Annotated in this window: 37 protein-coding genes, 1 rRNA gene and 1 other RNA gene (1 of these 39 cut by a window edge); 32 read left to right on the forward strand and 7 right to left on the reverse strand. The window is 52.8% G+C overall.

Features of this window, described 5'->3' with window-relative positions; translation table 11 throughout:
• Both cyoA and D3P08_RS17505 read right to left on the reverse strand, forming a co-directional pair.
• Positions 1 to 735 carry the 5' portion of a ubiquinol oxidase subunit II gene (gene cyoA / locus D3P08_RS17500; protein WP_119601000.1) on the reverse strand. The gene continues 258 nt to the left of window position 1, outside the view, so the window shows 735 of its 993 coding nt (coding positions 1-735); it begins with the start codon at positions 733 to 735; the stop codon falls past the left edge of the window.
• A 442-nt stretch (positions 736 to 1,177) separates the two neighbouring features.
• Entirely contained in the window at positions 1,178 to 1,453 is a 276-nt protein-coding gene (locus D3P08_RS17505) for a hypothetical protein (protein ID WP_119601001.1), read from the reverse strand.
• A 227-nt stretch (positions 1,454 to 1,680) separates the two neighbouring features.
• Between D3P08_RS17505 and D3P08_RS17510 the strand changes: the two genes are divergently transcribed.
• Positions 1,681 to 2,082: a hypothetical protein gene (locus D3P08_RS17510; protein WP_119601002.1), complete on the forward strand. Its 402-nt coding sequence runs from the start codon at positions 1,681 to 1,683 to the stop codon at positions 2,080 to 2,082.
• A 131-nt stretch (positions 2,083 to 2,213) separates the two neighbouring features.
• Here D3P08_RS17510 and D3P08_RS17515 read toward each other — a convergent pair whose 3' ends face one another.
• Positions 2,214 to 4,352, reverse strand: a complete 2,139-nt coding sequence (locus D3P08_RS17515) for a transglycosylase domain-containing protein (protein ID WP_119601003.1) — start codon at positions 4,350 to 4,352, stop codon at positions 2,214 to 2,216.
• Positions 4,353 to 4,545: 193 nt separating this feature from the next.
• Between D3P08_RS17515 and D3P08_RS17520 the strand changes: the two genes are divergently transcribed.
• The 8 genes from D3P08_RS17520 (at position 4,546) to lacZ (ending at position 16,688) form a co-directional block, all read left to right on the forward strand.
• Entirely contained in the window at positions 4,546 to 5,790 is a 1,245-nt protein-coding gene (locus D3P08_RS17520; RefSeq protein WP_119601004.1) for a sugar efflux transporter, read from the forward strand.
• A 92-nt stretch (positions 5,791 to 5,882) separates the two neighbouring features.
• The gene (gene speE, locus D3P08_RS17525) at positions 5,883 to 6,710 is read left to right on the forward strand and encodes a polyamine aminopropyltransferase (protein ID WP_119601005.1); all 828 of its coding nucleotides are present in this window, start codon (positions 5,883 to 5,885) and stop codon (positions 6,708 to 6,710) included.
• A 133-nt stretch (positions 6,711 to 6,843) separates the two neighbouring features.
• Positions 6,844 to 8,424 carry a response regulator transcription factor gene (locus D3P08_RS17530; RefSeq protein ID WP_119601006.1) on the forward strand — a complete coding sequence of 527 codons (1,581 nt, stop codon included), beginning with the start codon at positions 6,844 to 6,846 and terminating at the stop codon, positions 8,422 to 8,424.
• On the forward strand, positions 8,421 to 10,196 hold the full coding sequence (locus tag D3P08_RS17535; RefSeq protein WP_119601007.1) for a sensor histidine kinase: 1,776 nt from the start codon (positions 8,421 to 8,423) through the stop codon (positions 10,194 to 10,196). Before D3P08_RS17530 ends, D3P08_RS17535 begins: the two co-directional genes overlap by 4 nt.
• A 182-nt stretch (positions 10,197 to 10,378) precedes the next feature.
• Complete coding sequence (locus tag D3P08_RS17540; protein ID WP_119601008.1) at positions 10,379 to 11,683, forward strand: ABC transporter substrate-binding protein; 1,305 nt, start codon at positions 10,379 to 10,381, stop codon at positions 11,681 to 11,683.
• 193 nt (positions 11,684 to 11,876) lie between these two features.
• On the forward strand, positions 11,877 to 12,752 hold the full coding sequence (locus tag D3P08_RS17545; protein WP_119601009.1) for a carbohydrate ABC transporter permease: 876 nt from the start codon (positions 11,877 to 11,879) through the stop codon (positions 12,750 to 12,752).
• Positions 12,745 to 13,569: a carbohydrate ABC transporter permease gene (locus D3P08_RS17550; RefSeq protein WP_119601010.1), complete on the forward strand. Its 825-nt coding sequence runs from the start codon at positions 12,745 to 12,747 to the stop codon at positions 13,567 to 13,569. The genes D3P08_RS17545 and D3P08_RS17550 overlap by 8 nt, the downstream gene beginning before the upstream one ends.
• Positions 13,570 to 13,625: 56 nt before the next feature.
• Positions 13,626 to 16,688, forward strand: a complete 3,063-nt coding sequence (lacZ, locus tag D3P08_RS17555; RefSeq protein WP_119601011.1) for a beta-galactosidase, LacZ type — start codon at positions 13,626 to 13,628, stop codon at positions 16,686 to 16,688.
• A gap of 88 nt (positions 16,689 to 16,776) precedes the next feature.
• Here the strand turns inward: lacZ and D3P08_RS17560 are convergent, their stop codons facing one another.
• Both D3P08_RS17560 and D3P08_RS17565 read right to left on the reverse strand, forming a co-directional pair.
• The gene (locus D3P08_RS17560; RefSeq protein ID WP_119601012.1) at positions 16,777 to 17,691 is read right to left on the reverse strand and encodes a copper amine oxidase N-terminal domain-containing protein; all 915 of its coding nucleotides are present in this window, start codon (positions 17,689 to 17,691) and stop codon (positions 16,777 to 16,779) included.
• Positions 17,692 to 17,929: 238 nt separating this feature from the next.
• Positions 17,930 to 18,574 (reverse strand): GntR family transcriptional regulator, encoded by a 645-nt coding sequence (locus D3P08_RS17565; protein WP_119601013.1) that lies wholly within the window; start codon positions 18,572 to 18,574, stop codon positions 17,930 to 17,932.
• 203 nt (positions 18,575 to 18,777) lie between these two features.
• On the opposite strand from D3P08_RS17565, the gene D3P08_RS17570 reads away from it, so the two are divergent.
• The 8 genes from D3P08_RS17570 (at position 18,778) to argS (ending at position 26,143) form a co-directional block, all read left to right on the forward strand.
• Positions 18,778 to 19,710, forward strand: coding sequence for a phosphate/phosphite/phosphonate ABC transporter substrate-binding protein (locus tag D3P08_RS17570; protein ID WP_240647627.1), 933 nt, complete (start codon positions 18,778 to 18,780; stop codon positions 19,708 to 19,710).
• 29 nt (positions 19,711 to 19,739) lie between these two features.
• Positions 19,740 to 20,543 carry a phosphonate ABC transporter ATP-binding protein gene (gene phnC, locus D3P08_RS17575; RefSeq protein WP_119601014.1) on the forward strand — a complete coding sequence of 268 codons (804 nt, stop codon included), beginning with the start codon at positions 19,740 to 19,742 and terminating at the stop codon, positions 20,541 to 20,543.
• Between the two features lie 2 nt (positions 20,544 to 20,545).
• Complete coding sequence (phnE, locus tag D3P08_RS17580; RefSeq protein WP_119601015.1) at positions 20,546 to 21,337, forward strand: phosphonate ABC transporter, permease protein PhnE; 792 nt, start codon at positions 20,546 to 20,548, stop codon at positions 21,335 to 21,337.
• A complete protein-coding gene (gene phnE / locus D3P08_RS17585) occupies positions 21,337 to 22,173 on the forward strand; it encodes a phosphonate ABC transporter, permease protein PhnE (protein WP_119601016.1) in 837 nt (278 codons plus the stop codon). Before phnE (D3P08_RS17580) ends, phnE (D3P08_RS17585) begins: the two co-directional genes overlap by 1 nt.
• Positions 22,174 to 22,213: 40 nt before the next feature.
• Positions 22,214 to 23,239: a tyrosine-protein phosphatase gene (locus D3P08_RS17590; protein WP_119601017.1), complete on the forward strand. Its 1,026-nt coding sequence runs from the start codon at positions 22,214 to 22,216 to the stop codon at positions 23,237 to 23,239.
• Positions 23,240 to 23,388: 149 nt separating this feature from the next.
• Positions 23,389 to 23,928 (forward strand): DNA-deoxyinosine glycosylase, encoded by a 540-nt coding sequence (locus D3P08_RS17595; protein ID WP_240647623.1) that lies wholly within the window; start codon positions 23,389 to 23,391, stop codon positions 23,926 to 23,928.
• A 92-nt stretch (positions 23,929 to 24,020) separates the two neighbouring features.
• The gene (locus D3P08_RS17600; protein ID WP_119601018.1) at positions 24,021 to 24,464 is read left to right on the forward strand and encodes a YwiB family protein; all 444 of its coding nucleotides are present in this window, start codon (positions 24,021 to 24,023) and stop codon (positions 24,462 to 24,464) included.
• Positions 24,461 to 26,143 (forward strand): arginine--tRNA ligase, encoded by a 1,683-nt coding sequence (gene argS / locus D3P08_RS17605; RefSeq protein WP_119601019.1) that lies wholly within the window; start codon positions 24,461 to 24,463, stop codon positions 26,141 to 26,143. Before D3P08_RS17600 ends, argS begins: the two co-directional genes overlap by 4 nt.
• A gap of 1,123 nt (positions 26,144 to 27,266) precedes the next feature.
• Here argS and D3P08_RS17610 read toward each other — a convergent pair.
• Together D3P08_RS17610 and D3P08_RS17615 are read right to left on the reverse strand one after the other, a co-directional pair.
• Positions 27,267 to 28,325, reverse strand: coding sequence for a hypothetical protein (locus D3P08_RS17610; protein WP_147381823.1), 1,059 nt, complete (start codon positions 28,323 to 28,325; stop codon positions 27,267 to 27,269).
• 136 nt (positions 28,326 to 28,461) lie between these two features.
• Complete coding sequence (locus D3P08_RS17615; RefSeq protein ID WP_240647624.1) at positions 28,462 to 29,601, reverse strand: S8 family peptidase; 1,140 nt, start codon at positions 29,599 to 29,601, stop codon at positions 28,462 to 28,464.
• 399 nt (positions 29,602 to 30,000) lie between these two features.
• On the opposite strand from D3P08_RS17615, the gene rpoE reads away from it, so the two are divergent.
• From rpoE to D3P08_RS17690, 15 genes are all read left to right on the forward strand, one after another.
• On the forward strand, positions 30,001 to 30,561 hold the full coding sequence (gene rpoE / locus D3P08_RS17620) for a DNA-directed RNA polymerase subunit delta (RefSeq protein WP_119601021.1): 561 nt from the start codon (positions 30,001 to 30,003) through the stop codon (positions 30,559 to 30,561).
• A 289-nt stretch (positions 30,562 to 30,850) separates the two neighbouring features.
• Positions 30,851 to 32,455 (forward strand): CTP synthase, encoded by a 1,605-nt coding sequence (locus tag D3P08_RS17625; RefSeq protein ID WP_119601022.1) that lies wholly within the window; start codon positions 30,851 to 30,853, stop codon positions 32,453 to 32,455.
• 153 nt (positions 32,456 to 32,608) lie between these two features.
• Positions 32,609 to 33,007: a response regulator gene (locus D3P08_RS17630; protein WP_119601023.1), complete on the forward strand. Its 399-nt coding sequence runs from the start codon at positions 32,609 to 32,611 to the stop codon at positions 33,005 to 33,007.
• A gap of 322 nt (positions 33,008 to 33,329) precedes the next feature.
• Positions 33,330 to 34,586, forward strand: a complete 1,257-nt coding sequence (locus tag D3P08_RS17635; RefSeq protein WP_119601024.1) for a UDP-N-acetylglucosamine 1-carboxyvinyltransferase — start codon at positions 33,330 to 33,332, stop codon at positions 34,584 to 34,586.
• A 95-nt stretch (positions 34,587 to 34,681) separates the two neighbouring features.
• Positions 34,682 to 36,022 (forward strand): transcription termination factor Rho, encoded by a 1,341-nt coding sequence (rho, locus tag D3P08_RS17640; RefSeq protein ID WP_119601025.1) that lies wholly within the window; start codon positions 34,682 to 34,684, stop codon positions 36,020 to 36,022.
• Between the two features lie 25 nt (positions 36,023 to 36,047).
• A complete protein-coding gene (locus D3P08_RS17645; RefSeq protein WP_119601026.1) occupies positions 36,048 to 37,310 on the forward strand; it encodes a radical SAM family protein in 1,263 nt (420 codons plus the stop codon).
• 129 nt (positions 37,311 to 37,439) lie between these two features.
• Complete coding sequence (gene rpmE / locus D3P08_RS17650) at positions 37,440 to 37,637, forward strand: 50S ribosomal protein L31 (protein ID WP_119601027.1); 198 nt, start codon at positions 37,440 to 37,442, stop codon at positions 37,635 to 37,637.
• Positions 37,638 to 37,724: 87 nt separating this feature from the next.
• Positions 37,725 to 38,138 (forward strand): hypothetical protein, encoded by a 414-nt coding sequence (locus D3P08_RS17655; RefSeq protein ID WP_119601028.1) that lies wholly within the window; start codon positions 37,725 to 37,727, stop codon positions 38,136 to 38,138.
• Positions 38,139 to 38,343: 205 nt separating this feature from the next.
• Positions 38,344 to 38,611, forward strand: an RNA gene (gene ffs / locus D3P08_RS17660) — signal recognition particle sRNA large type.
• 211 nt (positions 38,612 to 38,822) lie between these two features.
• The gene (dnaX, locus tag D3P08_RS17665) at positions 38,823 to 40,604 is read left to right on the forward strand and encodes a DNA polymerase III subunit gamma/tau (RefSeq protein ID WP_119601029.1); all 1,782 of its coding nucleotides are present in this window, start codon (positions 38,823 to 38,825) and stop codon (positions 40,602 to 40,604) included.
• 27 nt (positions 40,605 to 40,631) lie between these two features.
• Entirely contained in the window at positions 40,632 to 40,943 is a 312-nt protein-coding gene (locus D3P08_RS17670; protein ID WP_119601030.1) for a YbaB/EbfC family nucleoid-associated protein, read from the forward strand.
• 38 nt (positions 40,944 to 40,981) lie between these two features.
• Entirely contained in the window at positions 40,982 to 41,581 is a 600-nt protein-coding gene (recR, locus tag D3P08_RS17675; protein WP_119601031.1) for a recombination mediator RecR, read from the forward strand.
• A 168-nt stretch (positions 41,582 to 41,749) separates the two neighbouring features.
• Complete coding sequence (locus D3P08_RS17680; protein ID WP_162848518.1) at positions 41,750 to 41,998, forward strand: DUF2508 family protein; 249 nt, start codon at positions 41,750 to 41,752, stop codon at positions 41,996 to 41,998.
• On the forward strand, positions 41,995 to 42,258 hold the full coding sequence (locus D3P08_RS17685; protein WP_119601033.1) for a pro-sigmaK processing inhibitor BofA family protein: 264 nt from the start codon (positions 41,995 to 41,997) through the stop codon (positions 42,256 to 42,258). Before D3P08_RS17680 ends, D3P08_RS17685 begins: the two co-directional genes overlap by 4 nt.
• 364 nt (positions 42,259 to 42,622) lie before the next feature.
• Positions 42,623 to 42,887, forward strand: a 16S ribosomal RNA gene (locus D3P08_RS17690); the annotation flags it as partial.

Raw genomic sequence — 42,887 nt, forward strand, 5'->3', positions numbered from 1 at the left:
GGCTGGCGCGTCTGCTTTCACCTCTTCTACCCAAGCGTCGTACTCCTCTTGGGAAACGGCATCCGCGGTAAATGTCATTTGGGCAAAGTCTTCGCCGTTAAAGTTCGCGCCCGAGCCATAATAGCTGCCTTGTTCATCCGCTTGCAGATACAAGGTCATGGCCATGCCGGACATCGAGTAGAGCTGGCCGCCGAGCTGCGGAATCCAGAAGGAATTCATCGCCGTATCGGAGGTGAGCTGGAAGCGAATCGGCGTGTCTTCCGGGAACTTCACGTAGTTAACGGTCGCGATATCTTCGCCCGGATATTTGAACAGCCATTTCCAATCCATCGAAGTGACTTGAATCGTAATCGGCTCTTTATCCGAAGCGATCGCTTTAGACGGCTCAAGCTTGTACGTATAGTAGACGGTAACAGCACCGAGGATGATGATGATGACGATCGGAATGCTCCACCAGGTCACCTCAAGCTTCGTGTTATGCTCCCATTCCGGCTTGTAAGCCGCTTTGCGTCCTGGACGATCCCGGTAGCGCCAGACGATGATCGCCGTCAGGATGAGGACGGGAACGATAATGACCGCGCAAAGAAGGGTGGAGATCAGGATCAAATCCTTCTGCGATTCCCCGATCGGTCCTTTGGGGTCAAGCACGATGTACTGCTCGCTGCTGCAGCCGGAGATCAGGAAGACCATCGCAAGAAACAGCCCTGTTGCAAGCATTCGAAATTTACTTCTCATCACGGTACACTCCTTACATGTTCGAATTGCATCATGGTTTTGAACCTCTTAAACCTCATTAAGTACTTTGTGAAAAAATTCGCTTAACGTAGCTTACGTCAACAATAGCAGAATTGAAACGCTATTTCTGCATGGTTAACAATTACGTAAACAATTTGACTTTTTTCCGCCATAATTTATTCACGACTTAGACATATGGCAGAATTGGAAACGATTTCTTAGGCATTGGAGGCAGGATGAAATGCGGAAAATAATTGGGAAATAGCAGTCGTTCGAATGAACTGCCGCGGCTGTAGCGGTGACAGATTTGTTTTATTAGCACTTAGCATTGTGACGTCTTCGGCGATTATGGTCAATGGCGAAATAATGGTTAAGGGCATGAAAAAAGGCGGAATCCCAATCGCGAAGGATTGGAAATCCGCCTTTCTTCTATAAAAAGCAATTAGGATTGTTGATTATTGGATTTGTTGCCGCTCATTCTGGCATGAACCAGGCCGATTGCTGTGCCGATCACATAAATATGGACGCTGCCGATCAAGAATCCGATGCCGACCATGAGGCCGATATTCTTATCGCTGAAGTGGCTTAGATTAATGAGGCAAAGCAAAACGCCGATCGCGAGTACGCCCCATGCGATGATCGTCATGACGTTCACTAAACGTCTCACATCGGATTTGGATGGGCCAAGCTGGCTGATTGTAGCCGTTTTTGTAGTCATATCGGACACTCCTCATGAGAGAAATAATATTGTAAGTGCTTTCTTATTTCTTACTATACCACATATTATGTCGATTGTTCAAAGAAAATTCACTTTTTGAACATAAAATGGACAAATTTTTATCGGCAAAGTTTAAAAAATGATGAAATTGCTCCTTATAGTTTGTCCAAACGTTACATGACGCGCTGAATATAGTGATGGTAGGTCAAAAAGAAGGAGGTGACGCTATGAGCAAACTGACTACAGGGCCATTTGTCATTCCGCCTCTCATCGACACCGGCCTAACGCCGGACAACATGCTGATTACGCTTGTAAATCCAACCGCCAAGCCCAAAACGGTGACGGTCTTTCTAACAAGATCGCCACAAGCGGTGTTTCCGGCTACCGCAGCTATCGTGACGACATTGACGCAGCAGGTAACGCTGCAGCCTAACCAATCCACGCTAGTTCGTGCGCAGCTTGGCGTTCATTACCAAATCCGGGATACCGTTCGCGTTACGATCGCTAACGATATCGATGAAGAGGGAGAAAAGATCGAGGCGACCGTAGTCGTCGGCGACGGCGGCAGAACGGTTGCGACAACCTTTTTCCGTCATGACGATTTTGTAGAAACGGACAACCTCGTTTAACGGCGGACTAGCAGTACCTTGGTCAACGAGCAAGGCTCGTTGGCCTTTTTGATTGCGAAATCATGTCTTACATAAATAAGGAAAGGCCCGCCATCAGGCAAGCCTTTCCGTCTGTCGTTCGGGACTTCGGGTTAATCCGTCCACCAGCGCTTCAAATCCTCCCACCACGAGCGGGATCTGCCGGACTTCCCGCCGGCGCCGTTGCCGCCCGCGTCAGTGCCTGCTTCGCCGCCGGTGCCGGAATCGAGCGAAGTTCCGCACACCTCGGTCGGCTCCGTGCCGGTGAGGAAGGTTTCGAGCCGCCGGCTCTCGCAGGTCGCGGCCGCAAGCTTGCCGGAATTCGGGTCGATAAAGACGTTCACGACGCCTTCCTCCGGCATCGGGAAAAATTTCGGCGGCACAGCCGACAACGCGCCTTCGATAAAGCCGGCGAAGATCGGCGCCGCGCGCCGCGCCTCCGCAACGGTCAGCATGCGGTCCTTGTCGTAGCCGACCCAGACCGCGGCGGCCAGCTCCGGCGTATAGCCGACGAGCCAAGCGTCGGTCGCCGTCGTGCCGGTTTTGCCCGCGACGGGACGCTTGATCGCCGCCGACACCCGATGCGCCGTGCCGCCCTCGTCGAAGACGCTCTCCAGCAGGCTCGTCATCACATAGGCTTCCGCCGGCGTTATGACCTGCTTCTCTTGCGGCTTAGCTTCATATAATACATTGCCTTTGCGGTCTTCGATCCGCAGTATGGCGACCGGCTCCACGCGCACGCCTGCGTTGGCGAACGCGCCGTAAGCGGATGCCATCTCGAACGGGCTGACCGGGAACGTGCCGAGAGCAAGCGACGGCACGGGACTCATCGGGCTGTTCACGCCCAGCTTGCGGGCGGTCTCGATCACCTTGTCCGCGCCGACCGTCATAATCGTGTTCACGGCGTAAATATTGTCCGAGCTGCTGATGGCCGTCCGCATGTCAATGTAATCGCCGATATATTTATCGCCGTAATTATGCGGCTCGTACGTCTTGCGTCCCTCGTCGTAGCTGAATACCGTCGGCTCGCTTTTGAACCGGGTAACCGGCGTCATAAAGCCGCTCTGAAGCGCCGTCAAGTACAGGAACGGTTTGAACGCCGAACCCGGCTGGCGAGTCGACGCGAAGACGCGGTTGTATTGGTTCGTCTTGTAATCCCGTCCGCCGACCATGGCTTTAATATAGCCGTTGCGCGGATCGATCGCGACCAGCGCCGCTTGCTGCTCGGAGCTTGCCGGCATAACCTTCTTGATTGACTCTTCGGCAGCCGCCTGCGCTTCCTGATCCAGCGTCGTATAGATTGTAATGCCGCCTTCGTTGAGCAGCGATTCGTCGATGCCGTATTTCTCTACGGCCAAGTAGCGGATATAATCGCGGAAGTAAGGCGCGAAGCCTTCCTGCTGCCCCGAGCCGAGCGGCTGAAACGTCAGCACCTCGGCATAGGCCGCATCGGCTTGCTCCTCCGTAATCAAGCCGCCTTCCTTCATCGCTTCCAGGATGACGTACTGGCGGTCCTTGGCGTTCTTCATATTCATATAGGGCGAATAGTATTTGGGCCCTTTCGGAATGCCGGCCAGCATCGCGCTTTCGGCGAGCGACAGCTCGGACGCGTGCTTATCGAAATACATCATGGCGGCCGCTTCGATCCCGTAGGAGCCATGCCCGTAATAAATTTGATTCAAATACATGCCGAGAATTTCATCTTTACTGTATTTCATCTCCAGCTGAGCGGTATAAATCGCTTCCTTCAGCTTACGCTGCCACGTCCGCTCATGGGACAAGTACAAATTACGCGCCAGCTGCTGCGTGAGCGTGCTGGCCCCTTGCCTGGCGGACATGCTCTGCACGTTGACGACGACTGCGCGCGCCATGCCTCTAAGGTCAAAGCCCGCATGGTCGTAGAACCTTCGGTCTTCAATCGCCAGAGTAGCCTCGATGACATAATGAGAGATATCCTCCAGCGCAACCGACCGGCGGTTCTCTCCCGCGTGGAATGTGTCGATGACGTTGCCATGGATATCCAGCATTTGCGAGGTCTGACTGATCGTCGATACCGGGAGCGTCTGTGCGCGCAAATAGAAGTAGAGGCCGATCATAACGGCGAAGACCGCAAGCCCTGCTAGTCCGGCGCGAAGCGCCCACTTCCGCATTTTGAGCAAATGGGGGAGAAACCGTTCAATGAGTATAGGAAAAGCCAAGCGGCGCCGCAGCTTGCTCTGCCGACCTGCGGACGGCTTCGAAGACTTGTTCATGCTGCTGACCCCCTTCCGTCAGTAGTTGCCTGCTTACTTTTTAGTATGGAAAAATACGGTACGAGCTATTCATGCACGAGTGGTACATGAGAACAAGAGCAGCGGTCATTCCGTGAAAAAATGGATAATTTTTCTTGCCAAGAAGTAGGGTTTGTGCGAGGATGGTTAGAAAAACAAAATTGGGGTGGAGAGAGTGGGTACCTTTATCGCTTCAACAAAACATAACGTGAAGACGGCGATGGGCATACAGGGCTTTCCGATTATATTGCTCGTCAATATTTTCTTTGGCGTGTCCATGTCGTTTGTTCTGCCATTCAACTCGATGTTCGGCATCGACGAGGTTGGAATGAGCAACACGACCTTCGGCATCTTTATGCTGGTCTCTTCCTTAAGCGGCATCGTAATCAGCACCATCATCGCCAAGCTGTCGGACCGGATTCCGGACCGCAAAATCATTTTGGTCCTGTGCGCCGCTGCGGGGGTTATCGGTTATCTCGGCTTTGCGTTCTCCCGCGATTATTTTGTGCTTCTTGCGTTTTCATCGGTTTTTCTCGGCATCTCTTCCTCAACCTTTGCGCAGGTGTTCGCCATTGGCAGGGAAATGCTGACCAAATCGGATATGCCGCCAAAGCAGCTGCCTTTCTATATGAACATTCTCCGCACTATTTTTGCTTTGGCGTGGACGGTAGGGCCGGCGATCGCCTCTTATGTGCTGCTTTATTTGGGTTTTGTCGGCCTGTACGTCGTCGCCGCGACAGCGAATGCGTGCGTTGCGGTCATCACGCTGCTGTTCCTGCACCGCAAGGTGGAAGCGAAGGGCGGCAAGGCATCTCAAGCGGACCTTCCGCTCAGGCAGATCATGCTCCAGCCTACGATTCTTATAAATCTGATCGCGTTTACGTGCATCGCGACGGCCAACACGCTCAATTCGATGAATATGGCGCAATTCGTGACGAAGGAGCTTGGCGGGAGCGGGGAGAATGTCGGGCTGATATTCAGCATTCCGCCCGTATTCGAAATTCCGTTTATGCTAGGCTTTGGCTACATGGCAACCCGGATGAAAAGCGATAAGCTGATCCGCCTGGGCGCTTTCATCGCATTCGTTTATTTCGGCGCCCTGTATTTCACGGAAGCGCCTTGGCATATTTATTCCATTCAAATATTGAGCGCGCTGTACATCTCCATCACGAACGGCATCGCCATTACCTACTTCCAGGACTTCTTGCCGGATATGCCGGGGACCGCGACGAATCTCTACTCCAATTCGAATAAAGCGGGGAATATGATTGGCTTTATGCTGTTCGGAGTGATAGCGGACAGCTTTGGTTACCGTAATGTATATCTTACTTGCGCCCTATTTACATTGGCCGCGGCCGTGCTTCTCGTTGCGCTGGGCCGTTCGAAACGGATGCAGGTTCAGGCTTCCGCCAGCGCTTAATGAGAAGCTGCGGCTCAAAAGGTTGCTTTTTTGCCATGAAATACTATAATACAGGTTGAACCATTGACGACCGAAAGAAGGGATTAAGCGACATGGAATTGTGGTATACCGAGAAACAAACCGAAAACTTCGGCATTACGGCGAAGATAACAAAGAGCTACGTACATGAACAAACGGAATTTCAACAGCTGGATATGATCGAGACGGAAGAGTTCGGCACGATGCTGGTGCTCGACGGTATGGTTATGACAACCGTAAAGGACGAATTCGTCTATCATGAAATGGTTGCGCATCCGGTGCTGTTCACGCATCCGAACCCGGAGCATGTGCTCGTAGTAGGCGGCGGCGACGGCGGCGTCATCCGCGAGGTGATGAAGCATCCGAAGGTGAAAAAGGCCGTTCTGGTCGATATCGACGGGAAGGTCATCGAATATTCGAAAAAATATTTGCCGACCATCGCAGGCGAGCTCGACAACCCTCGCGTAGAGGTGCTGGTGAACGACGGCTTCATGCATATCCACGATCATAAGAACGCGTACGACGTCATTATGGTAGACTCGACGGAGCCGGTCGGCCCTGCGGCGAACCTGTTCACTCGCGGCTTCTACCAAGGGATCTACGAATCGCTGAAGGAAGACGGCATCTTCGTCGCGCAGACGGATAACCCTTGGTTCAAGGCCGACCTGATCCAAAGCGTGAACCGCGACGTGAAGGAAGTATTCCCGATCGTGCGCGTATACGGCGCCAACATCCCAACGTACCCGTCCGGTCTTTGGACGTTCACGATGGGCAGCAAGAAGTACGATCCGCTTCAAGTGGACGAATCGTCCATTCCGGAGCTGGATACGAAATATTACACGCCGCGCCTGCACAAGGCTGCGTTCGTGCTTCCGAAATTCGTAGAAGATTTAGTGAAGTAGCAGCGTTTATCGCATCTTCGAAGAGCCCGTTCCCGGCCGTATGCCGAAACCGGGCTCTTTTTTATTAGCGGTTCTGCGGTATATACTAAGCCTAATTAAGATCGCGTCTGCGTAAGTAATGGGGGGAGCAGGAATGGCAGCGGCAGACTATTGCAAAGTGTTGATTGTAGACGATGAGATTCTAATCAGGCAGGGCATCAAGCATTTCATGAACTGGGAGAAGGAAGGCTTTCTTATTGTCGGAGAAGCCTCGAACGGATTAGAAGCGCTTGAAATGATCGAACAGCTGAAGCCGAATATTGTGCTTACCGATATCGTGATGCCCGTTATGGACGGAGAAGAGCTGACCAAGCGGATCAAGACGCAGTACCCGGATATCGAAGTGATCGTGCTGAGCAGCTTCGGGGAATACAATTACGTCCGGTCGACGTTTCAAAGCGGCGTAGCGGATTATATTTTGAAGCCGAAGCTGGATACGCAGCATTTATTGACCGTGCTGAAAATGGCGGCCGAGCGGATTCCTTCGCAGCGGGACGGAGACGCCGCAGCGGATGAGCTTCAGCCTTCCGGCGATAGGCTGCTCGAGAGACTGCTGTCCGGTTACGATATGCCCTTCGATGCGGATGAAGCCAAAACGATCTTCCCGTACCCGGCGTTTCGGATCGTCGGCGCAACAGCGGCCGGCGCCGGCTCGGACGAGCTTCGCGACAGGCTTGAGGCCATGCTCCGGCGCGAGGTCTCGGAAGGGGAAGCCGCGCTTCACGAGCTGCGGACAGAGTCCCGCGCTGCGGCCTTTTTGATCAACGCCGAAATAACGGTGTTGGAGCTGCTGAAGGTAAGGGCGCAGGGCGAGGCGCCGCGTTTGAGGGAAGACGGACATGCGTCTCAACTGCTGCTAAGCGCGATATTCGACGATTTGTCCGAACTAAACCCGGTCTTCCGCGGCAGCTTCCTAAAGCTGGTCGAATATAGCTTCTTTCTCCCGGATCATCCGGTGCTTGCGGCAGGGACGCTGCCGGCATCCGGCCCCGCGCCGGAGAGCTTTCAGCTGAGCCGCTTCACGGAGGAATTCAAGCGCGGGCGCTTTCGGGACGCGTTCGACGGATTGCGCGCTCATGTGGAAGAGATGGCCGCCTGTTACACGGCGGACGTATTCGAATTTAAGTCGTTTCTGGGTAATATCATTTTCAACGTCACGGTGCTTCTCGGCAATATGGGATACGGCGTAAAGGAGCTGGAGAAGAACAAATACGGCTATTTCAAAGCGATTGAAGACAGCCATTCGGCCCGCGAAGCGATTCGAAGGCTGGACGAGTTTATCGCGGAGGCGGAGGCCTGCATTGCCGAGAAGGAGAGCCAGACGGGCGGAAGCAGCGCCAACATGAAGCGGCTGCTGGACTATATCCATGAGCATTATGCGGAGCCGCTGACCTTGACGGAGATGGCCAAGCATTTTCATTTCAACCCGTCGTATTTGTCCAGCTATTTTTCCTCGCACAACGAAGAAGGGTTTATCGACTACTTGCATAAGGTGCGGACGGAGAAGGCGGAGGAGCTGCTAAGAGGCGGCGACGCGCCTATTTCGGAGATCAGCGGTATGGTTGGTTACGCGGACCACAGCTACTTCTGCAAAGTTTTCAAGCGGCATACCGGCCTCTCGCCGAGCCGCTACCGCAGACTACATCAGAATGAAAGAAGTGACGGCCCGCGATGAGACGGTTTTTCGATCGGTTCAAATATAACGGTCTGTTCGTCAAAATGTTCATTGTTATGGTCGTCAGTATCGCGTCAGTAGCGGTTATTACGACTTGGACGACGATCAACACCTCGGAGCGCGTGTTTCTGGAGACGTTCAGCATTACGAATTCCAAAGTCGTGGAACAGATCAAAAGCAACATGGACGCGTATAACTACGCGATTGTCATCGCGTCCAACAATGTGCTGCAAAGCGGCTCGATACGAGGCTTTCTAACGGAGGGGGACGGCAACTCGCTCTCCCAGATGAGGGCTTATTACAACATGAGCCAACAGATCAAACGGATCCACTCCGGACTAGACGCGTACGATGTGAGCATCATTGTGAATGGAGTGAACGGCAGAAGCTTTGCGACGGACCGGACGATCTGGCCGATCTCGGACAAGGCGCTGCGGAGTCATCCGATAACCGACCGTACGCTGAGCGAGCCCCGCAAGCTGCATTATCTTTATGATGACGCGAACGTCTCCGGCAATCCTGACGTCGCGCCGACCATTGTCGCTTCCAAGGCGCTTCTGGACCGGACGACCGGCAAGGTGTACGGTTCGATGTATTTTCCGATTCGGGAGCAGGAATTTAAACGATTCTATGAAAGCTTCACCAGTCTGGGCAATGATGTCGCGGTTATGAGCGGGACCGGCATGATTCTATCCTCCAACCGATCCGAGTGGATCGGGCAGCCATCGGAGCAGCTGCTGAACTATGCCAAGGAGATAGAAAAGAAGGGCCTCCCTTATATGGACGCGGAAATGATGGACAAAAGCCATGTCATTCTGTCGACTTACCTGCAGTCGCTGGATTTGTACGTCGTCAACGTCATTGACAAAGAGGCGGCGATCGGGCAGCTGACGGACACCGACGCGATCGTCCTGACGGTTATGATCATTGTGGCAGCAGCACTCATTATCGTTTTTCTTATTTCCCGCAGGCTGACCAAATCGTTGACGCGGCTGGTCAAACAAATCTCGACCATCTCCAAATATGAGTTCGATCATGAGGTAACCGTTGGCGGCAGCTACGAGACGAGGCAGCTGGCGCAGGCGTTCAATTCCATGCTGGCCGAGCTCCAGGTATATGTCAGGGAGCTGCTGGAGACGCAGAAGGGACAGCGGAATGCGGAGCTTGAAGCGCTGCAGCAGCAGATCAATCCGCACTTCCTGTATAATACGCTTGCTTCCGTGAAGTTTATGGTTCAGCAAGGCAGTAAAGAGAAGGCGGCGGAGACGATCAACGCGCTGATCTCCCTGCTGCAGAACGCGATCGGCAACGTAAGCGCCACGATTACGCTCAGCCAAGAGTTAATTAACCTCAAAAACTATGTGTTCATCAATCATGTGCGCTACGGGGAACGGATCAAGATGAACTATTTCGTATCGCCGGATTGTATGGGATATCATGTGCCGAAGCTTATCATTCAGCCTTTTATCGAGAACGCTTTTTTCCACGGCTTCAACCAGAAGAGCGAAGGCAACATCTATTTCATGGCGTCCAAGGACGGAGACTCGCTTGTATGCGAGGTTGCGGATAACGGAGACGGCTTCGACATGGGCGGGGTTGATGGACTTCCTCTGCCGCAGACGAGCAGGCGGCAGCTGTTTGCCGGGATCGGCGTGAAAAACGTGCATGACCGGATCAAGCTGCTGTACGGAGAGCAATACGGCGTTACGATAGCGAGCGAGCCGGGGGAAGGAACCCGAGTGAAAATCCGTCTGCCGCTGATCAAAGGGTAAAAATCGTTTTAGTTTCAAAAAATCGTCCAAATCCGATTAAGCTTAGCACTCGTCAACCTATAATAATCCGACAATTGGTTGCAAATATCGTCCTAACGCCCGCCGAGATCGCGATGCTAAAATTTAGATGTAAGCCGTGAAGCGCTTACAAGTCAAAAAATAGATAAACGGAGGTCTTGACGATGAAGAAAATGCTCGGATTGCTTCTTGCCTGCGCGTTAGTGCTTGGCGCCTGTAGCTCGAACGGCGGCACGAATTCGGCAGGCGAAGGCGGCAATGGCGGAGACGGCGGGGACGCAAGCAAAATCACGATTTGGGCTTGGGATCCCAACTTCAATATTAAGGCGATGAACCTGGCGAAGGAGACGTACGCGGCGGATCATCCGGATGTGGAAATCGAAATCATTGAGAACGCTCAAAACGATATTGTACAAAAGCTGAATACGGGCCTGAGCTCGGGCACAACGAAAGGTTTGCCGAACATCGTGCTGATTGAAGATTATCGCGCGCAAAGCTTCCTGCAGGCATATCCGGATATGTTCCATCCGCTGACAGACAGCTTCAAGGCGGAGGATTTCGCTGAATACAAGCTTGGACCGACAAGCGTAGGCGATACGCGCTACGGCCTGCCGTTCGACTCCGGCGTAACCGGCTTGTATGTGAGAACGGATTACCTGGAGCAAGCGGGCTATACGGTAGACGATATGCAAGATATTACATGGGACCAATACATCGAGATCGGCAAAGCGGTGAAGGAGAAGACAGGCAAGGACTGGTTATCCCTTGACCCGAACGACCTGGGCATTCTCCGCGTCATGATTCAATCGGCCGGCTCCTGGTATTTGAAGGAAGACGGCAAAACAGCGGACTTGGCGGACAACGCTGCGCTGAAGGAAGCTTTCGAAACGTACAAAAAGATGATGGACGCAAACATTGTCAAAATCCACTCCGATTGGAGCCAATACGTAGCCAACTACAATAGCGGCGATGCGGCTTCGGTGCCGACGGGCAACTGGTTTACGCCATCGATTACTGCCGCAGCCGATCAGGCGGGCAAATGGGCAATCGTTCCTCTGCCTAAGCTGACGAACAACGCGGATTCCGTTCATGCCTCCAGCCTTGGCGGCAGCTCGTGGTATGTGCTCAATGTGCCGGGCAAAGAAGCGGCGGCCGAATTCCTGGGCGCGACGCTTGGCTCCAATGTCGATCTGTACCAGAAGCTGGTCACCGACATTGGCGCGATCGGCACTTATAAGCCGGCATCGGAAGGCGAAGCGTACAAAGCGCCTAACGAGTTTTTCGGCGGCCAAGTCATCGTGCAGGACTTCGCGAAGTGGACGGCTGAAATTCCGAACGTGAACTACGGCATGCACACGTATGCAATCGAGGATATTCTCGTCGTCGAGATGCAGAATTATCTGAACGGCAAGGCAATCGACCAAGTGCTGGCGGACGCTCAGAAGCAAGCGGATTCGCAAATCAAATAATTCGTCATTTCGAAGAAGGAACCTTGGACAACCGCCTGCTGACCCTAAATAAGCGGCAGTGCGGCTGCTCCAAGGTTTTTTTCGGAATCGAGGCTTAGGCCCGAGCTTACGAAGCAGTTTTTGCTTCGCAAAAACTTAAGTACATGCTTACGAAGCAGTTTTTGCTTCGCAAAAACTTGAAGGAGGCGCGGCTATGAACATAAGGGCGAAAGCGAATATCGTCAGCTGGTCCTTTATATCCATCGCAGTCATTATGATTTGCGTATTTTATTTCTATCCGATGATCCAGGCGCTCATCATGTCGTTCCAATCCGGGATGGGAACGAACTTGTCGTTCGTCGGTTTGGATAACTATAAGAGACTGTTCACGGACACCACGTTTATCGCGGCTTTAAAAAACACATTCATCTACCTGATCGTCCAAGTGCCGATCATGATTATTTTGGCGTTGTTTATTTCAGTGCTGCTCAACGACAAAAATTTGAAGCTGAAGGGCTTTTTCCGCACGGCGATTTTCCTGCCGGCCGTCACGTCGCTCGTCGCTTACTCCGTTATTTTCAAATATTTGTTCGGGCCGGACGGCCTCATTAACACGATGCTGCTTAAGCTTCATCTGATCAACGCTCCCATCGAATGGATCACCGATCCGTTCTGGGCTAAAATCACGATCATTATCGCCATTACATGGCGTTGGACGGGGTACAACATGATTTTTTATTTGTCGGCCCTGCAAAATATAGACAGCTCGATTTACGAGGCCGCCCGCATCGACGGCGCATCGTCGTTCCGTCAATTCACGAGCATTACGGTGCCGCTGCTGAAGCCGATCATTCTATTCACATCTATTACGTCGACGATCGGCACGCTCCAGCTGTTCGACGAGGTGATGAACATTACGAAGGGCGGTCCCGGCAATTCGACGATGACGCTGTCGCAATATATTTATAACCTCTCGTTCAAATATACGCCGGACTTCGGTTACGCCGCGACGGTGTCGTACGCCATCGTTATTCTGATCGTCATCTTCTCGATTCTACAGTTCAAATTGGCAGGTGATAAGAATGGGTAAGCTGAAACGCGTCTTCATGTATTTGTTTTTAAGCATCGCGGCCATTGTGTCGGTCTTCCCGTTCTTATGGATGATCGTCAGCTCGACGAACCGTTCGGTCGATGTTACGCAGGGCAAGCTGCTGCCGGGCCCTTATCTGTTCGAAAATTTGAGCAAGGCGTTCGAAACGATCGACATTGTGCCGGCGCTGCTCAACTCCGCCCAAATATCGATTACGACGACGGTGTTGGCATTGCTGATCGCTTCGCTGGCCGGTTACGGCTTTGAAATTTTCCGCAGCAAAACGAAGGATACCGTATTCAGCATTTTGCTTATATCCATGATGATTCCGTTCGCCGCGCTGATGGTGCCGCTGTACCGGATGTTCGGCACCATCTCGCAGACGATGCCGATTATCGGGATCGACACGATATCTTCCGTTATTCTGCCGACGGTGACAACGGCGTTCCTGATCTTCTTCTTCCGCCAGAGCACGAAAATGTTTCCGAAGGATATGCTGGAGGCTGGCCGGATCGACGGGCTCAGCGAGCTGGGCGTGTTTTTCCGGATTTACGTGCCGACGATGAAGACGACGTACGCGGCTGCGGCCATCATTACGTTTATGTCCAGCTGGAACAACTACCTGTGGCCGCTTGTCGTGCTGCAGTCGCCGGTGAAGCGGACGATTCCGCTGCTCATCTCGAATCTTGGCTCCAGCTACTCGCCGGACTACGGCGTTATTATGACGGTTATTTTGATCGCGACCCTTCCGACGGCAATTGTCTTTTTCTTGATGCAGAAGCACTTTGTGGCAGGAATGACGGGTTCGGTGAAGTAAGGAGAAAAAATTAAAGTTCAAAACAACCTCTTAAGGGGATAGGAGAGACCGACAACATGACGATAACGACAAAGCCCAGCCTGGATTGGCTGAGCGATCCAACCATATTTGCCGTCAATCGGCTGCCTGCGCATTCGGACCACGCGTATTACGCGACGACGGAGGAGGCTGCGGCGCGCGCGCCGATGGCGATGCGTCACAGCTTGAACGGCACTTGGAAGTTCCAGTATGCGCCGAATCCGGCGTCGAGACCGGCAGCTTTTTTTGAAGCGGGCTTTAACTGCTCGGGCTGGGATGAGATCGAGGTGCCGGGGCATATTCAGACGCAAGGGTACGGCCAAATGCAATATGTTAATACGATGTACCCGTGGGACGGGCATGAGGAGCTGCGCCCGCCGCAAGTTTCCGAAACCGATAACGCGGTAGGCAGCTATATGAAGACATTCCATGTGCCCGGCCATATGCAGGGCAAACCGCTGTTTATTTCGTTTCAGGGCGTGGAGACGGCTTTCTACGTATGGCTGAACGGTGAATTCGTAGGCTATGGCGAAGACAGCTTTACGCCGTCGGAATTCGAGCTTACGCCTTACGTGCGCGAGGGCGAGAACAAGCTGGCGGTCGAGGTGTACCAGCGCAGCACGGGCGCATGGCTGGAGGATCAGGATTTTTGGCGGTTCTCGGGCATCTTCCGCGATGTGCATCTCTATACCGTGCCTTCCATTCACGTATACGATTTGCACGTGAAGCCGGAGCTGGACGAGACGTTTAAGAAGGGCACGCTGACGGCGGCTCTTACATTCCGGGAAGCGCCGCCGGCCGGCGCTAAGGCGGTCGTCACGCTAGTTGATACCCAAGGCGGTACCACTGCGGCAGCGGAGCTGAAGCTGGACGGCTCCAAGCGTGCGGAACTGGCGCTACAGATTCAGGAGCCCAAGCTATGGAGCGCCGAGGCCCCCAATTTGTATGAAGCGTTGATCGAAATCTATGACGCGGACGGCCGGTTGGTCGAAGCGATTCCGCAGCGGGTAGGCTTCCGGCGCTTCGAAATGAAGGATAAGCTCATGACGATTAACGGCGAGCGGATCGTGTTCAAAGGCGTGAACCGTCACGAATTCAATCCGCGCAGAGGGCGCGCCATCACGAAGGAAGATATGCTCTGGGACATCCGGACGCTGAAGCAGAACAACCTGAATGCGGTTCGCACCTCGCATTACCCGAACCAAAGCTATTGGTACGAGCTGTGCGATCTGTACGGCATATATTTGATCGACGAGATGAATCTCGAGACGCACGGCTCGTGGCAGAAGATGGGCGCCGTCGAGCCGTCCTGGAACATTCCGGGCAGCAAGCCGGAGTGGCAGGACATCGTAATGGACCGGGCGATTTCGCTGTACGAGCGGGATAAAAACCATCCGTCCGTCCTCATCTGGTCGCTCGGCAACGAATCGTATGTAGGCGACGTGCTGGTGAATGTCGCCAGGTATTTCCGCTCTGTGGACAATAGCCGCCTCGTCCATTACGAAGGGGTATTCTACGATCGCGCTTATACGGAAGCAAGCGACATGGAAAGCCGCATGTACGCGAAGCCGCAGGATATTAGAGCGTATCTCGATAACGATCCGCAGAAGCCGTACATCAGCTGCGAATATATGCACGCGATGGGAAATTCGCTCGGCGGCATGAAAAAATATACGGATCTCGAGCGGGAGTACCCGATGTATCAAGGCGGCTTCATCTGGGACTACATCGATCAGGCGGTAGTGAAGAAGGACCGGTACGGCAAAGAGTATTTGGCGTACGGCGGCGACTTCGGGGATAGGCCGACCGATTACGGCTTCTGCACGAACGGCATCGTCTACGCGGACCGCAGACTGTCGCCGAAGATGCAGGAGGTCAAGTTCCTGTATCAAAATGTGAAGCTGTATCCCGACCGGGAAGGGATTACAATACGCAACGAAAATCTGTTTGTGGACACATCGGCGTACGAGCTTATCTATACTTTAGCTTACGAGGGACGCGAGGTGGTTAGAGGGACAATCGAAGGCGCTGTCGTCGCGCCGAAGGCCGAGCAGCGGTTCCCGCTTGAGCTTCCGAGCGGTCTGGCTGCGGGCGAATACGCTCTGAGCGCTTCCCTCCGCTTGAAGGCGTCCACGCTGTGGGCGGAGGCCGGGCATGAGGCGGCCTTCGGCCAGCATATATTCCGGGTGTCCTCTGCGGAAGCGGGAATAGCGGGCGCATCCGCCGGCGATACGGGCGCCGGCGAACTGAAGGTCGTTCACGGCGACGTCAATATCGGAGTGAAGGGCCGCGATTTCAGCGCGATCTTTTCCAAGCAGGCGATGAGCCTGATATCGCTGCGCTACGGCGGCCGCGAGATGATCGCAGCGCCTCCGGCTCCGCAGTTCTGGCGCGCGACGACAGACAACGACCGCGGCTATGCCCAAGGCTTTACCGCAGGAGCTTGGTTCGCGGCAAGCCTCGCCCGCAAAGGCGTTTTGGCGGAAGTAAGGGAGGAAGCGGACAGCGTGACGATCGCGTACCGCTATCAATTCTCGATCAGCGAAGAGGCTGAGACGGTAATCTCCTACACGGTGCGAGCCGACGGCAGCATCCGCGTGGCTTCGGCGTATAAAGGAGCGGCAGGGCTGCCGAATATGCCGCTGTTCGGCGTTTCCTTCAAGGTGCCTGCCGATTATGACCGGCTCGACTGGTACGCGATGGGACCGGAGGAGAACTACGCGGACCGCGCGAACGGCGCGCGGCTCTGCTCGTTCAGCGGAACGGTCGCCGAGCAAGTATCGGGCTATGTGATGCCGCAGGAGTCAGGCAACCGGACCGGCGTTCGCAGAGTCAGCGTAACGGATGCGCTGAACCGGGGCATTCGCATCGTGGCCGACGGCGAGCCGGTCGAATGCAGCATCTCGCCGTATACCGCCTTCGAGCTGGAGAGCGCGCAGCATGTCTATGAACTGCCGCCGGTTCATTACACCGTCGTAACCGTAGCGGGACGCCAGATGGGCGTAGGCGGCGATGACAGCTGGGGGGCGCCGGTGCATGAGGAGTTTACCATTCCTGGAGACCGCGACCTGTCCTTCTCCTTTGTCATTGAGCGAGTGTAACGTCATATCTTTCTGCAGGGTAATAAGAAGAGGAGCTCTCGGGATGAGAGCTCCTCTTTAGGTTTGCCGCTTAGCGAAATCGAATGGATTACTTCAGCTTAAAGAAAATTTTCGTATCCTCGTAATCCAGCGTCGTGTCCTGGCGGGAGAGGACCAAATAGTTTTCTTGGCCTTTGATGACAGGCAGCAGCCACTCGCCGGATACTTCGAAGGAAGCGCCTTTAGTCGACGGCGTTACTTTCGGGAAGTCTGGCAGCACCGCATCGATTTTTTCGTCCATCGATCCTGCAAAGCCGCTGTCCCAGCCGCCGATCACGTAGTAATCGTTCAAGGCTTGGGCTCCCCAGATTTGAGGCGTGAAGTTAGCCAGGTAGGCATAGCCTGTGCCCTCGGAGCCGGCTTTCATCGTTACGTTTTTCACCTTCAAATCGACCAAAACCCTTACATATTCCACATCCGGATCCAGATCGGTCGTATCGATGCGATAGTCCTCATAATCGCTGACAGGGATCGGCGTCACTTTTTTGAGCGTAACCGTGTAGTCGGCCGAGCTTGTATCGTATTCGCCAGGCTTATAATTTACAAGGTCGGTGTACGTAAAGGCTGTTCCGAATTTAACCGGATCGGCAAAGGTGCCTTTGTTGCCCGATGTGCTTGCAGGCGGCGTGCTTGGCTTGCTGTTATCGATGACTGGAGGCGTCTGGCCTTCCGGGGTAATAACAACGACTTGACGGTTCGCGTCCCACTGCACATCCGCGCCAAGCGCGTCGGCTACGATCCGCGCAGGGACGTAAGTTCTTCCTTCGTACTTGATTGGATACAGCGTGCTTCCGTCAAGCTCCAGATCGACTTCCTTGCCGCCTACCTCAATGCTGATCGCGTAGTCCTGCAAAGCGGTTATTTTTTTCTGGGTCGTCGCGGAATACGCGATGGATCCCACGCTAAGGGCCAGGGATACAACGGTTGTTGCAATCAACGTTTTTTTGGTCAGTAACTTCTTCATGCTTTAATCTCCTTCGCACTGTTTTCCATCTATTAACTCTATTAGGACAAGCATAGTGGCAATTATAGCTGAGAGATTTATCCATTATCAATCCGATCGGGAAAGGAATGGCGAAAAAAGGAAGTAAGAACTACCGAAGTCTGGAAGTTTCTTATCCAATAAGGACAAAAGTAGGGGGTTAATGGTCGGATTTCGACAAAAAACTCCCGGCCGCTTGCCGAGAGCTTTGTCTGAAGCTTTAGAACTGACCGCTTTCCAGCATCCGTTCGCGGGCGTAGGCCAGCGCGTTTTTAACGATGCGCCGCGCCTCGTCCGCTTTTCCGTCCTTCAGCGCCTCGTAAATAGACCGGTTCAGCGCATTGGCGGAGTAATGCTTGATATACGGGGTATTTAAATAGTTGATGTAAGCCGCCATCGAAATTTTATCGACATACGTGTCCATAACCGCCAGCATCGCCTGATTGTGGATAGAGGAAACAACCGCTTTTATAAACAACATGGAATGCTTCATGTAGCTCAAATAATCGTCGGCTTGCTCCGCTTGCAGCTGCTTCTCGAGCAGCTCCGCCAGCCGCTCCAGGTTCAGCCTTACTCCGCGCTCGCCGATGACATCGAGCGTGTACACCAGCATCGCCATCGTCGCCTCATACATATCGAGCATTTCTTTTCCGTTGATTTCTTTAATCAGCACGCCGCGGTTTTTCAGCGAGACGACAAACCCCTCCGATTCTAAGTGCGTAATCGCGTTGCGCACAGGGGTACGGCTCATCTTCAATTCTTCCGCCAGCTCGTTCTCCGACAGCAGCGTTCCGGGCGTTAGCCGCCCGCCGATAATTCGTTCCTTTAATATGCTGTAGGCAATCTCAGACTGTGAGGCCATCATCCAATTCCTTTCATGCTAGAGGAAACCCTCTTACGTTTTCCGCAATTAACCTTATCTTAACAGTCGGACTTTTGGCCGCGCAAGGGTTTTCGCCCCTTCACAAACTCTCAATACGGAGCAAATACTCCATTGACATTAAGCTTGTATTCTAGTTGCGTACCAGTTGAAAATACGAACCTTTAGGAGGCTTTACGGTGCTGAAAATGCGGAATGCAAACGGTTGGAAAATGATGTTGATCATGATAGCGGCGGCGATGCTTGTGCTTGCAGGCTGCGGCCAGAGTGCAAACGAGACTGCTGCTGGCGGCGAGTCCTCAGGAGAATGGCCGAAGGTGCTGCGAATCGGCAGCCTGCCGATGGAGGACGGCGAATTGAGCCGGGGAGCGGATCAGTTCGCGAAGGACTTGGGCGAATATTTGGGCATAGAGGTCGAGACGTTCCAGGGCGAGGACTACAACATGATGATCGAGGCGATGCGTTCCAAAAAAATCGACCTGACGACATACGGCCCATTCGGCTATATCATTGCGGCCGAGCGCAGCAACGCGAAGCTGCTGGCCGCAATGAACAATGGTCCCGGCACGGAAGGAACGAGCGTCATCATCGTGCCGAAGGACTCCCCGGTCCAGAAGGTGGAGGAACTGAAGGGCAAAAACTTCCTGTTCGCCGATCCGGCGTCCACAACGGGCCATTTGTACCCGCGCGCGACATTAATGAAGCAGCTTAACCTTGCCAATGACGAAATTCCGGAGTTTTTTGGCAATGTGTCCTTCTCCGGCGGACATGACAAATCGCTTCTAGCGATTGCGAACGGTGACGCCGATGGCGCCGCCACTTGCAGCCAGTGCATTGAGATGATTGGCGGAGCGGGACTGATCAACCCGGAGGATGTTCGCGTGATCGCGGAGTCCGATCCCATTCCGGGTGGCGGAGCATTGGCATACCGAGGCGATCTGCCGCAGGATCTGGTGGACAAAATGCGGGAATTCGCGCTTAGCTACGCGGACAAAAACCCGGCTTATTTCGAAGGACTGGGCGCTAAGGGCTTCTTCCCGGCCGAGGACTCCGATTTCGACGGGGTGCGCGAGGTAGCGGAAATGCTGGAGATGTCGCCGGAAGAGATGCTGGCTAACTAATAGAGGGAAAGGCAGGAGGACGAGAGAACATGGCGCTGATGAAGGTTGAAGGATTGAGAAAGGTGTATGCGGACGGAACGGTAGGATTGGAAGGAATCGATTTTACAGTGGAGGCCGGAGAGTTTATCGCGGTGATCGGACCGAGCGGAGCGGGCAAGAGCACGCTTCTCCGGTGCTTGAACCGGATGGTGGAGCCGACGGAAGGCAGCATCGCCTTCCAGGGCGATGAGACAATCGGGGCCAAAGGCCGCAAGCTAAGACGCATCCGCCGGGAAATGAGCATGATCTTCCAAGGCTTCAACCTGGTTGAAAGGGTATCCGTGCTTACGAACGTTCTCCACGGAAGGCTAGGCTATATGAGCAGCTGGAAGGGCGCGCTTGGATTATTCGCCAAGTCGGATATCGCGGAAGCGAGGAGACTGCTTGCGCGCGTAGGCTTGCAGGAGCAGACGCATAAGCGGGCGGATGAGCTGAGCGGCGGGCAGCAGCAGCGCGTCGGCATCGCCCGGGCGCTGGCTCAGCAGCCGAAGCTGATTCTCGCCGACGAGCCGATCGCAAGTCTGGATCCCGCAGCGTCAGAGACGGTCATGAGCAGCCTGCACCGTTTCTGCTCTGAGGATGGCATCGCCTGCTTATGCAATCTCCATCAAGTCGATATGGCGAAAAAGTACGCTTCGCGAATTATCGGCATTCATAAGGGGCGGAAGGTGTTCGACGGGACGCCGGAAGAGTTAACGGATGAAATGATTCACCTCATTTATAATAAAGCGCCTCAGGAAAGCGTCCGCCCGAATGACGAGCCGGCCGACACGGCGCGGAAGGAGACGGCGTAACGATGAGCGAGCAGCAGCTTCAGCGCATTCGGAAATGGAAACGGAATCAGCTCTTGCTGTTTCTCATTCTGCTCGCGGGTCTCTCCATCTGGTCGGCCTTCGGCACCGGCTTTAGTCTGCCGGCTCTTTGGGGAGGCTTCGGCGACGGCGCGCAGTTTGTATTCGTCGATCTTATGCCGCCTGATTTCTCCGGCCTTGCGGATCTGATCGGACCGGCGCTTGATACGATCTACATGAGCTTTGCGGCGATGTTCGTCGGTTCATTGATTGCGGGGGCGCTGTCGATTTTCGCGGCGGCGACGACCTCCCCGCATCCCGCTTTGCAGATTGGTCTTCGCGCCTTCTCGGCGATGTTCCGGAACATTCCGGTTATCATTTGGACGATTCTGCTCGTAGCTTCCTTCGGCCTTGGCAATCTGGTCGGCACGTTGTCTCTGCTCATCGTATCTATCGGAATGCTGGTGCGGTGCTTTGCGGAATCGTTGGAGGAGATCGATATGGGTCAAGTCGAAGCGCTTCGCGCGGCCGGGGCGAGCTATTGGCAAGTGATCGGGCAAGCGGTGCTTCCGCAATTCCTGCCTAGCTTTATCGGCTGGTCTCTCTATAACCTAGAGATCAACGTCAGAGCGTCCACGATCGTCGGGATGGTCGGGGGAGGGGGACTCGGCTTCGCCATTCAATCCGGCATTAAACTTTTTCAATACAAAGACGTTAGTATGGCGGTTATTTTGGTGTTGGTCATCGTGCTGGCGACAGAATTTCTGACGAACCGCATCAGGGGGAGGATTATCTAATGGCAGAAAATAGGACGAACACGCTAATCAACCGGCAGCCGGAAGAGAGGCCTCCTGCTGTGAAGTCCGCCGGCAGCTATCGCAGCCTTCGGTGGTATGGGTTGTTCGCTGTCGCTTTCTTTATCTTCAGCTTGATTCAGCTGAATTTAGACTACTCCCGGCTGCTGTCCGGCGTATCCAAATTCGCGAAAACGGTCAGCTTGATGTTTCCGCCGGATGCCTCCCAGTGGCAGCACGTGTTAGGCGCGGCGGTCGAATCCATCCAAGTCGCCATCCTCGGAACCGTGCTGTCGATCATCGTCTCCTTCTTTTTCGCTTTTCTGGCGGCGGCTAACACGACGCCGCATCAATCGGTCGCCTGGCTGGTGCGCAGCGCGGCGTCCCTGCTGCGGGCCATTCCGACGCTGATCTGGGCGCTCATCTTCATCGTGGCTGTCGGCATGGGACCGCTTCCCGGCGTGCTCGCCATTACGGTCGGCGCGACAGGCAGCCTCGTTAAGGTGTTCGCCCAATCGCTTGAAGAAGTCGATGACGGCGTCATCGAAGCGCTTCGTTCGACGGGAGCAAGCTGGCTCCAAATTATTATACAGGGCGTTCTGCCTTGCGCCTTATCTGCGCTTCTCGCATGGTGCGTGATGCGGTTCGAGGGCGATTTGGCCGAATCGACGATTCTTGGCGCCGTAGGGGCGGGAGGCATCGGCTTTGAGCTGTCCCACGCCATGCGCAGCTATCGGTTCGACCAGGCGCTGTTTGTCGGCTTTGTTATTTTTATTATGGTGTTCAGCGTGGAGATTGTATCCAACCGTCTGAAGCGCCGCATGCGGAAGCGCGCTTAAAGCGGCTAACCGACATTATTCAACTGAAGGAGTGACGATTATGAGTATACAAGAGCAGATATCCACAACGCAGACACAGGGTATCCGCAAGGTCATGCTGGAAAGAGTGGACGGCGAGCAGCTTCGATTGTCGTGGCGTCCGCCGCTCACGGTGAGCAAGGTGACGATCTGCCGCAGCGATGCCGCCAACCTCGCGGAAGAGACTGCGCATTTGGTAGCGGTGGTGACGCAAGCGCAGGAGCTGACGTTTAAGGATCCAAAGCCGAACGGCCGCAGCTATTATTTCGTGAAATTCGAAGGAGGCGAGACCGTCGCCGTCGCCGAACGGATCATTCCGCTGAAGGGAGCGCTTAACTTCCGCGATCTAGGCGGCTACAGAACGGCAGACGGCCGGGCCGTGAAGTGGGGCAAGCTGTACCGGTCCGCAGGACTGTCCCTCTTAACGGAGGAGGACCTCGCTTACCTGCAGACGCTGGAGCTTGCATGGATTTGCGATCTTCGCTCCGACGCGGAGCTTGCGGTAAGCCCGAGTCCGGCGATCGGCGATGCGGCGAACGAGCAGTTAAGCTTTTTGGCGTCGGCCAATCCCGAGGAGATGATGGCCGGCCGTGCGATTACGATCGACATGCTTGCGCATATGAACCGGGGCATGGTGAGCAATACGGCGCTTACGGCCGAATATTTCCGCAAGCTGCTGCAGCGCGAGGGCAAGCCGACCTTGTTTCACTGCGCGGCGGGCAAAGACCGTACGGGCTTTATCGCCTCCGTCGTGTTGCAGGCGCTTGGCGTAGGCAGGGAAGATATTTTGGAGGATTATGCCATTACGAATCAATTTTCGGAACGGTTCAAGGAGCAGATGAGCGGCCAGAGGGATACTCATGCCGAAATGCTCGGTAAGCTGGATCCTGAAGTCATTCACGCGCTTATGATGGCGAAGCCGGACTATTTGGCCGCTTCCTTCGAAGAAATCGATGCGCGCTATGGAAATTTTAAAGGATATTGGGTAACGGGTCTGGGGCTTAGTATGGAGGAACTGGCAAGACTTCGTTCGCTCTATTTAGAGTAGGAAATCTATCGTCTTAGGAAGTGAAGGTGCGCCATACGAGCGTGCCTTTTTCTTTTTCCGGGAACCATTCATCGCATTCGCATTCGCATTCGCATTCGCATGAGCTTCTTTTGGAAGGATATAATGGGAAGATGAAAGGGGGCGCTCATTTGTCGCGCATATATTCGTTTCCGCCTATTATCGATGAACGGGCGCGCGTGCTGATTGCGGGTACGGCGCCTAGCGTGAAGTCGCTTGAGCACGGGCAGTTTTACGGGCATCCGCAAAATTTTTTTTGGCGGATTATGTACGGGCTGTTCGGAGAGAAGGAACCGGGGCAAATCGAGTACCCCGCGCCTGATCCAGTGTATGAGAACCGTATCGCGTTTATTCAGCAGCATGGCGTCGCATTATGGGATATTATCGGCTCTTGCGAACGAGAGGGCAGTTTGGACGCCAATATAAAAGAAGAGATTCCGAACGATTTTCCCGGCCTGCTCGCGCAATATCCCGGTATTCGGTGCATTGCTTTTAACGGCGGCAAGGCGTTTGATACGTTCCGAAAGGCATTCGGCAAGCATCCGGCATTTGCGCATATTGCCAAGCTGAAGCTTCCTTCCTCCAGCCCGATTCCGACGAAGCATATGCGGAACTTGGAGGACCGGATTGGGGCTTGGCGGGTTATCGTGCCGTATACGGAGGAGAGTTAAACCTGCCTCCCGGCGGCACTCCGCCGTTGAAATTAGAGAACTTCCTGTATATAGTAGTAAATACGAGATGAAAGACAAGCGGGAGCGGGGCAATGAACGACAGCGGCAAAGCCATCATTATAGTAGAAAGCAAACTGGACGGAGAAAAAAGCACGCATCGTTACAAGGGCGACTGGTTCCGCAAAGAACGGTCGCTGTTCATCCGTTACGAGGAGAGCGGCGAGACGCGCGCCTTGGTCCGTTATACGCCGGGCGAGTTGTTTGTGAAGCGAAGCGGCGGGGTGCAGTCGGAGCAGCATTTTGTAGCCGGGCAGAACCGCAGGGGAACATATCGGTCCGCTCTCACCGTATTCGAGCTTGAGACGCGGACGCGGTCCCTTCAGCTGCAAGCCAAAGCTGCTGCGGATGGGCCAAGGGCATTGCTGCCGACTTCGCCGCCTTTTACGCTGGAATGGCGGTATGAGCTGTACGTAAGCGAGCAATTATCGGGGCGGTTTCATATCCGTCTCCATATACAGGAGGATCATCAATCATGAGCAATGGCAATGTATTGGACGAATTATACGATAAGGTCAAGGGAGCGATTGCTGACGCTGCGGTTGCAGCGGGGCTGGCCGCTAGAGATGAGCTGCCCGTATTTGTGCTGGAGGTGCCGAAGGATAAATCGCACGGCGACCTCGCAACGAACGCCGCGATGCAGCTGACGAAGCTGGCTAGGAAGAATCCGCGCCAAATCGCGGAGGCGATTATCGCGAACCTGGATGTGAAGAGCGCGTCTATCGAGTCGGCGGAGATTGCCGGGCCCGGCTTTATTAACTTCCGCATGGACAAAAGCTATCTGTATCCGGTTATTTCGCAAGCGCTTGAAGCGGGCGAAAACTTCGGCCGCGTGAACGTCGGCCAAGGCTCCCGCGTGCAGGTCGAGTTCGTCAGCGCCAATCCAACCGGCAGCCTTCACTTAGGCCATGCGCGTGGAGCGGCTGTAGGCGACTCGCTGTGCAACTTGCTGGATTTCGCGGGCTATGATGTAACGCGCGAATACTATATTAACGACGCCGGCAAACAAGTCGAGAATCTGGCGCTGTCTCTGGAAGCGCGTTACCGTCAGGCGCTTGGCCAGGAAGCGGACATGCCGGAGGACGGGTATTACGGCGAAGATATTATCGCGTTTGCCAAGGGGCTTGCCGAGGAGAAGGGCGACGAGTTGCTGAAGCTCTCGGATGCCGAACGGTTTGCTTTTTTCCGCAGCTTTGGTCTGGAGAAAGAGCTTGAGAAAATTAAGCGCGACTTGAACCGGTTCCGCGTCGGCTTCGACGTTTGGTTCAGCGAGACGTCTCTATATGAGAACGGATTGGTAGAAGAGGGACTGAACGCGCTCAAGGCTTCCGGTCATGTGTATGAGGAAGAGGGGGCAACCTGGCTCGCGACGGTGCCTTTCGGCGATGACAAGAACCGCGTCCTCGTCAAAAATGACGGCTCTTACACTTATTTGACGCCTGACATTGCCTACCACCGCGACAAATACGGGCGCGGCTTCGACCGCATGATTAATATTTGGGGCGCCGACCACCATGGCTATATTCCGCGCGTGAAAGCGGCGATGGCGGCTCTCGGCAACGATCCGGAGAAGCTGACGGTATTGATCGCGCAGATGGTCAGCCTGTATCAGAACGGCGAGAAGATGAAGATGTCCAAGCGCACGGGCAAAGCGGTAACGATGGAAGATCTGATGGACGAGGTTGGCGTCGACGCGATCCGCTACTTCTTCTCGATGAGAAGCATGGACTCGCATCTTGATTTCGACATGGATCTCGCGATCTCGACTTCCAACGAGAACCCTGTGTTCTACGTGCAATACGCGCATGCGCGCATCTGCAGCATCTACAGACAAGCGGAGGAGCAGGGCGTCGCAATCCCGGACGTTAGCAGTGTAAACTTCCAAAAGCTGAGCTCGGAGGCGGAATTCGACCTCATCCGCAAAATCGGCGAGCTGCCGCAAGAGATCGCGGAGGCTGCCGCGCAGTACGCGCCGCATCGCCTGATTCGCTATGTATACGAGCTGGCGGCGCAGCTCCACAGCTACTACCGCGCGGAGCGCGTCATTACGGAAGACGCGGAGCAGACAGCCGCCCGCCTCGCGCTGCTCGGCGCCGTGCGCGTCGCGATCGCGAACGTGCTTCGCCTCATTGGCGTATCCGCGCCTGAGCGCATGTAATAGAGCTTTGAGGGCCGTCCTAATCGGAAGATTGGGACGGCCTTTTTTTGTTTTTACTGGAGATGCAGATGGGGCAGTTTGTACGAAATTTCGTGAAAAAGTGGGCTAGTGAGAGGTGAGAAGCAGCAGTTTGTACGAAAAATCGTACAAAAGGGAGCAAATGTGTGGTGCCACGTGGCGGTTTGTGCGAAAAATCGTACAAAGTGGAGCGCATGAGGGTAAGATGGGGCAGTTTGTACGAAATTTCGTACAAAAGGGAGCGAATGTGTGTTGCGGCGGGGCAGTTTGTACGAAAAAACGTGCAAAGTGGAGCGCATGAGGGGTAAGATGGGGCAGCTTGTACGAAATATCGTATAAAAGTGGGCTAGTGAGAGGTGCGAAGCAGCAGTTTGTACGAAAAAACGTGCAAAGTGGAGCGCATGAGGGGTAAGATGGGGCAGTTTGTACGAAATTTCGTACAAAAGTGGGCTAGTGAGAGGTGCGAAGCTGCAGTTTGTACGAAAAACCGTACAAAAGGGAGCAAATGTGTGGTGCCACGTGGCGGTTTGTACGAAAAATCGTACAAAAGTTAGCGGAAATATGTTGCGGGGGGCGGTTTGTACGAAAAAACGTGCAAAGTGGAGCGCATGAGAGGTAAGATGCGGCAGTTTGTACGAAAAATCGAACAAAAGGGAGCAAATGTGTGTTACGGCGGGGCGGTTTGTACGAAAAAACGTGCAAAAGGGTGCGGATGAGTGGTGTGGTGCGACAGTTTGTACGAAAAACGTGCAAAGTGGAGCGCATGAGAGGTAAGATCGGCAGTTTGTACGAAAAAACGTGCAAAGTGGAGCGCATGATGAGTAAGATGGGGCAGTTTGTACGAAATATCGTATAAAAGTGGGCTAGTGAGAGGTAAGATGCGGCAGTTTGTTCGAAAAATCGTACAAAAGGGAGCGAATGTGTGGTGCCAAGTGGCGGTTTGTACGAAAAATCGTACAAACTAGGGCGCATGAGGAGCCCTGCCCTACTTGCTCTCGAAAAACGATAGCAAAAAGGATGCCCCTTTAAAGTGAACGGTAAGCAGCAGCTCACAAAAGGCATCCTTTAAACTCCAAACTATAAGCCCAGAACGGGAATGTGTGTACTATTGGAACGGAGTATCGATAAACACAGGGATCATCGCCTTCAGCGAGTCTTCGAGTCCATAGCTGGTACCTGCGCCTTCCGCCGTCACCGGCAATTTAATGCTGGCCCAATATTCGCCTGCAGGAACGAGCTTGCCGTTGTTATCTTTTTGATCCCATATCACGATAGTAGAGACAGCGCCTTGCTGATGGACGATCTTGCCGCTGAACGGTTTCGTATGAAGCGTTCGCACAAGCTCTTCTTTTCCGTCCTTGTTTTGAACGATCTCGATATCGAAGGCGACGGGCTTTGTAATCGTGTGCGAGCTCTCCTTGTCTAGGTTGATGATGCTGACACGAAGATTGAACGGCACGTTCTTTTTATTATTGACATCACCATCCAGCGTCACCACAAGAGGATAACCCATTACGCCGCCAGCGCCATACAGGTTTCCATAGATTTGGTTATACGTCCAATCTGTCTTGTCGACAACCCTTACTTCCAGCTTATATTTATCGACAGTCTTCATATAAGGGAAATGTGTCTCGAAAGTGGCCATATCTCCTCCAACGGATTGCGATACCTTCTGATTCTGCAGCTGAAGCGGTTCCGTTACGCCGGCTTCCTTTCCATTCTGATCGAGTATTGCAATGACGATGTCTTTGCCTTGCGGAATACTTCGGTTAAACTTGATCGTTCCTGTTATAGTTGAAAGATCGCCCATCTCCGAGAATGTAACATCCAAGTGCCCCATGCGGACATAACCGTCTTTGTCTTGAAGGTCCAGATCGCGGTCATCGGCCAAAAAGATATCGACTGTCTTCGATCCGCTTTCCGCTTCCGAGTAATGAACGTCTCCGCCCATCTGTTCCGAGAACTTCCGGAGCGGGACATACAGCTGTCCTTTGTAATTCAAGGCAATCGTTTCATCCGAGCCCAAATAACGGGTCTCGCCGTTTACATGAAAGTAGACATGAATCGAGCTGATCAGCGCTTTGATCTCATTGGACGCGGATACGGCCGCAACGGCGGCAAAAACAGCCGACGCACAAATAAATCCCAAAATAAATTTTTTCAAATTATTCACGCTCCATATGTATTCGTCTCCTTACAGTGGTATAAACGGAAATCGATGTAAAAAGTTACGACCCTTGCATAGAATATTTTTGAAGATCCGTCATGCCCCTGCCCCAAAACGTCAAACAAGCCGGGAGCTAAATCCGCTCCGCGGCTTGCAGCATTCTCAGCACATCCAGCTCGCCGGGGCCTCGGCGGGATTTGCTGTTTCGAAGAGGCATCATGGATCGTTTCATAATCGACTTGATATCGCCAGGCGACAGTCCCGGCTTGAGCGACAGAAGCAGCGCGATGGCGCCGCTCACGTGAGAGGTGGCCATGGACGTGCCGCTCATCTCGTTGTAGTTGCCCCTCAGCCATGCGGACATGATCTTTTCGCCCGGAGCGTAAATGTCGATGTAAGGCCCGCGATTGCTGAACGAAGCAATACGCCGCAGCCTGTTGGTTGCTCCGACGGAAATGGTTTGCGGATATCGGGCCGGATAATCGACGAAGCGCTGCCTGCCGTCGTTGCCCGAAGAAGCGACGATAATGACGCCTTCGTTATAGGCGTTGGTCACAGCGCCGAGCAGCGCTTTGCTCCTAGTCTTCATGCCGAAGCTCATGTTAATTACATCCATGCCGTTGCGCACGCACCATTCGATGCCGAGAATAATGTCGGAGACGAAGGCGCTGCCGTTATGGTCGAACGCTTTCACCGGAGCGATGAGCGCCCTCGGCGCAACGCCGATCATGCCCTGCATTTGATTCGCGGCGGCTATGGTTCCCGCGATATGAGTTCCGTGCCCGTTGTCATCATAAGGCAGTTTGCTTCGATTGATCAGGTTTATGCCGCGCAGCAGAGAGTGCCTCAGGTCGGGATGGCCGAAGTCCACGCCGGTGTCAATGACGCCGATTTTCACGCGGTGACCGGTTGTGATCCCCCAAGCCATGGGAGCTTTAATTTGTTGCACGCCCCATGGTATGCCGTTCTGGGGGGCAGGCGTTTTCTGTGCGGAAGGGCTAACGCTGATCTTGCAGTCCTTCTCCATCCAGATTCGTCCGGTAAACGTCTCGTTCAGTCTGGCATCGGCGGGCAGCCTGCATGTGATCCCCATAATAATGGGCAGGGGATTGATCGATTTCAGGCTCTCTGATCCGGAATCATCCTTGTTCAACTGTTGAAGGAAGCGCCGGTAATCACTGCCGTTTTGGAATCGGATGATCCTCTTTACTGAAGAGGCGTCGGTTTTGCTGATAGCATGCTGTAACCATCGTATTAATGCGGCGGTATCCAATGTTAGCTTCCCCTCCCGAAGGACGATGCTTCATCATTGTATGAATCCGCCGTAAATGCCGAATGAGCAACATGCCTTTTTTCAGATAAATAGGCGCAGCGCCGTGTCATTTTTCAAGTCGAAACATAGGATAGAACAAGAGCTAACCATGCTCTTGCATTTCCGATAGAACCGCCCGGCGGCTCTTCGGACGGATACAGTCAAAGCGAAGGGAGCTTCCCTTCGCTTTTTGCATGCTCGCGATTTTCAGAGCTGGATAACGCCGCAAGCTGCGCGCCGCTTACCATTCATCGGGCCTGCTTGATTTTTTGCAGGAAATAGGTTTTACTATACTGTGACTAGCGTGTAAAACGACGAATGAGTGATTACATATTTCTAGGCAAGAAAGGATGTGTCCATATGAGCGGAAGCAATATCGCGCTTAAGCTTGATCCCGAACGCGTGAAGGAAATGCCGATGGTTGACTTGGCGTTCGAGGTTCTCAAAGCGGCGAATACGCCTTACTATTATCGTGATCTCATGATGGAGATCGCTAAAATACGCGGTCTGTCTGAAGAGGGCATTAAACAATTTATCGCGCAGGTGTACACGGAGATTAACATCGATGGTCGTTTCGCTTGCGTGGGCAGCAATATGTGGGGACTGAAGCGCTGGTATCCGGTTGAGCGTTCCGAAGATCCGGTGGGCAACGCGAAGCGTACCCGTATCATCAATGATGATGACGATCTCGAAGATGACGATCTGTATGCGGACGAGGAAGAAGATACCTACGCGGCGGACGACGAGGATTACGATGTTTACGATGAAGACGTCGAGGACTTCGATGACGCGGAAGAAGACGCCGAGGTTGACGAAGATGTAGAGATCGAGGACGAAATCGACGAAGATGACGAAGAACTTGATGCGGAAGAAGAGGATGAAGAAGACGGCTTCGAAGACGATGAAGAGGACGAAGATTAATCGCTTAGAAGCGTCTAGTTTCGCTTGACATGTCCTATAAGCCCGGAGTAAACTATTGCATGGGCTTAAGATTCGGTTAACAAATAACGCATATCATATGCAGATGAGAAAAGTGCCCCCGTAGCTACGGGTGTCACTTTTTTTGTTTGAACGGGACTTTTTTTCATGCGCTGCCTTGTTCTGGAAGTACCCGATTGGGGCAAGTCTGGGCAACATGACGGTATGCTTTTTAAACAGCCTCTGGTAGGGCAAACTTAAATTAACATAGGAGCATGGAGGGTATCATCAAGTGACCAAATACATTTTTGTAACCGGCGGCGTAGTGTCATCCTTAGGTAAAGGGATTACGGCAGCTTCTCTAGGCAGACTGCTGAAAAATAGGGGTCTAAAAGTTACGATCCAAAAATTTGATCCATATATCAACGTAGATCCAGGTACGATGAGCCCTTATCAGCACGGAGAAGTATTCGTAACCGACGACGGTGCGGAGACGGATCTAGACCTTGGCCACTATGAACGTTTCATTGACATCAATCTGTCCAAGAACAGCAACGTCACAACGGGTAAAATCTATTCCAATGTCATTACCAAAGAACGCCGCGGCGAATATTTGGGCGGCACGGTACAGGTTATCCCTCATATCACGAATGAGATAAAAGACCGCGTATTCCGCGCCGGACGGGAAGCAGGTTCGGACGTAGTCATTACCGAAATCGGCGGCACCGTGGGCGACATCGAAAGCTTGCCGTTTCTCGAAGCGATTCGCCAAATAAAGAGCGATATCGGACGCGATAATGTGATGTACATCCATGTTACGCTGATTCCTTATATTAAAGCTGCTGGAGAAGTGAAAACAAAGCCGACCCAGCACAGCGTGAAGGAGCTTCGCAGCATTGGCATTCAGCCGAACGTGATCGTCTGCCGTACCGAATATCCGCTTGCTGAAGACATGAAGCGCAAGATCGGCCTGTTCTGCGATATCGATGCGAATGCGGTAGTGGAATGCCGCGACGCGTCGACCCTGTACGAAGTGCCGCTCATGCTCAGAGAGCAAGGACTGGACGAGATCGTCGTGAATCATTTGAAGCTGACGACGAACGAGCCGGACATGACGGAATGGGAAAGTCTTGTTAACCGCGTGAAATCGCTGCATAAAACAACGGAAATCGCAATCGTCGGCAAATATGTCGCGCTTCATGACGCATACCTTAGCATCGTGGAATCGCTTGGCCATGCGGGGATCGCGCTTGACTCGGAGATCAAAATCCGCTGGGTCGATGCGGAATTGATCAACGACGCGAATGTGGCGGACGAGCTTCGCGGCGTTCACGGCATTTTGGTGCCGGGAGGCTTTGGAGACCGCGGCATCGAAGGCAAGATTACGGCTATTCGTTATGCGCGCGAGAACAAAGTGCCGTTCTTTGGTATTTGCCTTGGCATGCAGGTTGCGGTCATCGAATTTGCCCGCAATGTCGTCGGACTGGCGAACGCGAACAGCTCGGAGATTAATTCTTCGACGCCATATCCGGTCATTGATTTGCTGCCGGATCAGAAGGATATTGAAGATTTGGGCGGCACAATGCGTCTTGGTCTGTATCCTTGCAAAATCGTACCGGAAACGGTTGCGGCTCGCGAATACGGAGATGAGCTTGTATACGAGCGCCATCGCCATCGTTATGAATTTAACAATGAGTATCGAGAAGCGATTGAATCGGCCGGACTGCGCATTTCGGGCACATCTCCTGACGGCCGTCTCGTTGAGATGGTCGAATATGCCGAGCATCCATGGTTCCTGGCTGTGCAATTCCATCCGGAATTCACGTCCAGACCGAACCGTCCGCAGCCTCTATTCAAAGGCTTTGTTCACGCGGCTCTGGCGTATTCGGAGCGTTAATTCTTCTTTCACTTTCATCAGAATGTTAAATATCCTCTCATGTTAGTAATTTTTTGTATGAAATTAGGAGGAAAACCCCAAGCAGTACCGAATATATAAGAAAATACGGAAATTTGTCCTGTGGCAAGTTTAGTTTCGGGGGGTAGATGAAGGTTGGATAAGAAGAAGGTATTAATCGTTGACGATCAGAATGGAATCCGTGTGCTGCTTCTAGAGGTGTTCAGCAGCGAAGGATATAACACATTTCAGGCTGCCAACGGGAAGCTCGCCCTGGAAATCGTAAAGCAAGAGTCGCCTGATTTGGTTTTGCTGGATATGAAGATTCCGGGAATGGACGGACTTGAAATATTGAAGCATATTAAAGCGATCGATCCATCGATTAAAGTCATCATGATGACGGCCTACGGCGAGCTTGATATGATCAAGGAAGCGACGGATTTAGGGGCGCTGATGCACTTCACGAAACCATTCGACATCGACGAGATGCGTATGGAAGTGAACAAGCAGCTGCAGGGCGGCAGCAGCTCGGACCGGTACGCGGTTGGATCATAATAAGCAGCACATAAACGGCATTGCCGCTTACCGAAGCGGCGGTGCCGTTTTTAAGTTGTCTACGGAAAACAAGCTTTACCATTTGAGGGCGCAGTATGATATAATAGCTCAGACTGACAAGTCGGAACAGGCTTGCTCTTAAGGGCTGTTACTCAATAAGGAATCCGCTTGTTCGGAAGCAACAACCAAGCATAAGCATTAGAAACAAGGAAGGGCAAAACCGCCTTACAGGGCTAGCAGGCTTGATGCCATCCTTAAGGGCAGCTGACTAAGGAGGGTTTTCCTTGCTCTCTTCTGGACAGACGGGAGGAATGTAGATCGAATGGAGAAATTAATGGTTCGCGGCGGTAGACCGCTGCGCGGTACGGTTCAGATCAGCGGGGCCAAGAACAGCGCGGTTGCGCTGGTGCCGGCGGCAATACTGGCTGAGTCGGAGGTTGTGTTAGATAATTTGCCGCTTATAAGCGATGTGGCGGTTTATAGCGAAATATTGCAAGAGCTTGGAGCGAAGGTGGTTCGAAGCGGAGATACGATGCGGATCGATCCGTCAGACCTGCAGGCGAAGCCAATGCCTAACGGCAAGGTTAAGCTTCTTAGAGCCTCTTATTATTTGATGGGCGCAATGCTGGGGCGCTTCGGGGAAGCGACGATCGGAATGCCTGGCGGCTGCAACTTCGAGCCGCGTCCGATTGATCAGCATATTAAAGGGTTTGAAGCATTAGGAGCAAAAGTAACGAACGAGCATGGTTCCATTCATATTTACGCGAAGGAATTGCACGGAGCGAAGATTTATTTGGACGTCGCAAGCGTGGGCGCAACAATTAATATTATGCTGGCGGCCTCCCGGGCCAAAGGCTCAACGATTATCGAAAACGCGGCAAAAGAGCCTGAAATCATAGATGTAGCAACCTTATTGAATGCGATGGGCGCTGTTATCAAAGGCGCAGGTACAGAAACGATTCGAATTGAAGGGGTCGAGAAGCTTCACGGCTGCCGGCATTCCATCATTCCAGACCGTATACAAGCAGGCACTTATATGATTATGGCTGCGGCTACTCGCGGCGATGTCCTTATTGATAACGTTATTCCTAAGCACCTCGAAGCTCTAACAGCCAAGCTGGAAGAAATGGGCGTCGGCGTCGAAGAGCTTGACGAGTCGATTCGTATTACCGGCGCGCCGGAATATTCGGCTATTGACGTCAAGGCTCTTGTCTATCCGGGCTTTGCGACGGATTTGCAATCTCCGATGACGACTCTTCTTACGCAGGCGAAGGGCGTTAGCATCCTGTCCGACTACGTTTACGGTACACGTTTCAAGCATGTGCCGGAATTGTCGCGTATGGGGGCGAATATCCGCGTGGAAGGCCGTTCGGCGATTATTGAAGGGACGCGTCTTCATGCGGCCAAGGTCAAGGCGGCGGATCTAAGAGCCGGCGCCGCGCTCGTGGTTGCCGCTCTGACGGTAGAGGACGGCGTAACGGAGATTACCGGTGTTGAATATATTGACCGCGGATATGATCGTTTGGTCGAAAACTTGACGAGTCTAGGCGCGGAAATTTGGCGGGAAACGGAGTCCTAATGGACTCCGTGATTTAGGTTTGTGAATATTTTTCAAAGTGATGGAAAAGATGTATAATCAGTCCTATTACCTAATTTGAATAAAGTGGTGAGAATATGTCGGATCTCCAAATAGCAGATCTCGAAGAAATGAAGCTGACCGAGCTTTATAAGCTGGCGAAGCAATACCAGATCGCTTATTATGGAACGCTTAAGAAGAAGGAGCTTATCTTCGCCATTCTGCGGGCGCAGGCGGAGAAAAGCGGATTTTTATTTATGGAAGGCGTCCTCGATATTTTGCAGGAAGGCTTCGGCTTTTTACGACCCATTAACTATTTGCCAAGCAAAGAAGACATTTATATATCGGCCTCGCAAATCCGAAGATTCGATTTGAGAAGCGGTGACCTCGTTTCCGGCAAGTGCCGTCCTCCTAAAGAGAACGAGAGATATTTCGGACTACTCCAAGTCAATGCTGTCAACGGCGAAAATCCCGAAACGGCTTCCGAACGGCTCCATTTTCCTGCTCTTACTCCTCTTTATCCCGAGAAGAAACTAGTGCTCGAAACCTCACAGTCGAAGCTATCCACCCGTATGATGGACTTGCTGGCGCCCGTTGGATTGGGACAAAGGGGTCTCATCGTCGCACCTCCCAAAGCAGGTAAAACGCTCTTGCTCAAGGAAATTGCGAACAGCATATCGGAAAATCATCCGAATATCGAGCTTTTTGTGCTGCTCATTGACGAGCGTCCAGAGGAAGTTACGGATATGCAGCGTTCTGTAAAGGGCGAGGTCGTCGCTTCTACTTTCGATGAGCTGCCGGAAAATCATATTAAGGTTGCGGAGCTTGTGCTCGAGAGGGCGCTGCGTTTAGTCGAACACAAAAAAGATGTCGTTATTTTGCTGGACAGCATTACTCGGCTTGCGCGCGCGTATAACCTAGTTATTCCTCCTTCCGGCAGAACGCTAAGCGGCGGTATCGATCCGGCTGCGTTCCACCGTCCGAAGCGGTTTTTCGGATCGGCCCGTAATGTGGAGGAAGGCGGAAGCTTAACCATTCTTGCAACAGCCCTAATCGAGACGGGATCTCGTATGGACGATATTATTTATGAAGAATTTAAAGGAACGGGCAACATGGAGCTTCATCTTGATCGGAAGCTGGCGGAGCGCCGGATTTTCCCTGCGCTAGATATGCGCAGATCGGGAACGCGGCGTGAAGAAATGCTCTTGACCAAGGAAGAGCTGGATAAAGTGTGGGCAATCCGCAGAAGCTTGACCGATACGCCTGATTTCGTGGATAACTTCCTGAAGAAGCTGAAGGAAACGGAAAATAACGAACAATTCCTTATGTCGCTGGATACGTCGGCCGAGACGTCTAAGTCGGAGCGTTCGTCCATGAAGAGCGCGCAGACCTCCGCGGCGGGACGCAGGCCGGTAGCAAGAACGACGAACGGCTCGTAGCTCTCGATAAGGAAAGGAGGACATCATGAATCTCGTATATGCAGACGAACATGGCAACGTGTTCGACCATCCTGAATATATCGGACTAGGCCGAAGTGGGGATATGATTGTAGAAATCATGGAGGATGAGCTTATTCCTCTTCCTGCAGGCGCGACACTTGTTAGCTTACCCTTTACCAGACCGATCGGACTTGACCCGGATACCGGTGAGATGCAGGCATTGCCCGGCGGCGCTCAGGCCGTAGGCGCCTTGCTTCCGCAGGGCTATACACGGCTTTGTCTTCCCGGATATGTGAAATCCGATAAGAAGGAGAAGCTGCCGCTTTTCGGTTATACCGCTGTTGTATGGAAGGACGGCGGATTCTTTGTTACGGCGGAGCAGTGCGACGATCCTGAACGTTGGGATCCGCTCAATTGCGACCGCAAAGAACTAAACGTACAAGTCGAGCGCTTGCTGGAGAAATACCCGGAAAACCGATTGTACAAGCATTTGTCGAATTGCGCTTTAGGCTACGAATGTTTAACGGCGTCCAACACATTCCTGAGCAGATGGGAAGGCGCGGTTCCGGTATCCTACTCCTGTAATGCGGGCTGCTTCGGCTGTATATCCGAGCAGCCGGAGGACAGCGGCTTCCCTGCGCCGCAGACGCGCATGAATTTCAAACCGACGGTCGATGAAGTCGTAGAAATCATGCTGGAGCATCTGAAGGAGCCGGAATCCATTATCAGCTTTGGACAAGGCTGCGAAGGCGAGCCTTCCACGCAGGTGAAAATTATTGTAGAGGCGATGAAGCGTGTAAGGGAGCAGACCTCGCTTGGCTTCATTAATATTAATACGAACGCCGGACTCACCGATTTTATGCGCGCGATTGTGGATGCCGGGCTTGATTTGATGAGAGTCAGCACAATCAGCGCGATCGATGAACACTACAATGCCTACTATAAGCCGCGCGGATATACGTTGCATAATGTGGAGCGTTCGCTTAAGTATGCTGCGGATAAGGGCGTCTATACGTCCATAAACTATTTGATATTTCCGGGCGTTACCGACCGTGAAGAAGAGATTGAAGCGATGATTGATTTCGCGAAGCGGACGGATCTTAAGCTCATTCAAATGCGGAATTTGAATATTGATCCGGAGAGCTATTTGGCGCTCATTCCGAAGGCGAAAGGCGAGATCTATGGCATGAAGCAAATGCTGGAGATTTTCCGCCAGGAGCTTCCGGATGTTGTGATCGGCTCCTATACGCATGTGCCGCCTGCGCCGATGCGAAGAGTAAGGCTGTAATTGGCAAGTGTGATCTTGCCGCTGGCAGGCGATTATCATTGCGCCTAAACGTCGTTCCGTGCTATAATCCGTATTGTGTGATTTTACTCTGGGTCCGCATGTGGCTCAGGGCAGAAAGAGGTGAACGAGATGAAACAAGGTATTCATCCGACATACCACGTCGTTACAGCAACTTGCGCTTGCGGCAATACATTCGAGACAGGTTCGATCAAGTCGAATCTTCGCGTTGAGATTTGCTCCGCATGTCACCCATTCTTTACGGGTAAGCAGAAGTTCCTGGATGCCGGCGGCCGCGTCGACCGTTTCAAGAAGAAATACGGCATTTAATTGTGCATACAACAATGATTCCGCCTTTAATTGGCAGAATACAAGAACCTCCCTCAGCCATCCTATGGTTAAAGGGAGGTTTTTTTCATGGCATTCAAAAAGGGTTATCGAAAAGGAAGACGAATGTGGCGATTGTTATGGATCGGCGTGTACGGTTCATTATTGCTCTTACTGGTGAGCGGCTGCGGACAAAATGCGGACGGACAGGCAAGAGTCTATAGAAACGACGGTTATATGGGGTTAACGAACACCAACCCGAACCTGCTGAATCGGAGCGGGACCTCCTATGATTTTGATATGGAAATGGTGGGGCAGCTGCTTAAACCGATCAGAGGCATCGAAAATACGCAGGTTGGCTTTAACGGCGACGAAATGAATGTAACGCTTCGGGTAAGCCGCAGCTTGACCGACAAGGAAAGAAAGGCGATGCTCGCTGAGGCGCAAAGCCTGCTTCAGTCCAATTTTCCGCGTTATGATGTGCATGTGAAAGTAAAGAGTTAGACATCTTTCGGTTATTAAGCCAAGTCTAAGGAATCGGCCGCGGTGAAGCGGAAGTTTTACCGCTGAATGGAACGCTATTTATGATGGGTTAGACAAGATCTGGACAAATGCGGTAAATCGCACCATAGGTGAATTCACAGCCTCACGATATGCAAATTTCACCATAGGTTGCGCTTTGGTCTAGAATGTAATATACTTGTCCTTGCCGTGCTAGATGGGGAGGTAGCGGTGCCCTGTAACTCGCAATCCGCTGTAGCGAGGTTGAATTCCTGTCTGAGGTTATGCTGATGTGAGGCTTGGCGCTTGCAAGCAGTGTTGACAGCTGGGTCCTCCGCAATGGACGCTTGTGAACCCGGTCAGGTCCGGAAGGAAGCAGCCGTAAGCAAGTTAGTTCATGTGCCGGAGGGGTGCCTGGCTCGAGCTGTGTCGCAAGAGTGCCGCTCGGGTCGCATGTATCGAGGACAGGTGCACGGTCCTAATAAGACACGCATTGGGTATAGAAGCCCGTCAAATATAGTCCTGCAGCAGTGGTTTTTGCAAGCAAAGCTTGCGGAGACCGGGAGCTGCGGGGCTTTTTTGTCTAGATGATGATTTAACATTTTGATTGAACCGAAGGTGTAGTATAATAGATCAGAGAAAACGCTGCTGAGCTTAAGATCAGGCAAGCTGAAAGGGAAGAGTCGCGTGTCACATATTGCATTATATCGTGCCTGGCGTCCTCAGACGTTTCAGGACATGGTTGGACAGCAGCATATTATACAGACGCTTCAGAATGCGATTCGCGAACAACGGGTATCTCACGCGTACTTATTCAACGGACCGAGGGGCACGGGCAAGACGACAACCGCCAAAGTGCTCGCCAAAGCCGTTAACTGCGAACGAGGACCGGCCATTGAGCCATGCAACGAATGCGAAGCTTGCAAGGGGATTACGGCCGGTCATATTATGGACGTCATCGAAATCGACGCCGCGTCGAATCGCGGTATTGACGAGATTCGGGATATTCGCGACAAGGTAAGATACGCGCCGTCCGAAGTGCGATACAAAGTGTACATCATTGACGAGGTGCACATGCTCACTTCCGAAGCGTTCAACGCGCTGCTGAAAACATTGGAGGAGCCGCCGGGTCACGTTATCTTTATTCTTGCGACCACGGAGCCTCACAAGCTGCCGGCAACCATAATCTCCAGATGTCAGCGCTTTGACTTCCGCCAAGTTTCCTTGGAGGAGCAAACGGGAAGGCTGATGCAGATCTGTCAAGAAGAAGGCATCAGCGCTGATGAGGATGCCCTTGCTTATATCGCGCGCTTGTCGGAAGGCGGGATGCGGGATGCGATCAGTCTTCTGGAGCAAGTAGCGGCATTCGGCGACAGCCGAATCTCGCTTGAAGCTGCAATAGATGTTACAGGAGGCATAGCCGCCGAACAATTCTATCAGCTTGCGGAAGCGGTGAGGGACCGCAATGTATCGGCGCTGATGCCGCTGGTGGAAAGCTTGATGCAGGCGGGCAAGGCGGCGGATAAGTGCATGGAGAATTTGATGTACTATTTCCGCGATTTGCTTGTGTTAAAGCTTGCCCCGACCGGCGCAGCCACCGAAAGGGTTGTCGATCGCGAGCGGTTCCTGGAAATGGCGGAAGCCTATTCATCGTCCCGTTTGTTTGCGATGATTGATATCTTAAACCGATACCAGGTAGAATTAAAGCATGCTTCGCAGCCCCAGACCGTATTTGAGGTCGCTTTAATGAAGCTGTGCTCGATTAACGATGAGGGGTCATCCGTATCGGTACAGAGAGGGGCCGCCTCTAGCGGGGCATCGGATGCCGAAGTGTCCAGGCTCCGCGGTCAGGTTGAGGCGCTTGAGAGGAAGCTTGAAAGCTTGCTGAAGAGCGGAATCGCCCCTCAAGCATCAGGTGACGCGGGAGCAGGTGAAGCTCGTAGCGCGGCGCCGATCTCGCGCGGTCCTTCTCGAGGCGCGTTCGGCGGCGGTGGCGGCGGCAAGGTTCGGACGAAGGTGAAGCTGGACGGTTACGCTGCTGCTGCCGGCAGTCCGGAGTCGGGCATTGCGCGATCCAAGTGGGGCGACGTGCTGGCTCGTGTCAAAGACGCCAAAGTAACGCTTCATGCATGGCTGAAGAACGGCGAGCTTGTCTCCGTTGATGCCGGCAATCTGCTGCTTGCTTTCAAAAATGAGATTCATAGGGAAACAACCGAAAAGCCGGATCATCGGGAGATTATCGAACGGATTGCTTCGGAAGTGCTGGGGGCTCCGTATCGGTTGGTCACCGTGATGCAGAAGGAATGGCAGGCGGCATTGGACGGCGCGGATAACGAGCCGGGAGAAATGCTGGAGCTGGAACCGGAAGGCGACGCTGAAGGCGCGAAAGCTTCACAGAGACCCGTATGGGTGGAGGAAGCGGTCAAGCTGTTTGGCGAAGATTTGGTCGTTGTGAAAGAAAAGGCATAACTTAAATTATTAATGAGGTGACGAATAATGAACAACATGAACCAAATGATGAAGCAAGTGAAAAAAATGCAAGAGCAAATGATGAAGGCTCAGGAGCAATTGGAGAGCAAGACCGTCGAAGGAACAGCTGGAGGCGGAGTGGTCAGCGTAACGATGAACGGCCACAAGAAACTGCTGAACATCGTCATTAAGCCGGAAGCGGTTGATCCGGACGACGTTGAAATGCTTCAAGACCTCGTTATGACTGCCGTTAATGACGCGCTTACAAAAGCGGACGAACTTGCGAATCAAGATATGGGCAAATTCACAGGCGGCATGAAAATTCCGGGTCTGTTCTAAGGAGCGGGCGTTCGCTGCGCTGAAAGGAGCTGTACCCTTTGTTTTACCCGGAACCGATAGCAAAATTGATTGACGCGTTTACCCGCTTGCCTGGCATCGGTCCGAAGACTGCCGCCAGGCTTGCTTTTCACGTGCTTCGAATGAAGGAAGATGACGTGATCGATTTCGCCAAAGCGTTAGTAAGCGTGAAGCGGAATCTGTTTTATTGCTCGGTATGCTGCAATATTACGGATACGGATCCGTGTAAGATTTGTCAGGACAAATCGCGCGACAGCTCCGTTATCTGTGTCGTTCAAGAGTCCAAGGATTTAGTGGCGATGGAACGGACGAAGGAATTCGACGGCTATTACCACGTCCTGCAAGGCGCGATTTCTCCAATGGAGGGAGTCGGACCCGATGAGATCCGAATTGCCGAGCTCCTGCGCAGATTAAGCGACGAGCGTGTACAGGAACTTATTCTTGCTACGAATCCTAATATCGAGGGCGAAGCGACTGCGATGTATTTATCGCGGTTAGTAAAGCCGTTTGGATTAAAAGTGACCCGAATCGCCCATGGTCTGCCGGTTGGCGGGGATCTGGAATATGCCGATGAAGTGACCCTGTCCAAAGCTTTGGAAGGTAGGCGTGAGCTCAGCTGATAGCCGAGACCGCTTCTAGAACCGTTCTTTCATGGAACATCCATGGGGGACGGTTCTTTTTTGTTTAGGTTAGCCCCCTTCTATACATCCTTGAGTTCTATTCTTCGGTACAGGCCTATACACATAGAAGAAGAACCGCATACCAAGCGTGGACAAGGAGGGTGCGAAATGGACTTGCAACAACCGGAACAAAATAAGGAAGACTACAGCCGAAAACGAAAGCTGAAGGAGGAAATTGCAGATGCGTTAAAGGAATGGGAGAGCGCCAAAAGATATTTCAACTATGCGCTTGGCCATGAGCAAGTGGACTATGCGATTCATGCGATCATTACGGCCGAGAAGCGCTACACCATGCTATTAAGCAAAGCGAAAAAAATGAAAGGCTCATGGCCGCAATGGGAGGGAGTAGCGGAATGAAGGCAGTATGGTTGACAGTATTGATTGCGTCCTCGTTAACGCTGATTATCGTTTTATTGCGAAGCAGGCTTTCTTGGAATTGGCTGCGCAGTTTTGTCCTGCATTTGATCGCGGCAGCAGGTCTCTTATATCTTGTGAATGAGACGGGGATTGTTGAAGGGCTGCATATTCCGCTCAATCCCTTTACGATAAGCGCGGCTGTAGTGCTAGGCGTGCCAGGCGTTTTGATGTTGGCAGGCATTCAGCTCTTTATTGTTTAATGAGTGACAGCGATACTGGAATTGATTTTTATTTCAGGAAATGCTGCGCTCTAGGTTGACGGGACTATTCTGGTTATGCTACATTATTACTCGCGCCAACAAAGTGAAAGTCGCTTTTGTAACAGCTTTTAAAAAAGAATTAAAAAAGTGCTTGCATTATGATGGGCGTATGTGATATATTATAAAAGTCGCCGCTGAGACACGGGCGACACGAAAGAAAAAAGATTGTTCTTTGAAAACTGAACAACGAGCGAAACTGCCCTGTTAATTCGGTAACGAGTTAATAGATATAAGAAGTTTTCGTACTCGGCTTTAGCCGATGCGAAAAGCTTCAAGCAACAAACGTAATGAGCAATCAAACACTTTTATGGAGAGTTTGATCCTGGCTCAGGACGAACGCTGGCGGCGTGCCTAATACATGCAAGTCGAGCGGAGTTATTCCTTCGGGGATAACTTAGCGGCGGACGGGTGAGTAACACGTAGGTAACCTGCCTGTAAGACTGGGATAACATTCGGAAACGAATGCTAATACCGGATACGCGAGTTGGTCGCATGGCCGACTCGGGAAAGACGGAGCAATCTGTCGCTTACAGATGGACCTGCGGCGCATTAGCTAGTTGGTGAGGTAA

It is taken from the genome of Paenibacillus nanensis (assembly GCF_003583765.1).
In the GTDB taxonomy this organism is placed as follows: Bacteria; Bacillota; Bacilli; order Paenibacillales; family Paenibacillaceae; genus Pristimantibacillus; species Pristimantibacillus nanensis.

What these genes read in the sequence shown, in the direction of transcription:
- D3P08_RS17570 (WP_240647627.1), top strand. Translation starts at nt 18,778, where the DNA reads ATGCGGAATGCAAACGGTTGGAAAATGATGTTGATCATGATAGCGGCG.
- D3P08_RS17645 (WP_119601026.1), top strand. Translation starts at nt 36,048, where the DNA reads ATGAATCTCGTATATGCAGACGAACATGGCAACGTGTTCGACCATCCT.
- lacZ (WP_119601011.1), top strand. Translation starts at nt 13,626, where the DNA reads ATGACGATAACGACAAAGCCCAGCCTGGATTGGCTGAGCGATCCAACC.
- D3P08_RS17655 (WP_119601028.1), top strand. Translation starts at nt 37,725, where the DNA reads ATGGCATTCAAAAAGGGTTATCGAAAAGGAAGACGAATGTGGCGATTG.
- D3P08_RS17540 (WP_119601008.1), top strand. Translation starts at nt 10,379, where the DNA reads ATGAAGAAAATGCTCGGATTGCTTCTTGCCTGCGCGTTAGTGCTTGGC.
- D3P08_RS17560 (WP_119601012.1), bottom strand. Translation starts at nt 17,691, where the DNA reads ATGAAGAAGTTACTGACCAAAAAAACGTTGATTGCAACAACCGTTGTA.
- rho (WP_119601025.1), top strand. Translation starts at nt 34,682, where the DNA reads ATGTCGGATCTCCAAATAGCAGATCTCGAAGAAATGAAGCTGACCGAG.
- D3P08_RS17590 (WP_119601017.1), top strand. Translation starts at nt 22,214, where the DNA reads ATGAGTATACAAGAGCAGATATCCACAACGCAGACACAGGGTATCCGC.
- D3P08_RS17530 (WP_119601006.1), top strand. Translation starts at nt 6,844, where the DNA reads ATGGCAGCGGCAGACTATTGCAAAGTGTTGATTGTAGACGATGAGATT.
- D3P08_RS17565 (WP_119601013.1), bottom strand. Translation starts at nt 18,574, where the DNA reads ATGATGGCCTCACAGTCTGAGATTGCCTACAGCATATTAAAGGAACGA.
- phnC (WP_119601014.1), top strand. Translation starts at nt 19,740, where the DNA reads ATGGCGCTGATGAAGGTTGAAGGATTGAGAAAGGTGTATGCGGACGGA.
- D3P08_RS17545 (WP_119601009.1), top strand. Translation starts at nt 11,877, where the DNA reads ATGAACATAAGGGCGAAAGCGAATATCGTCAGCTGGTCCTTTATATCC.
- D3P08_RS17600 (WP_119601018.1), top strand. Translation starts at nt 24,021, where the DNA reads ATGAACGACAGCGGCAAAGCCATCATTATAGTAGAAAGCAAACTGGAC.
- D3P08_RS17670 (WP_119601030.1), top strand. Translation starts at nt 40,632, where the DNA reads ATGAACAACATGAACCAAATGATGAAGCAAGTGAAAAAAATGCAAGAG.
- D3P08_RS17515 (WP_119601003.1), bottom strand. Translation starts at nt 4,352, where the DNA reads ATGAACAAGTCTTCGAAGCCGTCCGCAGGTCGGCAGAGCAAGCTGCGG.
- argS (WP_119601019.1), top strand. Translation starts at nt 24,461, where the DNA reads ATGAGCAATGGCAATGTATTGGACGAATTATACGATAAGGTCAAGGGA.
- speE (WP_119601005.1), top strand. Translation starts at nt 5,883, where the DNA reads ATGGAATTGTGGTATACCGAGAAACAAACCGAAAACTTCGGCATTACG.
- rpoE (WP_119601021.1), top strand. Translation starts at nt 30,001, where the DNA reads ATGAGCGGAAGCAATATCGCGCTTAAGCTTGATCCCGAACGCGTGAAG.
- phnE (WP_119601015.1), top strand. Translation starts at nt 20,546, where the DNA reads ATGAGCGAGCAGCAGCTTCAGCGCATTCGGAAATGGAAACGGAATCAG.
- D3P08_RS17685 (WP_119601033.1), top strand. Translation starts at nt 41,995, where the DNA reads ATGAAGGCAGTATGGTTGACAGTATTGATTGCGTCCTCGTTAACGCTG.
- D3P08_RS17635 (WP_119601024.1), top strand. Translation starts at nt 33,330, where the DNA reads ATGGAGAAATTAATGGTTCGCGGCGGTAGACCGCTGCGCGGTACGGTT.
- phnE (WP_119601016.1), top strand. Translation starts at nt 21,337, where the DNA reads ATGGCAGAAAATAGGACGAACACGCTAATCAACCGGCAGCCGGAAGAG.
- rpmE (WP_119601027.1), top strand. Translation starts at nt 37,440, where the DNA reads ATGAAACAAGGTATTCATCCGACATACCACGTCGTTACAGCAACTTGC.
- D3P08_RS17550 (WP_119601010.1), top strand. Translation starts at nt 12,745, where the DNA reads ATGGGTAAGCTGAAACGCGTCTTCATGTATTTGTTTTTAAGCATCGCG.
- D3P08_RS17505 (WP_119601001.1), bottom strand. Translation starts at nt 1,453, where the DNA reads ATGACTACAAAAACGGCTACAATCAGCCAGCTTGGCCCATCCAAATCC.
- D3P08_RS17680 (WP_162848518.1), top strand. Translation starts at nt 41,750, where the DNA reads ATGGACTTGCAACAACCGGAACAAAATAAGGAAGACTACAGCCGAAAA.
- D3P08_RS17510 (WP_119601002.1), top strand. Translation starts at nt 1,681, where the DNA reads ATGAGCAAACTGACTACAGGGCCATTTGTCATTCCGCCTCTCATCGAC.
- D3P08_RS17535 (WP_119601007.1), top strand. Translation starts at nt 8,421, where the DNA reads ATGAGACGGTTTTTCGATCGGTTCAAATATAACGGTCTGTTCGTCAAA.